Origin of the sequence: Flammeovirga aprica JL-4 (genome assembly GCF_012844305.1) — a bacterium.
Lineage (GTDB): Bacteria > Bacteroidota > Bacteroidia > Cytophagales > Flammeovirgaceae > Flammeovirga > Flammeovirga aprica.
Map to the genome: position 1 here is coordinate 1 of NZ_JABANE010000014.1, position 57,671 is coordinate 57,671.

The window sequence follows — 57,671 nt, forward strand, 5'->3', positions numbered from 1 at the left end:
ATTCATCAAATGTTTTTCGTAGATTTGCTACTGAGTTAAGGCTCATGAAAAGTTGTTTGTTTTATTTTGTAGGAAATTTAAAATAACAACTTTTCTTCCTTTTTAGAAAGTTATCCAATTATCATCGGGTAGAGTATTTTATACCTTTCTTGAAATAAAAAACTATAAGGCATTTCAAAAGAAAGCACTGTATTTTCATAAGAATATGCTAAAGGAAGTGTATTTCCCCAATCTGACCCTTCTTTATCGAACTTGGTTACTACCGAAAGTCCTTTAATTTCTGTTATTTCATAGCTCATCTCTTCAAGATTGGCATGAATATGAAAAAGGGAGTGATCACCTTCTACTTCCAATGCAATAGAAGTACCTCCTACAGATAATTGATTTTCTGCTGACTTGCCAACTTGTCCTCCTTCCATAGTTTCAAAGGAAATCTCTCCGCTTTGAGTGGCATAAAGAATAGTTTCAAAGTTTGAGTTGTCAGCTGCAATAAGTTTCACTTTTTCTAAACCACTAGGCAAGGCTGAACCTTTTATATAAAGTGACGAAGTCGAGATTTGTCCATATGATACACCGAAAGTACTGAGTATGACACAAGACAGAATAAATAATAGTCTAAGTTTAGTGTTCATCTTTAAGTTTAAAAATAAATTGAAAAAAGCTTTAAGTACACAAATATTATTGTTTGTTTTCTTATAGAAATACAAATTACATTAACCAAAATGGTATAAACAAAATTAAAGTATGCTATTTATTTTTTTATCATTCATTTCCTGTAAAACTGACGCTTTGTCAGTAAATCTGACATTTCTAATTGAATATTCACATTGGCACACTTCATGCAAAAAGGGCAATGAAGATTATTTTTTCTTCTATACTTTTTTGAAAAACAAAAATTACAAAAACAGATAAATAAAAATGTCACAAGTAAACATTAAACCCCTAGCAGATAGAGTTTTAATTGAGCCTGCAGCTGCAGAAACTCAAACAGCATCAGGTCTTTTTATTCCTGATAACGCTAAAGAAAAGCCTCAAAGAGGTACTGTTGTAGCGGTTGGTAATGGTACTAAAGATGAGCCTTTAACTGTAAAAGTTGGTGACACTGTCATTTATGGTAAGTACTCTGGAACTGAATTAAACGTAGACGGAAGTGATTATTTAATCATGCGTGAGGCTGATATCTTAGCGATCGTTTAATTGAATTTATTTAGTGGAGGAAGATCCACAATTATTAAAACAAAATTTCAACAGAGAGACTAATAGGTTTCTCTAATAAAAATATAAAAAATCATGGCGAAAAATCTTCATTTTGATACAGAAGCAATCGAAGGATTAAAGAAAGGTGTTGACGCATTAGCGAACGCTGTTAAAGTTACTTTAGGACCAAAAGGACGTAACGTAATTTTAGAAAAATCATTTGGATCACCACACGTAACTAAAGATGGTGTTTCAGTTGCTAAAGAAATCGAATTAGCGGAGCCAATCGAAAATATGGGTGCTCAATTAGTGAAAGAAGTAGCTTCTAAAACTGCTGATGAAGCAGGTGACGGTACTACTACTGCTACTGTATTGACACAAGCAATCTTCACTACAGGTATCAAAAACGTTGTAGCTGGAGCGAACCCAATGGACTTGAAACGTGGTATCGACAAGGCTGTTAAAGCAATTGTTGGTGAATTGAAAAATGTTTCTAAGACTGTTGAAACAAACAAAGAAGTGGAGCAAGTAGCAACTATCTCTGCGAACAACGATGCTGAAATCGGTCAAATGATCGCTGAAGCAATGGAAAAAGTGGGTAAAGATGGTGTGATCACTGTTGAAGAAGCAAAAGGTACTGAAACTGAAGTAAAAACAGTGGAAGGTATGCAATTCGACCGCGGTTACTTATCTCCTTACTTTGTGACGAACACAGAGAAAATGGAAGCGGATATGGAAACTCCATTCATCTTAATCTACGACAAGAAGGTTTCTACAATGAAAGAATTACTTCCTGTTTTAGAAGCTGTTGCTCAAACTGGTAAGCCATTAGTAATCATCGCTGAAGATGTTGATTCTGAAGCTTTAGCTACATTGGTAGTAAACAAAATCCGTGGTGCATTAAAAGTTGCTGCTGTTAAAGCTCCAGGTTTTGGTGACCGTCGTAAAGCAATGTTACAAGACATCGCTATCTTAACTGGTGGTACTGTAATCTCTGACGAGACTGGTATGAAACTAGAAGATGCGACTATCGATATGCTAGGTACTGCTGAAAAAGTGATCATCGACAAAGACAATACAGTTGTTGTTAATGGTGCTGGCACTGCAGATGCTGTTGCTGCTCGTGTTGCTGAAATCCGTGTTCAAATCGAAAACACTACTTCAGACTACGACAAAGAGAAATTACAAGAGCGTTTAGCGAAGTTAGCTGGCGGTGTTGCAATTATCTACATTGGTGCGGCGACTGAAACTGAAATGAAAGAGAAGAAAGACCGTGTTGATGATGCTTTAGCAGCTACTCGTGCAGCAGTTGAAGAAGGTATCGTTGTTGGTGGTGGTACCGCTTTATTGCGTGCTGCGTCTACTCTTGACGCTGTAGAAACTGCTCACCCTGATGAAGCTATCGGTGTTCAAATCATCAAAACTGCAATCCAAGCTCCTTTGAGAACGATCTTGGGTAACGCTGGTTTAGAAGCTTCAGTAATCGTAAACAAAATCTTAGAAGGGGAAGGTAACTTCGGTTTCAACGCTCGTTCTGAAGAGTACCAAGACTTAGTTGAGGCTGGTGTAATCGACCCAACTAAAGTAACTCGTTTAGCGTTAGAGCACGCTGCTTCAGTTGCTTCTTTATTATTAACTACTGAATGTGTAGTTTCTAATGAGAAGGAAGAAGGTGGTGCTGCCGCTCCTGCTATGCCTCCAATGGGTGGTGGTATGCCAGGTATGATGTAAGAATTCATCAAGTAGTTATAAATAGTAATCTGAATAGAAACAGACAACTTATAATAAACTAATTCTGTCAGATTGCTCCAATCAAAAAGAGTTTGCTTAATTTATTTTAGGCAAACTCTTTTTTTTATTTATGTTCTGATAATATTCGAACCAGACAATGAATTTTTGCATCAATATTTTCTAAGTTTTTTTTCACTACCTTCAAAAGTGTTTCCTTTTCATTCGTTGGAACATTTACAGTATCAAATAATTCTAGTACGCCTAACGAAGTGGTCAAATCACCTCTTAACTTATGAGATATATAATCCAAGGCTTTTGATAAAACTAAATTCTCTTCTTCAACTTTCATCAAGTATTGAAAAATATCTTTTTGGTCAGTATACAGAGCAACAACTAAATCATTATTAATTTTCTGTACTCTATTTGTTCTATACAATGATTTGAATTCATTGACTACATATTCTTTATTTGGAAAGATCTCTGTTTTTCCAGTCTGATAAACTTTCTCTAATATTTCAACCAATCCAAATTCAAAAATATTTGGAAAAACGTCCTGTAGTTTTCGGCCAATTACAACTTCATCATTATCAAGCCCGTCAATTTTCCTTCCCCAAGGATTATAATACACGAACTCAAAATTATCCCTGCTTAAACGTTTGTATACGGCAACTCCAAACTTACAAGTCTCGTAGTTTTTTATCAAGTCAATTTTCATAGTATAGTCAATATGTCACTTTAGGGTGTTTTAGTCTTATTGAAGAAGAATTCAAGTAGTAATTAAAAATTAGTTTTGCAGTTGTTTATTGATCAGAAGTAATAATTGTTTTAATCAATTTCAAAAATATAAGTAACTAATTAAAAGCAATTTAATCTTATTTTTTAATTATATAAATATTTAGTATAATATTTACACAATTCACATAAACAACAATAACATATTGTCATTTAATCTAAAACCAAGTAAGTACAAAGACAAATGAAGAAGAATATTTTTTATCATGCTTTTCATTCTTGCCTTTTACTCAATACTTGGAGCGGTTTGATTATATAATGATACTAAAGTGTGAAAATACAGCCAATTTTTACTATGCTTCATTTTGGCATTTTAAAGTTGGTTAAGGGTAAGGGCAACTCATGATTAAATATCAAAAAAAAAAGAGTTTGCTTAATTAATTTTAGGCAAACTCTTTTTTTATGTTTTATTTCAGTATTGGTCAAACATCAGTTTTTAGCAGAAACACCTGTTGAAAGTAATCTTACCAGACGGTGAATTTTAGTATCAATTTTTTCTAAGTTCTCTTTTACAACTTTCAGCAACGTATATTTTTCTTCTTGAGATACATCTACAGTCTCAAACAGTTCAAAAACACCCAAGGAAGTTGATAAATCACCTCTCAGGTTGTGTGATGTATAATCCAAAGCTCTTGATAAAACTTCATTCTCATTTTCAATTTTATTGATATAAGAAAAAAGCTTAGACTCATCAGAATAAATGGAGACAATCAAACCACAGGATAGTTTTTGTACCCTATTTGTTCTGTACAATGTAGTCATACTATCTACTACATAACCTTTAATAGGTAATTCTGCAGCATTTCCTGTAGCATATACATTCTCAAAGACCTCTATTAATCCAAACTCAAATACATTGGGGAAGATATCGTGTACTTTTTTGCCTACAATTTCAATTCCTTCCACTCCATCCATCTTCATTCCTGATGGGTTATAATACACAAATTCATAATTATTTTTACTCAAACGCCTATAAACTGCTACTCCGAGTTTACAGTTTTCATAAAAATTCAGTAGCTCTTCATTCATATTTTGGGTTTATTATTCACTTTTTAAGGGTTAAGAACAAACTAAAAATAACACTAATCAACAGAATATGAAAGCGTTATAAGTTAATATAAGATGAAATCTACATCAAAATAGTACAATATGGTATTCTAACGGAATCTTATAGGAATAAATCACTAGCAATTTGATCGGCAAATAATTTCCCTGATTCTGACAAAATCAGTTTATTTCCCTTCCAAACTAACCATCCCGATTGATTCATTTTTTCTAATTCTAGTTCTTTCTCCTTCTTAAGGTCAAACTGATATATGTTCTTTAAATGCATTATATCACACCCCCAACTCGTACGTAAGGTAGTAAGAAGATATTCATTTATTCCGTCTTCTCTTGTCAAATGCTCTACTTCACAATCTAATTTTTGGTGTTCCAATATTGATTTATAGTATTTTGGGTTGTTTGAAACATTATATTGTCTGAGTTTTTTACCATCAAATGAATGTGCTCCTGGCCCAATACCTAAATAAGGTTTTCCCTGCCAATACGAACTATTGTGTTTTGAATAATAACCTTCTTTGGCAAAGTTTGAAATCTCATATTGCTCATAGCCTTTCTCTTTTAAAGTCTGAACTAGATATTCAAATTGTTCAGCAGCAAACTCATCTTCAGCAGGTTTGAATTTCCCCGTTTTTGCCCAATTCCCTAAAGCTGTTTTTTGCTCCACCGTCAAACAATAAGAAGAGATATGAGGAACGTTCAATTCTAAGGCTGTGGAAAGATCGTTTTCCCAAATGGAATGATCAGGAGCTGGAATACCATAAATCAGGTCAATGGTAAGATTAGAGAAACCGGCATCTTGAGCAAGTTTTACACATTCTTTACTTTCCTGTGCATTATGTGCTCTGTTCATGAGTCTTAAATGAGGTTCATGAAAAGACTGCAGCCCTATACTTAATCTATTCACTCCTAACAAAGAGAGTTCTTTTAATTTTGAAGCTGTTAAATCATCCGGGTTCGCTTCTAAAGTCAATTCTAAATCAGCGGCATCAACTTGAAAGTTTTTATGAATACCATCCAATAATTTTTCAAGTTCATGAGTAGACAATATAGATGGAGTTCCTCCTCCGAAATAAATTGTTTTAATTTTTTCAGAAAAAAAATCTTTTTGCATTTCAATTTCCTTCAACATCGACTCAATCACCAAGTCTTTGGTTTTCAACGATGTGCTGAAGTGAAAATCACAATAATGACATGCTTGTTTGCAAAAAGGAATATGTAGATAAATACCGCTCACTGATTTTTTTTAAAATTATTTGAACTTTTTTTGTCTATGATGCATCTTTGGTTGTCTATATATAAGAATACAGAAATTATGTAAAGAAATTATATATACACACTCTATTCATTTGACGATAATATTGTTTAGAAACACCTTTTGTTAAAGGTGTTTCTTTTTTTATGCCTTCGCCTCTCCTTCTGTCAGCATCCCCCTAGTGATACAAACTTGAGAAAGAATATATGCCACCATAATATAAGTTTCAGGAATGTGATAGGATTGAAAGTTTTTAAACCCAATCATCATATCAGAGCAAATGAATAATAAGCCACCAATACAGGTAAGTACTCCCCAGATATTTTTGATTCTGAACATTCTTATCACTGTAAAAGAAAACATTATTGAAATAACAATACTGTAAAGCATAACAGGTACTGCCATCACCTTATCATTACCTCCTATTTTATGTCCTAAAAACGCACCAACGGCAATTAAGGGTAAAGTCACAATAAATATCCACTTGTAATCCCCTTTAACGCTTGAAAAGAAAAGTGCAATGCTATAAAGAATATGACAGATTAAAAAACTTACTAAAGCTAACACCATAATCTCCATATCAACACTAAACATCATATATAGATCTCCTAGCCAAGCGAAGAAAAAACCAATCATCATACTTTTATAAATGATGGAGTTTTCTGATTTCTCTTGCCAAGATGTTGAAAAATAAATGGCAATAAATGGGACAATAAATGGCTTTGTGTAGGTGATGAGGAATTCATTCTCAATATGATTCCCAAATAAATTGAGAAGTGAGATACTTATAAATATTAACCAAAATACGTTTTTCTGTGATCGGTTTAATGGTTCCTTTACTGCTTTTGATGATTCTGACATTCTTTCTTTATATTTCTACTTTTAAGTAGTACTTACTGTTTCAATCTAAAATAAAAAGACTTTGTATATTATCGTAATTAACAATATACAAAGTCATATTTAATGTATAATAATTCAGCAATGTTTATTCCCAAGGCTTCTTATTAGCTTCTTCGTCACTCATTGACTCTACTTTATCTCCATTTGAAAGTGTCTCTGAAACCACTCTGAAAGGTCCTTTTACCACTACATCACCGTCAAAAATACCATCCACAATTTCAATGTTCTCAAAATCACTCACTCCTGTTTTCACAATTCTTGCTTCCACTTTTTGAGATTCTTTATTGTAAACAAAAATTACTTCTTCTAACTCATTATCTTTTGCATTAGAAGAAATTTTCACCTCGTTCTCGTTGCCTTCATCATCTTCGTTCTCCTCCTCGTTTTTCTTCAGTTCAAATCTCTTTCTTGTCGTCACTGAAGTTAAAGGAACAATCCAAATATCGTTTTTCGTCTGAGTAATGACATCTACACTTGCAGTCATACCGGGTCTGAAAGGAGATTCAGAACCTTTATTCTCTGCTAATAAGTTAGTGTAAGAAGACGGTAAAATTCTGATCTTCACCTCAAATTCTGTCACTACATCTGTACTAGTCGTTTCATTGGCAGAATTAGCGATAGCTGTTACTACACCTTTGAATTTAAGATCTCTGTAAGAATAAGCATCTACATCAATAATTGCTGTATCACCTACATGAATACGGATAATATCGTTTTCGTTGACATCTACCCTCGTCTCCATTTCTGCTAGGTTTGCAATTCTCATCAGTTCTGTTGCTGACATCTGACGGGCACCCACTACCATTTCTCCTTTTTCCACTGACAACTTAGAAACCACACCAGACATTGGAGCAAAAATCTTTGTCAGCATTAAACTTTCCTTTGCATCATCAACTTGAGCAACAGCACTTTTAACAGTATATTCTGAAGCTCTAACACTTTCTTTTGCCGCTTTTAGGTTGGCTTGTGCAATTTCAAATTCAGCTTTACTATTTTCATAATCCTGATCAGAAATCACTTTATCTTTCCAGAGATTCTCATTTCTTTTAAAAGTAAGTTCTGCTTGACGTAATCTGGCTTCATTCTGTGCTTCATCTGCTCTTGATCTTGCCAATTGTGCTTTTTGAGCATTTAAAGAGGCTCTTGCCTGATCTAAAGCCGACTGAAAGTTGTCAGGTCTAATTTGTGCCAATAATTGTTTAGTGTTAACAGAATCACCTTCTTTGACATAAAGTTCTCTGATTTCACCCGAAACTTCAGAAGAAAGGTTCACTTCATTAATAGGCTGTACTCTACCTGATGCAGAAACCTTCTCTGTGATAGTTCCTTTTGTAGCTACTGCAAATTCTACTTTGGTAACTACTTCCTTATTTTTATTGTAAAAATATCCTGCAACTGCTAAAGCAATAACTACTATTCCGAGGCCAATATAAATTTTAAGTTTCGATTGTTTGCGTTTCTTTTTCTTAGCCATAGTGCTCTAAAAATTTTCGACAGATTGTGTTTAATTTCGATCAATTTGAATTAAAAAAGTAAATTAATAGAATACTTTTAAAAGTACCACGTTATACTAATATAACTTTATTATTATGTCTATTTATCATAGTTTATTCGACTTGATGCTTGGAAAGTGGATGCTTTTTCACAATAAAAATTATCCTTCCGGCAAAATTTTAAAAATCACGACTGCTTGGATTGACTACTTAAACACCTATCAGTTGTCAATTACTATTCAACAAACGGAACAAGAATCTACATTAGTTCGAATCCCTCTTGAATATGACTCTGAGGACTACTACATCAAACTTTTAAGAGGAAGCCTTGGTGTTTTGTTTGATTCGAAAGAAGAACTTGATGAGGAATTAGTTTCTCAGCATTAAAAAAAATGAGAAGCTTTACGTGAAAGCTTCTCATTTTTTTATTAGAATCTATGTTCTGTCAAACTATTTTCTTATTACTTTTTTCACCACTCTGCCTTTTGAAGTCGAAATATCAACATAATAGATACCTCCTGACAAACGTGATAAATCTAATGTCAATTCGTAATTAGAAACTTTTTCCTGGCCAGATTTAACAACTCTACCTGTGTTGTCTCTCAGCTGATAAGTTACATTTCCAACTAGACTTTCTCCAAATACCTTAATCAATGATGATGTAGGGTTAGGATAAGCCAGCACTGCTTTAGAAATTTCGTTATCTACAATTGAGGTTACATTATCAATAGAATATGTTAAATCATTGATATTTGCTCTGATTGTAAATTTACCTGTTCCTTCCACTGGAATATCATTACCAGGGCCAGATGTAGGTTGCAGTTCGTTTTTCGCCTTGTATCCCCATTCTCCTTTATTCCATTCTCTTTCGGCAATAAATTTGAACGCTTGTCCTTCTGTAAGCTGAACACCTTCTAAGACATATCCACCTTCACCATCAGGTTGCATCTCAAGTGCATTTGATGGATTCCAGTCCACATCTAGCACATCACCTACGATATATAATTTCTTGTTGTTCTCTTCAAAATCAAGAAAAACAGGACCTTCAGATACGTCTGAATTGGCATCATCAAATTTCAACGACAGCTCAAGAGGTTTTGCTTCAGCTCCTAATTCTAAGAATTCTCTTGGAACAAAAGATGCTACATACTTATCGCCTTCTTTTGTCATTGTCATTGACTTTTCATTGGTAATATTTCCAGATCCATGCTGATCTAAAACTACACCTGCAGTCATTGAAATTGTAGTTCCAAATTCTTTATCACTTAAAGCAGGATTGAAATAAACTTTGATTTCCTGGTCTTCTGTAAAACCGTATGGTGTTACTTCAACCATTGGCATGTAACCTGTCACCAAACCTTCTGCAGGGTATTCTACTTGTTTATTTACTAAAATGATGAATTCTGAAGCATTTAAATTGACTGTTCCACTACCTGTATAAGTTTTGCCATTTTCAAAGTAGCTATACCAAGTATCACCATCAGCACTAAAGTCATATGTATGCTCTTCTAATGGTTTCAAACCAAAGTTACCAATCATTCTAACTTTAATATCTGTACCATTTAAAGAGATTGTTTTCACTTCATCTGCAAGATTGAATGTATAATCATCGTTGTCCAACGCACTCAAACCTTGCTCTGCTCTTAATTTCAATAAAGCGGCATAAGTATCATACAACTGCTGGCGGATCGCATCATTTTGCGTATCAAATTCAGAAATTAATGGCTTTCTAGAAGTTCTGTGATCTCCACTTACTTCTCCTTGATATTCTTTTTGGTTGATGGATACATTGTACCCCACTTCTCCAAACTGCCAGATCAATTTCGGTCCTGGTACCATAAAGAAGAAAGCTGAAGCTAGTTTTTCTCTGTCAATACCGTTCTGAAGCACTTTTAAATCATATGCTTGAGACTTTGTACCATAATTTTCAGAATCATAAATAATTCGCTCTTCATCATGAGATTCCATGTAAGACATCAAACCGTGAATTGGCATACCTCTATCTTTTGGCGACTGCCCTTTTAGGTCTTTGTTTGTTCCTTTTACAACATCTCTGAAATCATGACTCATATTACCCCATAATGAGATACCAGCATTTGCCAATTCTACTTCCTCATCATTATCTGATAGATGTTCGAAAATCACATATGCATTTGATTTTCTTGCATGGATTTCATCTTTCATTCTTGTTAGAATTTTCACACGAGCAGGATCATGCTTACTTCCCCAGAAATCATCCTCACCTTTAATATCATTACTGAAACCTTTAGTAAAGTCAAATCTGAAACCATCTACATGATAGTATTTCATCCAGTGTGCGTTCACACTATCAACTAATGCTTGAGTAAATTCACTTTCATGGTCAAAATCAGCACCCCACTGTAAACCTTCATTTTCGAAGTTAGATTTCTCATTAAACCATGGGTTCTCCTTTATAGGGTCAGCATATTCACCATCCTTATTGTACATTCTAACCATTGGCGATGAATGGAAGGAGTGGTTTAATACCAAGTCAATCACTACTGCGATACCTTTTCCGTGAGCCTTGTCGATGAACTCCATCAACTTTTCTTTTGGTCCGTAATATTTATCCGGAGCAAAATAGAAGTTAGGGTTGTAACCCCATGAATCGTTACCTTCAAACTCATTGACAGGCATTAAATGGATTGTATTAGCACCCAAATCTTTGATGTAATCCAATTTCCCCATTGCTTCTTCATATGTATCTGTTGCCACAAAATCTCTCACGTGCAACTCATATACTACAGCTTCAGCCAAAGGAACGGGTGTAAAACCATTATTTTGCCATTCATATGTTGGTTGATTGATCTGTAAAACAGAAGCTCTTTTATCTGTTTTTCCTTCAGGATAAGCAATAAGATTAGGATATCTTGTATGTCCTTGGTTGATGTACTTATCATCAGGATCTGAAACCTTTTCTGTGTAAGGGTCAGCAATTTTCAATACACCATCAATCAAGTATTGATAGATATATTCTGTATCAGCGTCTAATCCTGTAAAAGTATACCACCAATAGTTAACACCATCAACTTCATCTAATTTCATTGGGTAAGCAGAGAGGTCACTCCAATCGTTAAAGCTACCAATTACATTGACAAACTTCTTCTTGGCAATTGGATCCTGTAATACCACTGTTACTTCAGTACCGTTATAGTTTGGTCCTAATAAAGTAGCGTATTCAGGTCGTTTTGCTTTCTCAACCGTTTTACCAACAACGTAATTTAATGTTTTAGTATCTGTAAGTCCATCAGCAGCAGCCGATACTTCAATTTTTAAGTCACCTGCATCTACACTCTCAATTGAATAAGTAATGCTTGTACCTTCTTTTGTAGCAACCTGAGTGTCATTCACTTTTATCGTTAACTGAGAAGATGAAGGAGATGAAGCTTCAATATCTATTTTATCACCTTCAACGAATAGATCCGATGCTAGTGGTTTTATCACATTAATAGAAACAGACAAAGGTTCAATAGGAATCGATAAATCATCTGTTTTGCCGCCACCATCTTTTGTCTTCACTAGACCTCCCACTGCTTTGATTGCAGTTGGATTGTCTGCCGCACCTAATATTTCAGCAAGATTGTTATATGTATTCTCTCCAGAAGTTACAGGAAAAGTAAATGAGAATACATTATCCGATTCTTTTTTCAGTTTAGCAGCATCAGATGAAGCGCCCCAATCACCATTAGTTGCAAAATCTCCAACTCCTGAACTCCATGCCCATAAATATAATTCATCATTACCAGCAACAGGTGTTCCTGATACATCTATCGTAATGACAACATTGCTTGTTAGAACATTAATTTTTTCAGGTGCAGTAGTAACTTGTGCATTCGCCCAAATAGGAAGCACCAAAAGCACATAGACCAGCCAGACAGCTTTTTGTAAAAGTCCTCTCATAATGTAGTTTAAAAAGATTTCATTTTCATATTCAATGATAAAGGTATGAATATCACTAAATTATTTCAAGTTTACAAACATTTGATTTTGTGTTATTTACACACAAACGGTAGCGCAATCGGTTGAGATTTATATTAATTTATGTTCTCTGAGTAAAATTTGATTTATAAAGTGTTAATACAATAAATAGGCAACAATTATAATTTTCATTCTGAATTTTTCACATAAAAAATGAACGCTTCACAAAGACGTAAAGCGTTCATTTTATTTTCAATTCAATAGAACATTAGTTCTAAAAATTTCCGTTATCTAATTTACAATCGGTGTCCTTGAATGAGTACCACTATTGTTTCCTCTATTGAAGGTACACGTCACAGTATAATTACCGGCTGTACCAATCTGAATAGAAGTTTGGTTTCCACCTCCTTCTAAGACATCATCAGAGTCCGCTGATTTACCCATTTGATAATCCCATGAGTCATTAGCTCTGAACTTGTACTCTCCCTCAGCTAAGTAACCTGTGAAAGTCCAAGTACCTGCATTTGTATCATAAACCATATCTGTATCAGGATCCCATCCGTTTGGAGTGGCATTACCAATGATACCCCAATAATCATCATCAGGAAGGGTCATTTTGGTCAGAGTATGTGTTTTGCTTGCAGCATTTATGGTAATCTCATACCAACCGTCTGAGGCAACAGCAATGTTGGCACTTGGGAAGTTATTTGACCAATCATAATTCTCTCTGAACTTAATTTCTCCTGCAACAAGTTTAAGTTGAATGGTATAATCATCACCCGATACATTTTTCATGATGGCATCTTGGATAACATCCCATGTTCCTGTTACGGCAGAACCTACCACACCCCAAACTTTGAATGGAGTAACAGATACAGTCACCTCATCTGAAGCTCCAGTATCACCATCACCGTATACGGCAACGACTTTTAGATTAACATCTCCCGCAGATCCAGGTGTTCCGCTTGCTCCTAATGCTCCTCTATTTAAATCCACAGTTTTTAGTGTAGCAGTTAGAACATCTCCTCCTACCTGCATTAATACATTATCTCCAATTTGAACACGGTAGTTGATCGGTGTTTCCTTTCCTCTTACTGAAGCCGTCCAAGTCACCTCAGTAGCAGGTGCATAGAAATTAGCTTCACTTAGAGCAAATGATGATCCTGCTGTTGGTGAAGTGACTTCAGGAAGAGTAATTGGTTCTTTACCTAAAATTGAATAAACTGGCTCAGCAGGGTTGATCAACGTCATGATCATTTTTGCTGTTCCTTCACCTTTCATACCTGTTGTACCGTTCAATACTAGCAAGTTACCTTCTCCAGCACCGAATGAGTGGTTGTCACTTCCTTTAAAGAAATACTCTTTACTTGCTTCCAATGTTACAGAAGCTTCCCAACGTACTTTTGAGGCTACATACCCCATTGTTGCTACTTCAGTACCTTCTTTGTCAACAACCATCCAATTCATTTTCTCAAGTGTGTACTTAAGTCCTGAAGTAGACATTGATACATAGTAGTCACCTGCATCTGGAACAGGAATATTTCCTGCATTTGGATCAATATCCAGATCACCAGAAAGTTGGTCAGCAGCTGATGATTTGAAACCATAGTTTGTACCACTCCATGCAGGACCAGTAGCAAATTTGAAATTCTGATTCAGGTTAAGATAACCAATAAAAGTACTAGCATTATTTGTTGGGTCAACCTCCACAACTACTGTCTTACCATTATCAGGGTCCCAACCTTGATGATCACCAGGTACGCCCAATTTTTTATCCGTAATAACAGGCTGATAATAAGGTGTAGCTTTAAACTTTATTTTATCAGATGTAGTCGAATAAGCCTGATTGTCAGGATCAGCTTCTGACATCGTTGCTAAAATCCAAGTCTCTACCTCATGCTCTACTTCAGGTGCAAGACCTAAAGCAGCCATTGCTCCATTCAGCTCTTCTACCTTTGGAGAGGCTGTTGTATCACTTTTTGTGATCGTAGCAATTGTTTGAACACCATCCGCATTGACCGCTTTTACCTGAATAGCGTACTTTCTTTCTGTGTTAAGATTAAAACTAGCAGAAGACCATACATAAGTGGCAAAAGTTGTAGCAGCACTATCTTCTACTAATAAGTATTGTGCACCTTCAACAGGCCCTGATGTTATGACAGGGGGTGTAAAATTTGATGAATCACCCAAAACCGGTTCTCTTAGATTTTTACATGAAAATGCAAAGAGTACCAATAATAAGTATATATGTATCTTTTTCATTTTTTATCAATTTGATTTATTAGTAACCAGGGTTTTGAGTTAAGGTTGGATTGGCACCTATCTCATTTTGAGGGATCGGGAATAAATTCTTGTAAGATTCCACTGCAGCACCTGTTTCACTGTTACCCTTGTAAGGCCAAACGTACTCACTTGAAGTTAAAACACCATATCGAATTAAATCTGTTCTTCTATGGCACTCCCAGTATAACTCTCTAGCTCTTTCATCTAAAAGATCAGCAACTGACCATGTATCAGAAATATCACCTTGGTTTGCACGCGTTCTGATTTGATTGAGGTAAGTAGTAGCTGTAGCTCTATCGCCAGTACCTCCTCTTGCAACTGCTTCAGCATACATCAGCATTGCATCAGACAATCTGAATAAAGGAAAGTCAATATCTGGATGAGACTTATTTTTTCCTATTGTATTACTCTGATCAAGGTTCTTATATTTCACTACACCTACACCACTTTTGAAATCATAGATATCATCGTTGGTAGGACGCATCAATTCTCTATTGAACATTGCTCTAGTATCAGTACCTTCTGCGAACTTAGCCACAAATTCTTCTGTAGATCTGTGTCCACCCCAAGCATTTGATGTACCATAGTTATCTTCCAAACCACTCCAGTCTGTCCATAATGAAGCTGAAAGTACAAATGTCATTGCACCAAAAGATTGTGTTCTTGCACCATCACAAGGCACTGTAAAAATAAGTTCAGGGCTTAAGTGATTATCTGCTCTGAAGTTATTAGCATAATCAGAATTCAATGTATAACCTCCATTATCAATCACTAATTTTGCATAACGTGCCGCTTCAGTATAATCTGCTGCTACTCCTGAAGGGTATCTTGCAGGAATAGTAGAATTACCATCGTAATCAAACGTATAAACATTCTTATTCAAGAATAATTTTGAAAGTAGCATATATGCAGCATACTTACCTGCTCTTCCATAAGGAGCACTGTCCACAAGCTTCTCATCGCCAGAACCATCCGTAATCTCTGTTAACTCATCAACCACGTATTGGAAAATTTCTGCTTTCTTTTTCTGCTGTGGGTTAAAACTACCTACAGGATCAGCCTCTGTTACGAAAGGAACATTACCGAATAAATCAATTGCATACCAGTAGTACAAAGCTCTCAAAAATCTCGCTTCTGCTCTAAAGCCTTTGATTGTATTGATAAATGCTTGGTCTGTAACACCTCTTGCTGCCAACTTATCATCTGTTGATTCTCTGATAAATTCATTAGCATAAGAAACACCAATAAAAATTCTACTGTACAGTGCTGTTACATAACCATTTGAAGCAGCATAGCTCAATGTTGTATATCCAAATGAAAGGTCAAATTCGTTTTGCCAGCAGTTGTTCGCTTCATCTGTTGGATATTCCATTGCATAAAACAAACCTCTTAAAAACTGACCGTGACCTTCGTCAATACCATTTATATCACCATCACCTGATGGACCTTTCTGACCAGACAAAGATAAGTTACCGTATACTTTTGATAATACTTTAAGGTAATTCTCCTGGTTTTTGTAAACGTTATCACTGACTTCTACCCTTGGGTCGATCGGTGATGTATCAAGGTCATTTACACAGCCTGTCATTGAAAATGATGCTACTGCAACTGCCCCTAGAATAAATTTATTATATATCTTTTTAAAATTCATGATGCTCTGATTTTCTAGAATCCTAAATTAACTCCTAATAAGAATGTTGTTGGACGAGGATAAACATTGTTGTCAATACCTCCGTCAACTTCTGGATCTAAACCTTTGTAATTTGTGAATACTGCAAGATTGTTCACAGTAGTATAAACTCTCAAGTTGATTGCTCCTTGTGCCACTTCTTTGAAGTTGTAACCTAACATTAAGTTGTCCAATCTTAAGAATGTAGCGTTTTGAACATAGTAGTTAGAGTACTTTTGAAGTGTTGTACCTGTTACGAATCCAGTTTCTAGTGCATCTCTTGTTACGTTGTTCCAAGTACCGTTTTGGTTGACTCTATCCAAAACACCATTCACTGAATTTACGTTGTTATAGACGTAGTTATTAAATCTAACACGGCCATTCAAACTAAAGTCCCATTGTTTCCAAGCTAAGTTAGTATTGAAGCCCATGAATACATCTGCTGCTGGATCTTGGAATCTGTAACGGTCACCTTCTGTGATTTGTCCGTCACCGTTTCTATCCACAAATACACCTTCAATCGGCTTACCGCTATTATCATAAACTTGCTCCAATACAAAGAAAGAATTAGAAGGGTAGCCTACACTGTGTACTTGGATATTCAAACCAGTACCACCTGCAATACCTCCTGTGTAAACACCGTCATAACTAGGATCGTCAGACGCTTGAAGTTTTGTAATCTTGTTTTGGTTGTAAGTTAAGTTGAAACCTACATTCCAGTTCAATTTTGAATTGTTGATTACTTTCGCATTGAAGTTGAATTCAAAACCTCTGTTTTCTAAGTTACCGATATTCGCTAATACTTGGTTGTTCAAGTTAGAACCTGCAGGAACCGGTGTCACGTTCAATAGATCGCTTGTATATCTGATATAACCATCTAAACTACCAGTAAAACGGTCATCTAGGAAACCGAAGTCAATACCTGCATTGTAAGTAGCAGTGGTCTCCCACTTGATATTGGCATCATAACCGTTTGGTCTGTAAGTCTGAGAGTAAATTGGTGATCCATCAGGATTTGTTCCCACTTGCACATCAGCAGTTGTTGTACTCTGCGTATAAAGTGGCAAATAAGGATAATCACCTTGGTTGATATTCTGCTGACCTGTAAGACCATAGCCCAGTCTAAGTTTTAAAGTACTTACTTTATCCGAAGTATCTAAGAAACTTTCTTTCTTGATGTTCCAAGCTAAAGCAAATGCTGGGAAAAGACCCCATCTTGTGTCAGGAGAGAATCTAGAAGTACCATCATTACGTACAGTCACTGTCAATAAATATCTATCCTTGAAAGTATAATTTAAACGACCAAAGAATGACACTAGATAACTTTCTGTACTGTAAGGTGTAAATGGCGTTTTCTCAATAGTTCCATCACCATTGGTTGCAAAATCACTTCCTTTACGGTAGAAGTGCTGCCAAGAATAACCTAACATCACATCCACTTTTGACTCAATTGAAGCAATGTCTTTTACGTATTGTAATGTGAAGTCTAATAACTCCGTTCTCTTTTCTTGATCAAATGTTGATCTGAAACCTTTATCTGGGAATGTAGCTTTTAAGCTATCTTGCTGAATGTTACTACCATCCGACCAAGAATAGTCATAACCTACATTTAAATTTGCTTTTAAATCTGGGAAGAAATGCAATTTATAATCCAATTGCATATTACCAATTGATCTTCTTACATCTGAAGTGTTATTGGTGTACTCCAATCTTGCCACAGGGTTTTGAGTTGCCAAAACAATAGGATTTCCTGATGCATCAAGCCATGTAAAATGTCCGTAATCCCATGGAGAACCATCTTTTACAGGTCTTGTAGGATCAAAACTTACTGCTTCACCGATAGCACCATTGTCAGCGAATCTATTTTTCACTAACATACCTTTCAAGTTCAAGTTCACTGATAAGTGATCATCAAAGAACTTTGGTGTTAATGAAATATTACCTGTAAATCTTTCAAGGTTTGAAGTTTCAAGAATACCATTCTGATTCGTATAACCAACTGAAACTCTGTAAGGCAATTTATCAGCAGCAGTACCTGCTACACTGACATTGTGGTCAGTTGAAACTGCACCTTTGATTACCTCTCTTTGCCAGTCAGTACTAGCTGTACCTACCTGATCTGAAATATTAGGATAAAGCTGTTTTGCTAAAGCTGAATACTCTGATCCACCAAGCACATCAATTTTACCGTTTGGAACAGCATAAGAAACGTTACCTGTGTAATCTATTTTAATTTTACCCTTAGAACCTTTTTTCGTGGTGATGATAATTACACCATTCGATGCTCTTGAACCATAAATAGCTGTTGCTGATGCATCTTTTAGGACTGTAAATGTTTCAATATCGTTCGGGTTAACGGAGTTCAATGGGTTTTGCATACCTGCAACACCTTCACTGTCAATTGGCACACCATCAATTACAATCAATGGATCATTAGATGCAGAAAGAGAAGAACCACCACGGATACGGATTGTAGAGCCTGCACCCGGAGCACCACCTGTAGTAGTGATGTTTACACCGGCTACTTTACCATTCAATAGATCCTGAGGAGAAGTGATAGCACCTTGGTTAAAATCATTTGCATTTACAGTTTCAATGGATCCGGTAGCATCTTCCTTTTTCACACTACCATAACCAATTACAACTACCTCATCAAGCTGTTCTGCATCCACTTCCATCTGAAAATCAATAATTGATTGATTACCTACCACAATGTCTTGCGTTTTGTATCCAATGTAGCTTACTGATAATGTTGTTTCTCCTTCAGAAAGAGTGATTTTATATTCACCATCAAAGTTAGTAGTTCCACCTTTTGTAGTACCTTTTACTAATACAGCTACTCCCGGTAGTGGGTCACCATTTTCATCTACTACTTTACCACTCACGGATCTCTCTTGGGCAAAAGTCACTAGAGAGAACATAACAAGCAGCATTACTGTAGCATAACGCCATGTAGAATTAATGCTCATTTTCATACTTATACAGTTAGACAAATAGACAAGTACTTTCCTACTCTATAATTCTTCCTGATGCAATGAAAAATAAGGGCTTGTTCCATTTAACACTCTTATTGAAAAATAGGCTTCAGAACAATTACATATTAGAAAAGTACAATTCAGCAAATCCATTTAAAATTTCATTGCTTACGCAAAATAGCTACTTAATTATTTAAGACAAAATGATATTTTTTTAGTTTTATTAAATTTTATTCAAATATATACATGCAAATAACACCTTACATAGTAAAGAGCACAACTTTAACAACAGCATATTTTATATTTAAAAGTCGATTAATCAGCATTATATTTTATTAATAAATGTTTTTACAACATTTAAATACTTTTTAACACTATGTTAATGTTTAACAAATTCCTTTGTTTTTGTTGAAAATAGACAGAAATATTACATTGCACACAACACAAAAAATAAAAATCATTTTTAGCGAAAAAACACAAATTTAGAATCATTTGCATTTTTCAATCGGTTGCGCCGATTAAACCTTTTTTTACGATTAGAATAGGTCGTTTCATAGTTATTCTATATCTTTTCAAAAAACAGTACAATTTTGAACGAAATCAACGATAAAATTTAAGTATGAGAAAAGGGCAATACACGATGCAAGACATCGCCAATGAACTTGGTATTTCCAAATCTACTGTTTCGAGAGCTCTAAAAAACCACCCAGATATCAGTCAAGATACAAAAGATGCTGTACACAAACTTGCAAAGGAAAAAGATTATCAACCTAACTCCTTAGCATTGAGCTTAAGGCATAACAAATCTTTTGTACTGGGTATCATTGTTCCTGAAATAGTCCATGACTTTTTTGCTAACGTAATTTCCGGGGTTCAGAAAGTAGCTTATAATGAAGGGTACAATGTTATGATCTGTATTTCTAATGAATCAACAGAACAGGAAATTGTAGATACAAAAGCTATGTTCTCTAGCAGAGTAGATGGATTACTTATCTCAAGAACCAAAGAGTCTAACGATTTATCTCATTTAAAAAGCATTGTCAACAAAGGAGTACCTTTGGTTATGTTTGACCGAGTATCAGAAGAACTTGATGTAAGCAAAGTAATCACTGACGATTTCCAAGGGGCTTATATGGCCACAGAACACCTTATTAAACAAGGATGTAAAAACATTATTCACTTAAGCGGTCCTGATAACCTTGCTATTGGTAAAAATAGAAAAAATGGATACCTGGCAGCATTGAAGGATTACGAAATTGAAGTGGATGAAAATTTAATCATTTCTTGTCCAAAAGGAGACCTTGAGGAAGGCAAGTCAACCATGTTTGACATCATTGAGAAGAAAATAGAATTTGACGCAGTATTTGCAAATAATGATGTAACGGCTATCGGGGCCATGAATGCCGCCAAAGAAAAAGGGCTTTCGGTTCCACAAGATGTTTCAGTGATCGGTTTTGGAGACTGGCGCTTATCACAATTATTAGATCCACCATTATCTTCTATCGAACAATCAGGGATAGATATCGGTATTACTGCCGCGAATCTATTGCTTGAACAAATTCGAGCTGAGGAAAAAGATGAAGAATTCAAACCAAGAACTGAGGTTGTAGAAAGTCATCTTATTAAAAGAGGGTCAAGTATTCACGTTTAAGAATCTTATCAGAAACAAGAAGGAGTAATTGAAAGTTCTTCACGATTTTTAATTCTTTTTCATTGTTATGGTACTTATAAATAAGAGAGATTTATCTTTTCAAAAAACGAGTTGTCAAAAAACAGCTCGTTTTTTGCTTATTGGGGGTTAGAATTTATATTTTTATGATCATAATACTGTTGTAAAAAAAAGCAGTCAGTTGAGGTTATCATATCAACCATCACTTTCTACTTTTTAAGAGCATATTTGGAATATATATTTTACAAGAAAAATTCTCCATTTTAAGTTGTGATTAAATTAATCAACTCACGTTCTAAAAGGGCGAATTTTACTAAAAGAGATGTTTCAATCATGTTCTAAGTACAAAGTCAAAAATAAATTATAGTTAACTCTAATTTATTTTTTGTGAGTACAACGCTAAAAAAACGTATTAATAGTGGTTCTATTGAAAGTTTTTTGAAGGAAGTAATCGCAAAATAATAAGTAGAATTAATATTAGATAATTTTGAATTTGTACTTAAATAAAACATTTTACTCTTTTATCACTGCACTCTAATGACAAAAGCACTTCTATATATAGCTGTCTTATTCATAGTTTTTCAAGCGAATGCCCAACAATATAATATTACTAAGTTCACGATTAATAATGGACTGGTTCAAAACAATTGTGTTGCATTACAGCCAGGAAAATATGGAAGTATTATTATCGGTACAATTGAAGGAGGTATAAATATCAACAACAGTCAATCATTCTACACGATTGATTCTAAGAAAGGCCTTTCCAATAATTTCATTTTTGATTTTGCCAATGATGAAAATAAAAATGTGTGGGTGGCTACTGCCAATGGTGTGAATTTGCTATCAGATCGTAAAGTCAGTAATTTTCTCATTAATGACAGCATTCCTTTTGGCGTAAGAAACATTGATTATAATATTAAAAACAAAGAAGTATGGGGAATCACCACTTCTTTTGACTTATTTCTGCTAAATCCAAAATTCAATAAAAAAACATTTCATTACCCTTTACGAAAAAACACTAAGTATTCATGCATATCCACAGACACATTGGGCAATATGTGGATCGGCACTATAAAAGAAGGAGTTTTGATTGTGAAGGATGAAAAGGTAAAACGACATATCCGACTACCGGGCAATATTAAAACGATTCAACACCTTAAAAATGACAAGGTAGCTATTGGTACAGATAATGGTGTATGGATTCTGCATAATGATCAGAATAAACCACCCGTTCGAATTTTAAATAGAAAAAAAATTCTTTCTTTATTCGAAAGTAAAGACGGAATGTTATGGGTAGGCACAAGAAATAATGGTGCTTATGTTTTTCAAGATGAAAAAGAAATTCGTCACCTGAACTATAAAAACGGGCTTGACAGACATATCAACAGTATTTGTGAAGATGAGGAACACGGTATATGGTTTGCAACTCCAAACGGACTCTTCCGATTGAATAACGATATTTATACTTTCTTTGGAAAAGGTGTAAAAATCAACGGAAAAGTGCTTGATACTTACCAATGGAAAAACAACACATTATTTGTAGGCACTGAAAATGAGATCATTCTATTAAAAGATGAAAAATTCAGTAAGAAAATCGAACTGCCTGTTTCAGTTAGGTATTTGAATATGATTGAGAACTTTGAAGATCACCTTATTATTGGTACTGACAAAGGTGTTTTTCGATATTCAAATAATCAATGGGTAAAACTTACTGATCCCTCACACGAAGAATTTTTAAATAGTCCCACCTCCTTTTTCAAAAAAAATGGAAAGCTCTATGCTGTTTTAATCAATCATATTTTTGAAGTAACAGATTCTTCACTGGAATATGTAAAAGATTACTCCAAAGATTTAAGAAGTTCGAGAGTCTCAAAAATTGTAATTTCACCTAAGGACTCTACTTTATGGCTAGGTACTAGAGGAAGAGGTTTGATTCATATTAATAATGATTTTGAAATCATCAACACCTTCCAACCCAACAATAAATCACTGCCCTCCAATTATGTGAACGATCTGGTTTTTGACCAACTTAACAACCTATGGATTGGCACTACTGGCAGTGGGCTCTGCAAACTTCATGAAGGGGCTGATATGGCCATTTCATTTCAAGATGAAAAACTATCCTCTACTAATATTTACTCCGTTGAGGTAGATAAAAAAGGAAATATATGGGCCGGAAGTAATAATGGCATCAATCATTTGGTGGGCTTGAATAATGATATTGTAAAGGTAGAAAAATATGGCACTGCAGAAGGTTTTAATTCATTGTCTTATACTAAAAGCAGTGCTTCAAAAGATAAAAATGGCAATTTGTGGTTTGGTACTGACAACGGCGTCGTGAAAATCAACCCGATTAAAAGTGTGTACAGTATGGTGCCTCCGGTAATTGTTTTTGAGGAACTGCAAATGTTTTCTGAGTATTTCCCTTGGGAAGATTACAGTGATGGTCTTGACAAGGAAACTCAACTTCCCATAAACCTTCAATTACCGAGTAATTACAATCACATTACCATCAATTTTGTAGGTATTTCTATGAATGTACCTTCAAAAATCCGCTACAAATGGAAACTGATTGGTTATGAGGAATATTACCATCCTCTTACAGAAAATAGTCAAGCTATCTATTCCAATCTTCCCCCGGGTGATTATATTTTCAGCCTTCAAGCTGTAAATGCCAGAGGAATTGCCTCCCCTATCAATGAGCAATTCCAGTTTACTATCGAAAAGAAGTTCTTCCAGAAAAGAAGTGTAAGAGCCATTATCACAATACTTATTATTGTCTTTATCTTCTATCTTTTCTACTCTTCTTTAAGGAAAGAAAGAATTAAGAAGGAAACGCTTCAACAAAAGGTGGATGAAAGAACACAGGAATTCAGAAACGAAAGAGAGAAAGTTGAAAAGGCGAAAAATGAAATTGAAAAGAAGAGTAATCAATTAAGGGAAATCAATGACAGAATGCAAGGCAGTATTAAATATGCTGCCAATATCCAAGATGCGATTATCAGTTGTGACGGTACATTCCCTAAACTTTTCCCGAAATCATTCAACCTAAGTATCACCAAAAGTGAAGTAACAGGAGACTTTATATGGATCAGAGAAAATTCAAAATACATTTTTCTTCTATTGATTGACTGTACCAATCATGGTGTGCCTGCCGCTTTTATTTCTATTGTAGGAAATCAGCTACTGGACGAACTGGTAAGGGACAATCCAAATATCAGAAGTGCAGATTTATTGACCAAATTGGACCAAAACCTTAAAATCGCTTTAAAAATTCATGAAAATAATGAAATCAGTGATGGTATGGACGTTGCGGTTTGTAGATTTGAAAAAGGAACAAGAAACTTGAATTTTGCTGGCGCTAGAAGACCCCTTATCATTATTGAAAATGGAGAACTGAAAACCATCAAAAGCAACTTCTGCAGTATCGGTATTATTTTTAACGATGTAAAACCTGAATTTGACAACTTTGACTTTGAATTGAGTGAAGATGCCATCCTTTATTTATTTTCTGATGGTTTTTCTAGTCAATTTAATGCCAAGGGTGAAAAATTTAAAAAGGTACAGTTTAAAAATTTACTTTTTGAGTTATCTTCGCTTCCGTTTACAGAACAATGTAACACACTTTATTCAACCTTCCATAAGTGGAAAGAAGGTATTGAACAAGGGGATGATATGATGGTAGTTGGATTCAAATATGAAACAAATTATGCTGAAAGCAAAAGGGATCACAAAATCATACGGGAAACTGAACGTATTGAAGGAGATTGACCTAGAGATAAAACAAAATGAAATAGTATCCATTATGGGTGCTTCGGGTGCTGGAAAAAGTACTTTATTACAAATATTGGGTACATTGGATTTTCCAAACACGGGCAAAGTGTGGATCAATAATACTGAAGTTACTTCTTTGTATGGTGATGACTTGGCCAAATTCAGAAATAATAAGATAGGATTTGTATTTCAATTCCATAACTTGTTGCCTGAATTTACGGCACTTGAAAATGTATGCATGCCTGCTCTTATTGCTGGTAAAACAATGGATGAAGTGGAAGGCAAGGCCAAGGAACTTATGAAAAAGCTTAACATTGGCAATAGATACAATCACAAACCCACTGAAATGTCAGGTGGTGAGCAACAAAGATGTGCCATAGCTAGAGCATTGATCAACGACCCTCTGATTATTTTTGCAGATGAACCAAGTGGTAATCTTGATTCAAACAATGCCGAAGAACTTCATAAATTATTTATTGACTTAAGAGACACAATGAACCAAACTTTTGTGATTGTGACTCATAATCATCAATTGGCAAAAATGGCCGACAGACAGTTATGGATCAGTGATGGCACAATGAACTTAGATGAATCTACACTATAAAGCTGTAAATGAGCACTGATGACAATGCAAATAATAAAACTGAGGACCAAGAGGAAGTAAAAAAGAAAGTCCGCAAGAAAAGAAGTCTAGCAAGGCGGCTGACCAATCTTTTTATAGCGTTTCTGATCACTTTTGTAACGTTGTTTCTCAGTCTCATTGTCAGTATACATATCATATTACAGTATTATCCAGATGAATTTGTCGGGGTAGCCATCAAAGAGAGTGTTTCAAGGGGTACAAAACAGAAATATGCTCTAGATTATGATAAAATTAATGTAAAGCTTATTTCTGGATGGTCGATTCATGATTTTCTTTCCAGTGGTTCTATTACGCTGATCAACCCAAGTTTCCTGCCCGACAGTTCTTTCGTGGCATATAATGACAGTATTCCTTTTGGTGAAAAAAAGAACCTTGTCAAGATCAATCTTAGAAAATTTGAATTACAAAATTTTTCTATATTAAGAGCTGTTTTTCAAAAGGAAATTTACATTGGCAATATCCTCTTAGATTCGGCAGATATTGAAATTCATAAACATAAAATTGTCGGTCAAAGCAAAAAGGAGTCTTTTGGAAACAGAACGCTGACAGAAACGCTCAACAGTTTATTTTACCAGAATAAAGAACATCTCAGAAGATATAGAGTAGGCAACATAAAAACTGTCAACTCTTCTTTGAATCTTTTTGATCATACACAAAAGATCAAACAGCAAGTCACACTGAATGAGATATCAACCACCCTGAAAGATATTTACCTCGATTCACTCACCTTAGAACAGAAAATTTTACCTGTTCATATTGGTGACCTGGAATGTAATACCCGAAATATAAAATTAGAACTTAAGAACTCTCCTTTTGGTATCAGTTTAGGTAAGTTGGATTTCTCCTCCGTTGATAGTTCCCTGCTGATTTTCAACACATCGATATATAGAATTAATGAAGGTGTTGGAGAAAAAATCCCTATCAACAATGCTACAATCCCACTGCTATCTCTTGAAGGTATAGATATTGACCGCTTCCTTTTTGACAGCAGTATTTACATCAATAAGTTCTCTATTGTAAAACCTCAGGTTGAGCTGAAATTTCATGCAGATGCTCGAAAAAAGAAAAAAATCACACCTAAAAAGCCTCAACTTCCAAAATTCTTAAGAGATATTTTCATCAAAGAGTTTCATCTTGAAAGTGCTAAGATACCTTTTGAGACCAATAAATTAGGCAAAAGACAAATCAATGACATCTCTATTAACCTTGATGATATTGTTATTAATAATAAAATATTAAAGCAGAAAATTCCTGTTGATTACAATTTCTTTGATATAAAGCTTAAATACCAGAGATGGAATTTCAACAATAAACATTACGCCAAAGTTGGAGGACTTTATTATCATTCAAAATGGCAAAAGCTTTACTTGTATTCTCCTGCTTACAAGCCTATCAAAAGTGTTCCTGACTCCACTTCTCAGACTTACATTAGTGCTCAAGCGAAGAGAATCACATTAAATAGAGTGGATTATAATTTCTTTCTTCAAAACCCGCTGGACTCCCTTTTTGCTTACAACCACCTACTCATCGATGATTTAAAGTCTGAAATATGGCTCCCTACACATCCTGTTGAAAAGGTGAAGAAAGAAAAAAAGAAGCAGAAAAATATAACTGTGGCACTCAACTCTATGCTTCTTAAAAATGGGAGTGTAAAAGTAAATATCCCTAAGGAAAACGAATATCAGGAGCAACTTACTATTCAAGACATAGAATTGGATATCGATACCTTAAAACTCCCTCTTCAAAATCCTAAATACTTTGATCTTTATAAAGCCAATGTGGACTTCAAGGATATTGATTTGCCACAAATCAGTAATTATGATTTCCTGATAGAAGAAATGGCTTTTACCACTAATGACAGTGCTCTTGCCATCGCAGGCTTAAATATATCTACTGTTGACTCTACTCAAGCGCCACTGAATATAGAAAGCTACATTCAAGGAATACACTTCAGTGAGGTTTCATGGCGTAAGTATTTGTTTTCTGATTCACTTATTATCGATAATATCTTCATAGATATCCCAAGTTCTGACATTGAAATACCACTTAAAGAAGCTATTTCCTCTGCTCACTCGATTACGAAAGATAGTATCAATAAAGCATCACCTAAAAAAGGAGTTCCATTTAAATACCTTTTAGTCCATGATTTTCACCTGAGAAAAGGACCACTTTCTGTCACTAAAGAAAACTTGGGTCTTTTAGGAAGAAGTGAAAGCATGGGTGTAGATATTGTAGATTTTTCATTGGAAGAGAAAAAAATTGACTGGGAGGATATTTATTTTGTAGTGGAAGACATTTACGCCCCTATCCGATCTATCAATCACAAGTCTTCTATTGATAAAATTAGTCTTAATGTAGAGAAACAATCACTGAAGATTCAAGGTGTTTCCCTCGCCCCTACTGAACAAAACAACAATATGTTTATCAAAACTTTGACAGGTATAAACAACGTTGACATTGAAGGGCTTGACCTGAGGATGCTGAAAGACATCCAACAATTAAACGCTGACAACATCAACCTTAATGGCGTTAGAGGTGTGTTTGCCGTTGATGAAAGATTCAAACCTGAAGGAGATACTACTTCTACTAAAGAAAAAATACAAAAAGAGTTTTTGAAGTATCTAGGCATCGAAAACATAAAACTAGAGCTTGATGACTTTGCGATGCTGCACACTGATAATAAAGGACAGGAAAGTTATCTCACATTTTTTGGTGGAGAATTGAATGTCAACCAATTAAGATCTCAGACATCTTCTACTAAATATATTGGGAAAATCAGACCAAATCATATCTACATGAAAATGAAGGGACTACAATTTGAAAGAGATGCATCCCCCTATGTCGTTTCTTCCAGCGAACTTGTAGTTGATTCTGGAGGTGACTCTATTATGATTTCAGAAGCTAATATTCTCCCTAAAATGGGTTCAAAGTCTGTTGGGATTATAGATTCTCTCTTTTTGCTTCAAGTAGAAGAACTTAAAATAAAAGGAGCGGGTTTAAAGTCTTTTGCTTACAATAAAAAAATCGATATTGACACCATTTATACTAATAATATAAGCTACCTGAATCCTGCCAAATCAAAGAAAGTAAAGAAGACAGGCACTTTTGCAGAGAAAAATTTCCCTAAGGAAAAAGTGATCGCTCTTTTGGATGAATTTGAAAGTATTTCTGTTGATTATATTCAAGTAGACAGCAGTTCTGTTTCCTTCAGAAGTTTGTCAAAAAATAATAACAGAAAGAATATTTCGCGTTTGATGAGAAGAAAAAGGACGGAAACTCCATTAAACAATACTGAGTTAAGTCCTAAGGAATTAAATAAATACAGTAAAAAAACGAATAGAATCAGCAATAGCAAACGCTTATCTAGGGAGAGGAAAGAAATGCTGATCAATGAAATTCTTGCAGAAACAAAAGGAAACCCAATCGATGTTTACACCCTTTCTCCTACTGAGGATTCTTTAGAACGCCTTGAACATCAGAAATCTTTCCAGAGTGTATATAATGAAAACAGCATAAAGGATATCAACCTCAAAATTGATGGTATTTATATTAACCAAGAAACTGTACAATCCGAAAGAGATTATGTGGAATTAGGTCAGATCGATCTAAACCTTGGTAAAAACATTTTCAATTTGAATAATGGTATGTACGCCATTGGTTTTGATTCCTTGAATTTCAATTCTCATTTCGAAGACATTTACCTTAAAAACTTTGCTTTAATACCGCGCTATTCTAAAAAACTGTTTGGTATTGTCAATGAATATCAAACCGATAGAATAGAAATCAGTATCAACGATCTCCTTTTTAGAGGCTTCCACTTCAAAAATTATTTCTTCACGGATGACATTCATTTGAATGGTGTGGAAATAGACCGTTTAAACCTTTCGGCTTACCGAGATAAAACGGTGCCTGTCGATCCTTATAAAAAGAATCCTAAAATGATTCACACCATCTTTGAAGAGACACCTTTAACGTTCAAACTTGACACTATCACAATCACAGATAGTCATATTAATTATGAAGAATATAAGGGTAATATCAGAGCAAGATCGGAGGATCAGGAACTAGAAGGGAAATCTGGTCAATTCCAATTGAATGATTTTACGGGACAAATTTTCAACATCACCAATGATACAGCAAAACTATCTACTGACCCTTACATGGAAATGTATGTGAAAGGAATTTTGATGGAAGAAGGCGGTCAATTGAAGATGTATTTCAGAATTCCTCCTTTAGACAGTTTGGGAACCTATTATTACGAAGGTGAGGTTGGGCAAATGGACTTGATCAAGCTGAATCCGTTGGTAGAAAGGCTTGAATTAGTAAAAATAAAAGATGGCAATCTCAAACGAATGTATTTCAAAGTGTTAGCAGACGACAGTGTTGCTATGGGAAATATGCAATTCAGGTATAAAAACCTGGAAGTGGATGTATTGAAAGACAAGGCAAAGAAAACTGGGGAATTAAAAAGAAGAGCATTTTTGAGTTCGGTTGCCAACTTATTGATCAGAGAAGAAAACCCTCGTTTTCCATCCATGAAACAGGGGCATATTTATTATGAAAGAGACACAACAAAGTTTATCTTTAACTTTTGGGTGAAATCAGTGCTAACGGGGGTGGCAAGTACACTTTCACCGCTAATGGAACCAGAAATACCTAAGAAAGATAAAGCAACAAAAATGGAAATTAGGTATATTGAGAAAAATACTAAACGAAAAAATAGATTAAACGGTCCTTTAAAAAAGGTCTACTAGATTGTACTAAAATGAAAAAATATCTTTACATCGGCATAGGCGTTATTGCATTTATTTTCTTCTGCTGGCTTTTCCCTAAAGTCAATAGAAGAACAATCACTGCCACAGTAAACAAAACAGAGAGAATAAGAGGTTCTGTTCAAAATGGTAAGCAAAAACTGGATAAATACCTTATCTACACTCTTGATAAAAACGACAGACCTCATACTTTTGAAAATACCGACACATGGATTTGGTTTAAATTCAACTCTTCTGATGTTTATGCTAAAATTCAAGACGGAGAAACTTACGATTTCAGTATTGTAGGATTTAGAATACCAATTCTCTCCATGTATCCAAACATAATTAAAGTTGAAAAAGTAAATCAATAATTAAACTCAAATTTTTTAATCATGAAATTTCCAATCATCAATTCATTAATCACTATCTTCTTGATCGCAGGATTCTATTCTTGTGGCACATCATCTGAAAAGAAAGACGATCACTCTCATCATCAACAAGAAGAAAGTGCTTCACACAGTCATGATCATGGACATAGTCACAAAGCTGAAACAATGACACTTAGTGACGGTAGTTATAAAGTTGACACTGAGAAAAGCTTTATCAAATGGACTGGTAAAAAAATTACAGGGAGCTCACATTTCGGAAAACTGAAACTTGCCTCTGGTACTGTTGCTGTAAGTGGATCTCAAATCGGCACAGACAGTGAATTTTCTGTGGATATGACAACAATTACGGTTGAAGATATTCCTGCAGACGATGCTAAAAATGGCAAATTAAAAGGTCACTTAGAAAACGATGACTTTTTCAGCACAACTAAGTTCCCAACAACCACTTTTAAGGTGACTCAGATTGCTAAAGGTGAAAAAGAAGGAATGATCAATGTAACAGGAGATCTTACCATTAAAGGAATTACAAAAAGCATCTCATTCCCTGCACACATCATGAATCATGACGGCACTTTGCATGCTATGGCTGATATTGTTTTCAACAGAGCTGAATTTGATATTAAATATAAATCTAGCTCGTTCTTCAGCGATTTAGGAGACAAAGCTATCAATGATGATATAGAATTGGAATTGCATTTATATGCTCAAAAATAAAATTATTTACCCTTAAATTTTTCCTTAAGTCACATGTACTAAATGGAAATCAAGAGGATTTAGGTCTCAAAATTGGACTTTAAGTGTAAAAATTCCACTAAATTACAATTTTTACATTTTTTCTTGGTTTGTTAATATTTTTTTTGTTATTTAGTACATGAAAACAGCAATAAGAAATAGTTTTTGGGTTATTAAAGGAATTAAAAAGGTCTTCACTTTGTGAAGGCCTTTTTTTAGTTAACAATTCCGATTTTTAAAATGTATGACTGTACTATTTTCAGAAAATAATGTCTAAATGAATAGAATAACATTCTTAATTATTACTTTGCTTAGTATTCGTAGTTGTTTTCACTATGTTTATAGCATAATTAGTAATAAGTAGCTGATCACAATTAAATATAGTTTATAAATGTAGAATGAATTGAACTCAGGTAAGGCAAAATTTTTCGTCCTAGCCATAGCTAAGACGAAAAATTTTAACGAAACCTGAGTTTAATTCAAATGCATTTAAGCTATAGATAATTTTGAACAGGTACTTAAATAGGAATAACCAAATTCTTATTTTCAGCAATTGCATTTATAGCATATCCATTAAGTGCAGTTCAATTTTTACATTACACCATTGATCTAATGAAATCCAATTTCATAAAAGTACTTATTACTTTATCAATAACCCTTTGTTTTCAACTTGAAGCAACGGCACAAAATTTATTACAAACTGACAGTACTTTACATCCTACAGACACCTCTGAAGTAAAAACAAAGAAACAGTTACGGAAAGAGGCAAAGGAAAAGAAGAATTTAAGGTTTAGTATTTTAGGCGGACCTGGATACACTCCTGATTATGGCTTTCTTATTGGGATGAGTATGCTGTTTACATTTAAAACAGACACTACCGAACCAGACTTAAAAAGATCCGTGGTTCCTATTGCAGGGGCATGGTTAAGTTCAGGTGGTTTTAACCTCATTGCTAAACCGCAATTGTTTTTCAACAATGACAGATTAAGGTATTTTGGTCAGGTGCAGTATAGAAATAATTATGACAACTATTATGGCGTTGGCTTCAGTACTAATGAAGCTACACCAAGAAGTGATTCAACAACTCAATTTTTCCAGAACTCAATTTCTGTAAATGGCTCTTTTCTTTTCAGATATAAAGAATCAGATTTCTTTATCGGGCCATCTTTTGACGTGACCTACAGAGATCTTTCTGAAATTGCCGCAGGTATGGCCACAGACCCTACTTATATTGCTCAAGGAGGAAAAGATGATGGTATGTCAATTTGGAATGTAGGTATTGGATTTGAAATTTCTTATGATACAAGGGATATACCTGCAAACGCTTGGGAAGGTATCTATTTTGACCTTACTACAAGGTATTATGACACATGGTTAGGCAGTGACACAAGGTGGGGTTTTGTATCTGCGGAATACAGACAGTATAAATTGTTGCCGTTTTTAGGTGAGCGAAAAGTATTGGCATGGACAGCAAAAATAAGGTCTTCATATGGTGATGTTCCTTTTACAGATATGTCGTTAATTGGTTCTCCCTTTGACCTAAGAGGATATTATTTAGGGCAATACAGAGATAAAACATCTGCTTTTGCAATGGCTGAATATAGAAATATGTTTAACTCTAAATCAAAACTGGTTTCTAAACTTGGATTTGCCGTTTGGGGAGGTGTAGGTATGGTAGGGCCTGACCTGATCACTCCAGGTGGTGTGCTTCCTAACTTTGGTGCAGGTTTAAGGGTAGAAGTTCAACCGCGTATGAATTTCAGAATTGATTTAGGTAGAGATCCTCTTGCGAATCAAAACCTAGTTTACTTTAATATGACTGAAGCTTTCTAATGAAAAAAGTAGTTTCTTAAAACAAGAAAAGGTAAGAGGATGAATTAAAAACACCTCTTACCTTTTTTATTTATAGCCTTTCAATAATCATGGCTGAGGCTCCTCCTCCTCCATTACATATTGCAGCAAGCCCTTTCGTTCCTTTCTGCTGTTGAAGCACTCCATTAAGCGTTACAACAATTCTGGTACCTGATGCGCCCAAAGGATGCCCCATAGAAACTGCTCCTCCATGTACATTCACCTTATCCAATGGAATTCCTAATTCCTTTGCAAAAGCTAGCGTCACAACTGAGAAGGCTTCATTCACTTCAAAGAAATCAATTTCATCCTTCGTTAAACCGGCCTTCTTCAATGCCTTTTCCGCTGCAACAGGTGGTGCTATAGTAAACCACTCTGGCTCCATCGATGCATCCGCAAAAGATACAATCTTTGCCACCGGTTTCAATCCCAATCTATCTACTGCACTTTTACTTGCAAGAATAACCGCTGCAGCCCCATCATTGATTGTAGAAGCATTTGCTGCAGTAACAGTCCCATCTTTTGTAAATACAGCTCTTAGTGAAGGTATTTTCTCAAATTTCACTTTTTTAAATTCTTCATCCTCCATCACTACCAAAGGATCTCCCTTTCTTTGTGGCACGCTTACAGGAACAATCTCATTTTTGAAAAGCTGATCACTCGTGGCCATTGCTGTTCTTTTATAAGAATTGATAGCAAACTCATCCTGTTCCTCTCTGCTTATTTCACAACGTACTGCAGTTGCATCGGCACAGACGCCCATAGGCTGATTATTATAAGCATCAGCAAGACCATCTCTCACAAGACCATCTAAAAGCTGTCCATGACCATAACCGTGACCATAACGCCCTTTAGGAACATAATAAGGGATATTGGACATTGACTCCATGCCTCCTGCTACTACAATTTGATTATCACCCAACATAATGGATTGAGCACCTAGCATGATTGTTTTCATCCCTGAAGAACATACTTTATTGATAGTAGTACAAGGAATATCATTACCAATACCTGCTCCTAATGCAGTTTGCTTAGCAGGTGCTTGCCCCAAATTGGAAGCGATAACATTGCCCATATACACCTCATTGACTTCCGAGGGATCAACATCCGCTTTCTCCAATGCTCCTTTTATAGCAAATGATCCTAGTTCTGTAGCTGAAAAAGAGGATAATGTACCTCCAAAACTCCCTATTGGAGTTCTTACCGCCGAAACGATATATACTTCTTCCATAGTGTTTAAATAATGTGTTGTTTAATTTATTGGCTGTTTGGTTGTAATTGATGTAAGCTGACTTGGCAACCTACAGAAATACAAAATGTGATTTTTTATAATGTCAAATCAACACTTGATGTATTCCAGATCTAATTTAGAGCTATTTTCTTGAATCAGCTATTTTTTGGGCAAAAAAAAACTGTTACATAATCGAGTTATGTAACAGTTTTGTTGGAATAGGGATATCAATTATCTAGACGCGAAATTGATGTTGAAGATTGCTCTGATTTCGAAGTTCGAAGGAGCAAATTTAAGTTCACTTTCTCCCTCACCATATTTAACAGCTGGGATGATATGATAAACAGCAGCTAATTGGAAGAAACCTAAGTTCATACCAACTTCTGGAGCTAAACCAAATGTAGATTTTGTATCAAAAGCACTAACAGGAATAACGTTGTACATACCAAGACCTAAACCAACGTGAGGTCTAACTTTATTCTCACCGAAGTGATACTTACCTTTTAAAGAGTAGTTTCCGATACCTGTAGCTTCAGTATTATCTGAATCTCCATCAGACTTTAAAATTGCTGCAGCTGATGCAAATTCAACACCTACTGAAATTTTAGGATTGATATTGTAATAGAAGTTTCCTAAGAAGTTAAAACCAGTACCATTTGATTTAGTCTCTTGACCAAGGAAAGTTGTTTTAGCACTCATAAATGAAGCACCAGCTCCAATACCGATAGTGAATTTTTTATCTTGTGCGTTTGCTGATACAATAGACGCTAGAGCTAAAAGTAAAACTAAGATTGATTTTTTCATTTTAAAAATTAAATTTGTTGCTTTTAGTTATAAAACAATAGTTTAAAAAAATTTGTTAATTCCAACACTGCAAAATTTCAGATTGTTCACAATTAAAGCAAATGATTAATCTTTTTTTTCATCAACTTATTCTTTTTGTCCTATTTTATCTTTTTTTTTGAATAAAATTCTAATGTATTTTGCGTAATTTATTCGAATTGACAAATATTTAAAGACGCAAAAGCATAAAAATTAAACACTGAAATCTAATAGAAAAATAGGTATCATTCCGGAATTCTTGAATTTATTATATTTTCTAAAATGTCATACTAATTGAGAAAAATAGTATTATCAATAGAATATTGGATTAGAGCTAACCCGTTTGAATTTCTAAAAGTGAAAATAAAAGACATAAAAAAAAGCCGACAACATTGCTGTTATCGGCTTATCGAATCACAAGTGATCCGACCAGGACTCGAACCTGGAACCTACTGCTTAGAAGGCAGTTGCTCTATCCAGTTGAGCTATCGGACCATCCTTAAAAGTTCTTCTAGTCGGGATGGCAGGATTCGAACCTGCGACCCCCTGGTCCCAAACCAGGTACACTAACCGGACTGTGCTACATCCCGAAGAATTCCTAAGAAGGAATGGTATTTCAATTGTGATCCGACCAGGACTCGAACCTGGAACCTACTGCTTAGAAGGCAGTTGCTCTATCCAGTTGAGCTATCGGACCATCCTTAAAAGTTCTTCTAGTCGGGATGGCAGGATTCGAACCTGCGACCCCCTGGTCCCAAACCAGGTACACTAACCGGACTGTGCTACATCCCGATAAGTTTCTTTAAAAGAAACATTAAACAAAAACAGTGATCCGACCAGGACTCGAACCTGGAACCTACTGCTTAGAAGGCAGTTGCTCTATCCAGTTGAGCTATCGGACCATCCTTAAAAGTTCTTCTAGTCGGGATGGCAGGATTCGAACCTGCGACCCCCTGGTCCCAAACCAGGTACACTAACCGGACTGTGCTACATCCCGAATGTGTCTCTCAAAAGGACTGTTTTTGTTTAACGCGGTGCAAAGGTGTAGGTATTTTTCTAACTGTGCAAGTATCTTTAAAACTTTTTTCTGTCAACCAATGTAAACGTATTATTTCTCAAGGAATTAAATGTTAAAATAAAATGAATAAATTATTTATTTGCCTTTAAAAGACGGTATCCAACCACTCTATCGGCCCTATCACCCGGTCCTCGGTAGTAGACTAAAATCTCATATTCATTCTTTGTAAGGTTAAAACTTCCCTCAATTTCTACATCATCACGTGTCATATTAGAAGTATTAACTACTGTATACATATAATCATACCTTCCTTGTTTCACAATTGCTGACCCAACATAAGCTTTTTGTCTTGCATCATACACTAATTTATTTTCTTCACTTAACTGCCATTGTGAAAAAGCTCCATAAGCATAAACATCCCCGACATATTGTGTTTCCGATTTTAAAGTAAAAAACACTTCCATGTAATCTGACTCTAGCCAATAGTCCCTTTTTCCAAAAGCACCGATCACATAGCCCCCATTATAATCATTCTGCTGTTGGTTGAATGCCTTACGGTTTCTAACCAAATCCGTTCTCAGTCTCACTTTCCTAAAGTTTTTCATAATATCAGTAGAGGATACGGCTGCACCACTCGTATTTACACTGCTTGTTTCAAACACTCTAAACTCATTGCCTCCCATAAATGCGTTCTCCCCATCATAATAACTGTAGTCCAATACATTTTCATGCCCTCTCACAAAACGAGGTTGCATATTTACAATGGGGTTATCCCACCTCCCATTTTGAAGGATTGTTACAGAAAAATCTTTTTTGGGGTTTACAACAGTCAACCCTCCATAATTCACCGTAAAATCGATCTGCTGCATCAATCGACGGTCACTTCCTCTCATGTCCACCATTTTAGAGGCAATGCTTGCGGTCTTTTCATACACCACAAATCGTTTTGTGACAATTATGTCCTCTTTATCTCCTTCATGATATACCTTCAATAAATAATTTCCTGAAATATTAACTTTAGGCAATTCAAAAATAAAGTGCACGTAAGGCACACTAGTATTCATCGAAAAATCAAACTCATTCAATTTAAATGAGTTGAACCCTGACATATATTCAATGGGCAGAAGCTCCGATTGGGTCCAGTCTTTATTACAATGTATTATTTCTGCTTCATAATAATCTGCATCATCTCCAAAGAGATCAAACTCCAAAACTAATGGAAACTGTCGTGCTAAACTTACTACTGGAGCATTTAGCTGAGGAATACTTTTACTTCCACCTTTAGAGTACAGCTGTACAGTTCTTACATTAGGATCGTATACAAAATCAGAATATTTAATTTCTTTATTACTATAATTTTCTGATGTAACAATCTCCCATTTCGCAGGTTGTGCTTTTACTATAGTACCAACAAGTGAAATGAAAATAAAAAGGGGAAGTAACTTAAGCATGTTGTTTGATTTAGATTTTATAAACTACGTTTAGCAATTTAAGATAAAATTGAATCAGATTTTGGACAAAACTGTAAAATATTAATAGTAGAATGCACATCAGCCTCTAACACCATATAAAATTCTTCATTTAATTCAATTCATAGTCGAAAAATACAATAAGTGAATAATTATTCATATTTAGAATCATTCTCAATAAGTGTTTTTATTACGTTATTTCACACGAAATCAAAGTAGTTGTGCTTTAGGTAATTATATTTAATCAACTATTTACATTTAAATATTTGTAAATACGCATTGAAAGTACTTTATTAGCAATAAATACTCTGCTTGCATAACATTTTTACATAGTAAGTAGTTAGGTATATACAATAAACACACATAACTTTTTAAGCATTATGATTCAGATTGTGCAACAGCTCGCTTTTGTAGCCGCAATCGGTTTTACAGGATATTTGGTAACCAAGAGAGCTACATTTATTTATAAAAATATTTTCCTTGGAAAGGATGTAGAAATAAAAGGAGATCCACAAAAAAGGCTCGGCAATATGTTTCGTCTTGCCTTTGGTCAACAGAAAATGTTTGACAGACCGCTGGTAGGTTTGATGCACTTTGCCGTTTACGCCGGGTTCCTTTTGATTAATATTGAGGTGCTTGAAATAGTGCTGGATGGCCTTACTGGGCAACATCGTATTTTTGCCAACGTTATTCCTAGTTCTATTTACCATTTCATTGTAAGTTTCTTCGAAATAATGGCATTGGCTGTTACAGTTTCTTGCTTTATTTTTCTTATTCGAAGAAATGCGTTGAAAATCCCTCGTTTCCATATGGCGGAAATGAAAGGATGGCCTTATAGAGATGCAAACATCATTTTGTATGCTGAAATCATATTAATGACAATGCTGTTCTCTATGAATGCATCTGATGCTGTACTTCAACAAATGGGCAATGACCACTACCCTGTTGTGGGAACTTTTGTAATCAGTCAATTCCTTGTCCCTCTTTTCTCTGGCCTTTCTGAAACTGCTTTGGTGGGAATTGAAAGAACAGCATGGTGGGTACATATATTAGGTATCTTTGCTTTTTCAGTTTACATCACCTACTCGAAACACCTTCATATTTTCTTAGCTTTCCCAAATACTTATTTCGCCAAGATGGAACCAAAAGGTAAAATGGAGAATATGGATTCTGTTACCAATGAGGTGAAAATCATGTTGGGGATGCCTGTTGATAATGCAGATCAAGGTGATTCTGATGAGATGCCTACTTTTGGAGCTAAAGACGTTCAGGATCTTACTTGGAGAAATGTGATGAATGCTTACTCTTGTACAGAGTGTGGACGTTGTACTTCTCAATGTCCTGCCAATATTACGGGTAAAAAACTTTCTCCTAGAAAAGTGATGATGGATGTAAGAGATAGAGCGGAAGAAATTGGCAAAAACAGAGATGCAAATGGCGGTACATTCCAAGATGATGGTAAAATGTTGTACGGCGATTATATTTCGAAAGAAGAATTGATGGCGTGTACTTCTTGTAATGCTTGTACGGAGGCCTGTCCTATCAATATTGACCCTCTGGGTATTATTTTAGAAATGAGAAGATATGTTGCCATGGAAGAATCAGGTACACCTCAAGAGTGGAATATGGTTTTCCAAAACATTGAAAATAATCAAGCACCATGGGCTTTTGCTGCTAGCGATCGTTTCAAATGGGGTGAAGAGCTAAGAACGCAAGAGGTGAAGAAGAAAGAATCGACTGACATCAAAGCCTAATCAATCTATTTACATTACAAAAAGACACACATAAATATGACAGATACAAATTTCTTAAAAGTACCGACCATGGCTGAAATGGTGGAGCAAGGAAATCACCCTGAAGTATTATTCTGGGTAGGTTGTGCCGGTTCTTATGATGATAGATATAAAAGAGTAATTACAGCTTTTGTAAAAATACTCAATGAAGTTAATGTAAATTTTGCGGTTTTAGGACCAGAAGAAAGCTGTACAGGAGACCCTGCAAGAAGAGCTGGAAATGAGTTTCTTTTTCAAATGCAGGCCATGCAGAATATTGAAGTGCTGAATGCTTATGAAATCAAGAAAATTGTCACTGCTTGCCCTCACTGTTTTAATACCATCAAGAATGAATATCCTGCTTTAGGTGGTAATTATGATGTTGTGCATCACTCTGAATTTCTTCAAGGATTAATCAATGAAGGCAGATTAACAGTAGATGGCGGTGAAGCTTTCAAAGGAAAGAAAATCACATTTCATGATTCTTGTTATTTAGGCAGAGCCAATGACATCTACCAAGCACCAAGAACTGTTATTGAAGCTTTGGATGCTGATTTGGTAGAAATGAAACGCTGTAAAAAGAACGGCTTGTGCTGCGGTGCAGGAGGTGCTCAGATGTTTAAAGAACCTGAGCAGGGTAATAAAGATATTAATATAGAACGCACTGAAGAAGCACTAGCAACTGGTGCTGAGGTAGTAGCGGCTGGCTGTCCATTCTGTATGACCATGATGAATGACGGCATTAAAAATAAAGAGAAAGAAAAAGAGGTGAAAGTGATGGATTTAGCAGAGCTTGTCGCCGAATCAAAAGGATTATAACCGTTACCAATTCAATTCATTTCATTGTTAAGGAGTCTGAGAAGGCTCCTTTTTTAATTTCATGTAAAACACTTATGCATCAAATCTGTTCAAAACATTGAAAAACTAAGTGTATATTGCATAAAAAAAGAGTTATCAAATGAAAAGTTTAAATCAGTTACCGGATTCTTCCCGTATTTGGATTTACCAATCAAATAGAGCCTTCACCACTGAAGAGCAAGAAAATATCTCATCACTACTTACACAGTTTATTTCCACTTGGAATGCACACGGGAGTGATTTGGATGCAGGTTTCAGTATTGAAAAAGGGCAGTTTATCATTATTTCAGTAGATGAGAAAGTTCACGCAGCTTCAGGTTGTTCTATCGACAAATCTGTTGGAGTGATCCGTTCCATTGAGTCATCATTAAATGTTTCTTTATTTGAAAGAACAACTGTAGCTTACCTTAATACAGATGAGGAAGTTGCCACTTTCAAAATGAATGAAGCGAAAGGAATGGTAACAGACGGCTTGCTTACACCTTCTACTTTTATTTTTGATAACACAATCCAAACGTTGGGAGATTTCCGTTCAAGATGGATTGTGGAAGCTGGCAACTCCTGGCTGAAAAGATATTTTAAAATAACGGTTTAAGAAACCAATAAGTGACTATTACTATAAGTAGTCACTTTTTTTATAAAACCATATATTTATACGTTACATAAGTACAAATTCAAAATTATCTTATACTAATTCTATTTATTATTTTGCGATTACTTCCTTTTAAAAAACTTTCAATAGAACCACTATTAATACGTTTTTTAGCGTTGTACTCACAAAAAATAAATTAGAACTAACTATAACTTATTTTTGACTTTGTACATAATAGCTTAAACCTAGTGTTATGAATGAAAGAAACTTATTAATCGTCAGTACATCCACTGTACACGGAAAACCTTATCTATCGTATTGTGAAGAAACAATAAAATCTTTCTTTGAAGGAGCTAAAGAGGTAATTTTTATACCTTATGCTCGACCTGGAGGAATTTCTCATGATGAATATACTGCTATTGCCGCTAAGAAATTCAATGAATTGGGTTTCAAAATGAGAGGCTTGCATGAGTTTGAAGATCCTAAATCTGCTTTGGCGGTTGCCTCTGGAGTTTTCACAGGTGGTGGCAATACATTTGTTTTATTAGATCAATTACAAAAACTTGGATTGATTGAAACCATCAAAACGAGAGTGAGCGAAGGCATGAAATACATGGGTACAAGTGCAGGTTCTAATATCACAGGACTTACTATCAACACCACCAATGACATGCCTATTGCACACCCTGAAACTTTGGACGCTTTAGCATTAGTTCCATTCAATTTAAACCCTCATTATCTTGATCCAGATCCTACTTCAAAACATATGGGAGAAACAAGGGAAACCAGAATCAAGGAATTCCACACTTACAATAACCAAATTGTAGTGGGACTTCGTGAAGGCTCTTGGCTAAGAGTGGAAGGTGAATACATCCGTTTAGAGGGACCTCTTTCAGCTAGGATCTTTGAGCAAGGCAAAGCACCTTATGAATTAACACCTGAGGATGATTTCAACTTCCTTTTAAAATAAATACAAGTATTAGGATCATTAAAACAATTCATGCTCTGAGGTTTAAGAAACTCAAAGCAATGTTATAATGATCCTAATTTTTTTTAATAGATCTCTCTATTAATAATAAAAACCCTATTTTCGCTTTCAACATATATAATTATCACTTATAATTTTCATTGTAACTACTCTATGTGTTTACACATAGTATTCTATAAACTGCTTTATGGACAATTATTACGACATATTAGGGATCGATAAAAGTGCGGATAAGAAAGAGATCAAGAAGGCGTATCTAACATTAGCCAAGAAATATCATCCTGACGTCAATCAAAGCGATGAAACTTTAGAGGAAAAATTCAAGCTTATCAATGAAGCTTATGATACCCTTTATGATGACACTAAAAAGTTTCAATATGACAATGGTTTAAATTATTTCTCATTCCATAATTCTACAACTGCTGAAACTTCTTCGACTACTAGAACTTACACAAGAGAAGAAAATCAGAGAAGAGAAGAATATAAAGCTCATGTTGCAGAGGAAACCAAAAAAGAAAAAAGACAATTTAAGAAATACGTTCCTTTTATGGTGGGCGGTTATGTTGTGGCTATGATTGGTTTCATCTCTTTTTTCGTACATCGCCAGAGTAAACTGGCGGACGAGGCCTATCATTCTGCCTTAACAAATCTGAAAGAGAATAGAACAAGACAAGCACAGCAAGATGCCAAACAGCTGTTTGAATACGAAGATTACCAAAGAGCTGAGCTAATTCAAGGATGTATAGAGGTAATATTGAAAAAACCATCTTCTGCATTGTTCCATCTACAGAAAGTGGAAAGTGAAATGGATGAAGAAACGGCTTTTGCTGGTGATTTGTATTATTATAAAGGCAGAGCTTTATATCTAGACGGAGACGGTGTAGGTGCTGTAGAAGCTTTCGAAAAAGCATACAAGTATAATAATGGAGATGATGCAGTTGATTTTTGGCTGGGCAAGACCTACAATGACTTACTTTTAGAATACGGTAAAGCTTCAAAAGCATTTCAGAAAGTAACCAAAGAAAGTAAGTTTTACGAAGAAAGTATATTAATGACAGGTGTTGCATTGCAAAACGACCGTCAGTTCAGCCTTTCTCAACAATATTTGCTTGAAGCATTAAATTTCAAGAAACACAAAGCACTCGCCAACTATTATCTAGGATGGCATTATAAGTTGGGGGTCAAGAATGCAGGCAAGGCTTGTATTTATTGGGAAACTTCTGCAAAGCAAGGATATGCAGAAGCCCTTTATCAATTCAGAAGGCATTGTCAATAATCCATGACAATGCCTTCTCCATTTAAAACAGACTGTTGATTATCTACTTTCAAGAATATCGTAAGATAATTGTGTTCCAACTTTAGTCAGTGTAGCAAAAGTTCCTCTAGGACTAATTTCTACCCCTTCTACTAAGCCTTCTTTTTCAAACTTAGAAATAATGGTGTTTAACTCATAGGTTGAAAAAGGAATTCCAAGGATTCTTGACAGATTTTGCAAAGACATTGCTTTGTAAGTGTTCATCGCTACTATAAGCTTTTTTGATCTTCTAGAAGTTGGCATGTGATGAAAGTTAAGTTGATGATTTAAGATAAATTCTAATAATGGGTAAGGCCATTTATTTAATGTCCCAAAACTCCAAATATATATTCTAAATAACTCTGACTCAAATCACTAATTAACATTTATATAAAATCATTAAATACTTTCTTGTAAAATTCTGCTTTGGTTCTATAATTGAGTGCTTAACAATAACATAACACCAATGAAACTACCCTTTTCTAGTTTCATTTTACATTCAAATTTCTCATGAACTCACTCAACAATTTAATAAAAAAAGAGCCTGACGAAACGCTCCAACCTTTGGTGACTCTGATTAAAGCAATAGCCCAAAGGAACAAACTCGGTTTTACTTTTGACCTTTCTACAAAGGAAATCTTCAAAAAAGAAAAAGGTTATATTATAGCTTACCAAGCCACTCAAAATAAATTTGATGATGAGGGAATAAAATTCTGTATAAAACATGCTCAAAAACATCAAAACCTAATCGGCGGATGGCATGACCCTAAGACCTTTCTGTACTATTTCGACTCCGTGATGTACGTGGAAGATAAGGAGGAGGCCATCAGATTAGGACGTGAAAACAAGCAAATCTCCATATTTGATTTTGAGACTTATGATGATATATTCTTATAAGAACTATTCCTTGAAAAATTTATTCCCTTTCCAAAAATTTGAAACATGAAAAATATAAAATCATTAAATATATCAGACGAAGCTAAAGACAGCATTCAACATCACGCAGTACATCTTAGAAGGCTAACGAATACACATGTCGACCTTAAAGAAGTCAATGAAAACAACCTTAAAATTTTGATTGACATTTCTGAATCCAGTTTACCAGAGGAAGAAGCAATTGAAAGAGGTGAAAATGTTTTCAAGTACCACTTAACTGAGGACTACAACATCCAGTCAGAAATCAAAAAGTTCAAAGCGGAAAAAGAAAGTACAGCTGTTATCCCTCATCATTTTGGCATTACACCTTCAAAAAATATTTCTGGAACTACGATTTCCAGTACGGAACCGCCTTTTTACACTTGTGAGGTAACTTCAGAAAAAAGCGAGAATGTAGAAGCTGTTCTCATATTAGGTCAGCAGTACTTTATCAAATGCACTGATTACGACACCCAAATGACTTCAGATGATTTAAAAATCAACCTAAAAAATGTAGCGTCCTTTTGTTCAAATTGGTTTGATGAATTTGGGTATATGCTTGAGTTAAAATAACTATTCGGTAATTTCTGTTCTTGATGATAGTATTTAAATATCGCTTAAATACTTCTTTCACAAAGTTTACAAGATTGTGATTTTCGTTTCTACATTAATTTTGTAATTTTGTCATGACAAATAGTCATATTCTATGGAAAACAGAGAATTATTATCTATAAAACAACGATTCGGAATTATTGGCAATGCCAGTAGTCTGAACCATGCTATACAAGTCGCTGCACAAGTGGCGTCTACTGATTTAACTGTGATGATTACAGGTGAAAGTGGTTCTGGTAAGGAATCTTTCTCAAAAATCATTCATCAGTTAAGTGCTCGAAAACACGGTAAATTTATTGCAATCAACTGCGGGGCAATTCCTGAAGGAACTATTGACTCGGAGCTTTTCGGTCATGAAAAAGGATCTTTTACCGGTGCTAACGAATCTAGAAAAGGTTATTTTGAAGTGACAGACGGAGGAACAATCTTTTTGGATGAAATCGGTGAAATGCCTGTTGAGACGCAAGCTCGTTTACTAAGAGTTTTAGAAAATAAAGAATTTATCAGAGTAGGTTCTTCTAAAGTTTTAAAAACAGATGTTAGAGTAGTTGCCGCTACCAATGTAAATCTTTTGAAGAATGTCCAGAAAGGAAAATTCCGTGAGGATTTATATTATCGTCTGAATACGGTGCCTATTGCTGTACCTCCTTTGAGAGAGAGAGGTACTGATATCGAATTATTATTCAGGAAATTTGCTACTGACTTCGCAGAACAGTACCATGTACAACCGCTTTCACTTACTGCAGAGGCGAAGAGAATACTGCTAGGTTTTTCTTTCCCAGGAAATATCCGTCAGCTGAAAAACCTTGCTGAGCAGATGTCTGCTTTGGAGCTTGAAAGAGTAGTTTCTGGCGAGACAATGCAACGCTACCTTCCTAATGCGAACAATCAATTAAGAGTGCTTGAAAATGAGGATCAATCTTTAAATGAGAGAGACTTATTGTACAAAGTGTTGTTTGATATGCGTCAAGATATGAACGACCTTAAAAAGATTGTAATTCAATTGGCACAAGGAAAAACAAATGCAAGTACTGTATTGGCTGAAAACCCCAAACTTTTCAGTAATGTAATGGATGAGGGCAATGCTCCTGCTAACCAAAATAGAGAAACAGGACTTACTGTTCGTCCTTCTACAACTCCAGCAACCTATAATTACAGCACTCCTACTCCACCTCCTCCAGAAAATAATGATCCTTTGATTATTACTTCTGATGATGACAACTATGAAAGTAATACTTACGATTTGGATAAAGTTGTAGAAGTAAAAGCAGAAGAAGAATCACTTTCTATTGAGAAGAAGGAAAAAGAGCTGATTATTAAAGCATTACAAAAAAACAATAATAAAAGAAAGTATGCCGCACAGGATTTGGGAATTTCTGAGCGAACTTTATACAGAAAGATAAAACAATACGAATTAGATGAATAAAACATTCAAATTCTCAAGGATACTTATCCTTCTACCCCTATTCGCACTTTCAGCCTGTACGGGCGTGCGTTTTACTTTTTCGGGGGTGAATATTGATCCAGCTATCAAAACCTTTTCGGTAGAACAATATACCAATGAAGCCTCTGATGGACCTCCAACAATGGCCTTTACATTTACAGATGATCTTACACAATATATTCTTCGTAACACGAGTTTAACAATGGCTCCACAAGGTCTTAAAGGTGATCTGGAATTTAGCGGTGCAATCACTGGATATAGAGTAACACCTGTATCTCCAGGTGGTGGCGAACAGCAAATAACGGAACAGCAACGTCTGACAATCACTGTAAAAACCAATTTTATCAATAATTTCGATGATGAAAAAAGTTTTGAGCAAGGGTTCTCCTTTTTCTATGATTTCCCTGGTTCTCAAAATGTACAAGAGGTTGAAAGTGAAGCTGTAGAGGTCATTTTTGAACAAATTGTATACGATACCTTCCAAAAAGCACTAGCAGATTGGTAAAAAAGTGTATATTTGGATATAAAGTATAAGTTATTGCTTTATATCCAATTATATTTTTATCCCCCACTTCGAGCTTACTCTTAAAACGTGAATCATATATTAATAAAAAATTGGTTACAAAATCCTTCTGCCATTACAAGTGACGATGCGGAAGAAATCAAAAAAGCTATTGCTGCTTATCCTTATTTTGCAGCTTTGAGAGTTTTGTTGGCTAAAGCCGAAAAAGGTAACGATAAAGTGGTAAAAAGTGCGGCTGCTTATGTATCACACAGGCCTTCATTACAAGCCTTTTTAGATACTGATTTTGATAATAACATCAATTTACCTAATACAAGTGGAATTGAATTTGAGAGAGATGAGACGGAATTATTAGATACGTTATCATCAGAACAGGTAATAAGTACTCCTTCTGAAATAGAAACGGAAGAAGAAACAGTTCTTGCTGAGCAAACCACAGAAGAAACTACAATTGAAACACCGGAGATAGAAGAAGCTGATAACGAACCTGATCTAACTCCTATTGAAAAAGAAATACAGTCACTCAACACTTCACACGAAGACAATTTAGAAGAACAAATACTGAGTGATTTAGCAGCAAGTGAAGAAATAGATACTCCTTCAGATCCTACTGAAACTACAGTTTCAACATCAATTGCAGATGAAGTATTAGCTGAGCTTTCAAGAATGAATACTCCTGATACAACAGATGATACTAATGATGCTGACGACATAAACAATGCAGTAAATGTAGTAGAGGAAGAAGAAGAAAGTGCTCCTCAAGAAATTATCATTGAAGATATTGAAGAAGATAGTACTCTCGGTATTACCTCAGATGAGATGATGGATCGCTTTCAGGGCTTTTTAGATACCAAAAAGAAAAAAGAGTCTGAAATCATTGATGAACTGTCACAAGACGGTGAAGTGGATGCTGATCTTTTAGATTTCAGTAAAAATGCTTCAAAGTATTCAGTAGAAGACGTAGAAGCTGATTTATCATTTAATGGCACTTCAATTCCTGTTTACGATATCAGCTTACCGGATGATGTAACGGAAGAAAACAGTTACGAGGAAAGTGTAAAAGAAATGGACGATTCTAATGTGATTGATCACACTCAGTTTAATCCTGAGTCAACCATGTCTTCACAGCAAAAAATCATCAATGACTTTATCAAAGAGCACCCTGTAATTCCTCCAGTCACTCAAAAAGAAGAGGATTCAGAAGATGTTGTAGACCTCTCAGAAGTGAACCAAAATGGCGACTTTGCTCCCAAAACGGAGAGTTTTGCTAAAATGTTGGAGAAACAAGGAAAAAAAGAGGAAGCAATATCAATTTATCAACATCTAATCTTGAAAAATCCAAATAAAGCTACTTTATTTGCAGAACGAATTGAATTCTTACAAAAGAATTAGAGTTATATAAAGTTATAAACATTATAATACAATGATGTACTTTTTCATAATCTTGATCTTAGTAATTGCTGTACTTCTTGTATTGGTAGTTTTAGCTCAGGATTCTAAAGGTGGAGGACTTACTGGTGACATGGGCGCTGCAAGTAGCTCTATGATGGGTGCAAGAAGAGCTTCTTCTTGGATTGAAAACGCAACTTGGATTTTAGCTGTATCTTTGTTTGTATTATCTATCGGTGTGAACGTTTTCATTCCTAAAGATAACACAGCAAATACACCGACTTCATCAAGTATCGAAAACGCAGAAGAGGTATTGCCACCGGCACCAACTACTCTTCCAGCTGAAGAAGGTACTCCTGCTGAAGCTCCTAGTGAAGCAGCTCCTGCTGAGTAACACACATAATCAATATAGATTAATAAAAAAACCACTTGATTCAACGAGTGGTTTTTTTATTGCCTAATTTTAGAAAGGCCACCCTCCTATTATGGCTCCTTGCACGGTTAAAAATGTGATTTGATAACCACAATCAATCAACCATAATTTGATAGACCTTCTTTGGTACAGATAATTAATCCCCATGGAACAACCCACAAACATTACACCTATAATAAAACCATGCATTGCCCCATTATGAAGTCCAAAATCCTGATTACCGTGAGCCATTAACATTGCTTGCCCAAATGACATCACTAACATTAAAATAAAACTTGTCCCAAAAATCTTAGGCATACTCCCCTCTTGCAAGTATTCATCTGTAAACCCTAATTCTTTTTGCCAAGTCTTCCCAAAAACAGAGGGATTATACCATATTGCTCCAAAAACAAACGAGACCAACGCAGCAACTAATACTGCTAAAAAATTAATTGAAGAAAAATCCATAGTAAAAGTTTAATAAACAGTGAGTGGTTATTCTAAGTACAAAATCAAAATAATAAATAGAATTAACTATGATTTATTTTTGACTTAGTACTTAAATTATCAATTCAATAGAATAATAAATTATCACTTACCTTATTAAATATCAACGAATTACTAAATAAACTTTCAAGAGAATAAAATTATTTTTCAAATACAATAGGGTTTTCCCTCCTACTTTCCCCTTCCATAAGTAGATAATAAACTCTAGAAAAATGAAAAAATTAATACAATTCTTCGCAATTATTGGACTTCTTCCATTCGCTTTATTCACCTCATGTGAAAAAATAGAAAAAGCAGATAAAGTGTTTCTTCATGGTAAAATCTATACCGTTAATGAGCAACAGAAATGGGCTGAAGCAGTAGCTATAAAAGACAATAAGATTGTTTTTGTTGGTAATGATAAGGAAATAGAAAATTATATTAATTCAGCTACTGAGGTCGTAGATCTTGGAGGCAAAATGATGCTTCCAGGCTTTGTAAGTGGTCATGATCATCTTATTTCTTCCAATTGGATGAAAGCAGGCGTTGAGCTTTTTGATGCAAAATCAAAAGAGGATTACCTTCAAATGATCAAAGAATATGCAGATAGTCATCCGGAAGAGCCAATTGTTTTTGGCTATGGATGGAATAAAGATACTTATGGTGGATGGCCAACAGCAAAAGAACTAGATAAAGCTGTCCCAGATCGTCCTGCAATGATATTTGACTTCACTATCCATGATATGTGGTTCAATACAAAAGGATTGGAAGCAGGTGGTGTTACTAAGGATTCTCCTGATACCGTTCCGGGGATGTCGTATTGGAGAAGAAATCCTGATGGTTCTCCTCAAGGTGTAGGTGTTGAAATCATTTGGTTGGAGGCTTACATTAAAGCTGGAGCATGGAACCCTGCCAAAATGATGAAAGAAAGTCAAGAAGTGCTTTATAACAAATCAGCTTCAACTGGTATGACGACTGTAATCAACCAAGGTCTAATCACTCCTAACTTGATGAACTTTGAGCGTTACAAAAAGGATATGGTTTATTCTTTCGAAATGTTGGATTCATTAGATAAAATCGGTGAGTTGAAAATCAGAACTTTCCAGAATTATGTCTATAAAAATTCTGATTTCGATGTGGACGAGTTCGTTGCCGATGCTCTTAAATTAAAAGAGAAATATAATTCAGATCGCCTTAGACTACATGGTATTAAAATTCACCCTGAAGGAAACTGGAATAGCAACACTTCATTGATGCTTGAAAATTTCAGCAATATTGATTCTAAGGGAGTATCAGGTGTTGGTCAAGATAAGCTGATGGAAATTCACTTAAAATCCAACAGAAATGGATTGGATGTGCACACTCACGTAGATGGAACAGCAACAACAAGATATACTATTGATGCTATTGAAGCTTCAATAAAAGAAGGAAATACTGCTGCTAGAAATGTATTACAACATTATTTCTGGACACACCCTGACGATCATCAAAGAGTTTTGGACATGAAGATTCCAGTGAATACTACTCCATTATTTGGTTCAGACTGGCAGGGCCAAGCTACAGATGCTTATAAATTTATGGGTAAGCACAGAACAGAAAATTACTATATGAGATATACGGAATTACCTGTTCATGAAGGACACAATTTAAGTATTAGTGCTGATGTTCCTAGTTCACCTGTAAACCTTGTAGATCCCCTATTCAGCGTTGAAGGAGCGGTCACTTTACAAGATCCTCAAAACGAAAATTCAAAACCTTTCCCAACAACAAAAACGCCAATGCAAGTAGAACAGGCAATCAAAGCGGTAACCATCTACCCTGCGTGGCAAGCAAGAATGGAAGATAAAATCGGTTCAATTGAAGTAGGAAAATATGCAGATTTTGTGATTCTAGAAGAAAATGTTTTTGAAGCTGGCTTAAGAGACATTGCGGACATTAAAGTACATGCCACAATCATGGATGGTAAGTATACTTATCAAAAAGAAAATGATGGCAACCTAACAAATACAGGTTCAAAGCATAAAGTATTCTTACCAAAAGAATTAGGATGTTGTGAGCATGGTCATCCAGAACATCTTCATAATCATTAAGCCATAAAAACAAGAAGCTATTTCACATCACGCGAAATAGCTTCTCTTTATTTAAGTACCAGGACAAATGATATTTTTTTCAATCCTAATACTTATGTAGTCCCTGTACACTGTCCACCGTACACAATGTACGGTGTATAGTGTACAATCAGTACGGTGAATAGCGTACAGTCTGTACGGTGGGTAGTGTACTAAACCTTCACTTTCTTCTACCCTATTAATTAGATTGAGATATGATTTATTTCTTTAAAATTCTCTTCACAATCTGCTGCTCCCCTACTTGAACTTTTACTAAGTAAATGCCAGAAGTAAGTGAGGCTCCGTCCAAATCAATCACTGTCTGTCCTACCTGAACATCCTTAATGATTGTATTCAACACTTTACCTTGCAAACTGATCAATTGAAGATTCATTTTACCAGACTCATGTACATTCAACTGAATGCTTGCTGTTGTGTTGAAAGGGTTTGGATAAGTAGTCATTTCCAATAATTCACCTTCCAATGGATTATTTACAGCAATTTGTCTTGTACTACTTGATGCTGCATTATTCATTGCATTCAACAAACTGATTGAAGGATCGTCTACATCAAAAGTCAATTCCCAGATGATTGTACCTTGCAAACCATTATTTCTTGCATAATTCACTTTTGCAGCTGCTCCTTTTGGTGTTTCAAAATAAATATCTCTTCCATCAAGACCCACATAACCGTTTAACTGATTGGCGTCATTTGGATCATAAGAAGTAGGGGCATCTGGATATAAACTTACAATTTCATCATAACCGATAAAATAGAATCCATTAGCTCCCTGCCCTGCCTCAGCTTTTGTCAGTGATAGGTCATAACCGTAGAAAGGCACACCAATTGTCAGCTTACTCTTATTCACACCATGACCAGATCCTTGCCATGTAGACCAGTTACCACTCCAGTATTCTAATGAAGTTTCTACAGAGTAAATAGGGTTATCAGCACTTGCCTTAGCGTATTTACTATTGTCTACATCATACAATGATGAGTGAGGACCAATTGGTGAATCACTCCATGAACCTGTGAAGTCATAGGTCATCAAGCCTAACCAATCAAGGTATTCTACAAAATCAGCATCATAGTTATTACCATACCAAGGCGTAGCGAAAACAGCTGATGATAAAAGCATTGATGGACGCTTCGCTCTTAATTTCTTCGCTAATAAAGTCAATCCATAAGCGGCAGGGTGAGCTCCTTGCTCTACTTCTCCACCCCATTTATCTGTACCTCTTGTTCTACCACCTTGCTCTGAAGTACCCGGAATTGCAGGATCTTGCCAGAAACATTCCATATCCAAGTCAATTCCATCTAAGTTATACTTATCTACAAAAGCTAATAATTTGTCAGCTGCAGCATCAATTGAAGCTGGATTACTTCTATAGCCTTCCATCACTTTAAGGAAACCATAATCTTCAGCACCACCTAAGGCAATTGAAACTGTAGCTCCTGCACTATGTGCTTTTGGAACAATGATCGGCAATAATGAATCTAATACATGAAGCGATTCAGCTGTATACTCACCATTTGCGAAATCTGCATCTGTATAAGCACCGCCTACTTTTGTATCATAAACAAGGAACGATACATTAACGTGAGTAACTTTCGTATAATCCAAATCTCCAGGGCTCCCTTTCCAAGTTGGAACATAACCAATGATACGTTGTTGTCCTGTTGGAGCTGGCGCAAATGGGCCTGTCAGATTAATACTACCGTCTGCATTGATATCATTAACCGCTGAAGTTGTGAATTGAACCGCTTTTGTAGCTGTTGTCACATTACCTTGATCATCAGTTGCAGTTGCTGTGATTTCATAAGTACCGAAAGCTGTTGGAGTGAATGTCGTTGAAGAAGCATTGACTGTCATTCCATCCACAGTTAATACAACGTTAGAAACCGTTCCATTTTCATCAGTCGCTTCAACTGCTATATCAATTGTTGTCAACGAAGTGTAAGTATCTCCTGATGGATGAATAAATGTTACCGTTGGTACTACATCACCAATACCGCCATTTCCACAAACTTCACCAGTATCTGACCAAGGATCACCACCGTCAGGAGCATTACCTTGTGTCCACCATTTTGCACTGTAAATTACACCATTGTAAACTACTTTGTCTCCACCTGTGTAAACCTCTGTCGATGACCATTCAGGATAAGGACATTCTACTACATCTGGCTTTTCTGAAACCGTGATTACTTTACTATCCGAAGCTGTTAAACCATCATTGTCAGTTACAGTTACTGTTACAGTGTATGTACCAAAAATGGTAACACTATAATCACCTTCTGCTACTAAGTCGCCATTGACAGTGTACTCTGTTGACGTAATAGTACCGTCTTGATCTGAAGAAGTAGATGAAATAGTAAATGTGTATGGAAGCGTTTCTACTTCAACAGTTCCAGAAGCTGATAAAGCTAATGTCACTTCAGGAGCTAATGGCTGAGGTTCTGTTACAGTTACTACCGCTTGAATCGTTGCTGTCAAACCATCACTATCTGTAGCGGTTGCCACGACAGTATACTCTCCATAAGCATTGATGTCAAAAGTTGCACCTGTTACTACTTCACCATTAACCGTTACTTCAGTCGAAACTACTGTTCCATCTTCATCAGTGCTAGTCGTTGACAAATCTATTGTATGAGGGAAGCTTTCTACCATTACAGTTTCAGAAGCAAGTGCATTAAAAGAAACTGATGGTGCTACTGGACCTACTTCACATGGACCTAATTCTTTCCACCAATGTTCTGCTGAACCTGGAGTCACATTGTATAAATTATTTACAGCCGCTTCATAGAGAATTCCATTATAGCTTACTACATCACCTGAGTTGTAGATTGTAGGATAAACTTGATATTCTGGAGCATCACATCCTATTGTACCTGTAGTTTCTTCTTCAATTGTAATAGAAACAGAAGCAGTAGCAGTTGCGCCTTCATTATCCGTCACAGTAACTGCAATAGTATAAGTTCCAAAAGCTGATGGCATCCAAGAAGCTGGCGAAGCTGTGAATTCTTGACCATCTACTGCGATAAGCGTTGATGCAATTGTTCCGTCTTCATCTTGTGCATCCAATACGATTTCGATCGCATCTAATGTTTTTGAAGTAATTTTTGTACCATCTAATGGTGATGTAATTGAAACTGTTGGATCTATATTCGGTACTGTAGGATCAGTAATCGTAATAGTACCCGTTTTGATTGTCGATTTACCTTGATCATCTGTTACCGTCACTTCTACAGATTGTTCACCATACACTGAAGGCAAGAAAGAAACTGTATTTGTATTTCCAGAAGTGGTATAAGCTGCATTATTTCCATTGACTAAAACTGCAATTGAAGCAATTCCTGTATCATCAGATGCTGTAAAAGTGAAAGACACTTCAGCTAATTCAGTTTGCTCGATGGCTTCTGAAGGTAAAGTCAATGCCACTACCGGAGCTGGATTAACAGGGCCTGCATTTTCTGCAAAAACCTTATTGACAACATGTACTAACTCTGGCTTCGTATCAGGACATAACGGATAAGTCCCAACCTTTCCAGTTTCTGCACCTACATTCCAATCTGTAAATACAGTCCAGATAATCACACCTCCAATATTGTTGTCTGTGATATATTTTGACTTCAGACCAATAGACTCCTCATCATCATAACTTGTGAAATAGCTTACACCATTTGCCTCTTTCGTCATATAAGGAACCTGAGCTTGACTATCCCAGTGTCTTGTCCAGCCACCAGACGCCAAAGCTTCTTTTACTTGGAAATAGTATGGAGAACCTTCTGTAGCACCCCAGTTATTTAAATCTGCCGCTGATGAAACTGGTCCATCTACAGAGAAAGTAACATCTTTTTTTATGGTCGGCACATTCACGCCAGGAGTACCTTCCACAACGACACCTCTACCATAAAAGGCCATTCCCATGTTGATCTTTTCAGTATCAACACCTAGTTCATCACGCATATAAGAGAATGTAGTATGCCATGAGAAATCTCCCCACTCTTCTCCATCATAAGGATATAATGGTGAATTGTGACCTGAAATACCTGACCATCCACCATGAAAATCATAAGACATCATGTTGTAGTAGTCCATTACTTTGTTTAATTCAGTCCACTCCAAATTTTGCAATTTTGCAGGAGCTGCACTAAACGCCGCTGTCAGTAAACGATCTGGCCCGATCACATCTCTGATGTCTTGCATCAAAAGGGTAAAATTGTGGTAATCTGCTTCAGAACCTGTGAAATTCATACCGGCAAATGGCCCTGGGTATTCCCAGTCGATATCAATTCCATCAAAACCGTAATCTTCTACCAATGTTCTACAGTCTTCTAAGAATCTTGCCTTTTTAACAGGATCCGCTGCCATTTCTGGAAAGTGCTTACACATTGACCAGCCACCAATAGAGGCCATTACTTTCACACCATACTCATGTGCAATACCAATCATACCTGGCGTAGGATATTCTGTCAATGGCCAACCGCCTGTTTCACCAGTAGCAGTTCTAGTCCATCCTTTCCAACCTCCATCAGGGTGAGGCTCATAACCTAATTCAGAAAGCACTTCATCCCAGCCCCAGAATTCTTGAGGAAAACCAAGTACCATTGCCTGATCATGAGACGAATACTTATCCGGATGTAGTAAATCGGCAGGGCTTTGAATCGCACTTTCTTGGTAAATCTGCTTGTTTCTCAAATCACCACTGTGCATAGATCCATCTACAGCCACTCCAAAGAAAGAGAAATTAAGAATGGTATACTGTGAGTAATCAATGTTGTAGTGGTTAAGCGCTCCTTTCGGAATGTTGAAGTCTGCACCTTTCCATGCATCCCAGTTGGGTACATATCCGATGACTTGTTTTTGGTGATCGCTTGTAGCATAAGGGCTTCCGCTGTCAATTTGAGCGTAAGCGCTTGCAAAAGAGAGCATACCAATAAGGCATGCATAAAGTCCAAGCCTGAACTTTCTAGTTAAGCTTTGCATTACTTAATAGTTGATAGTTAAAAATAATTTAATGTAGTAGCATTGAAGCGGAATATTACTGAAGGATAATTATTCCTACTCGCTGGTTACATTCCAAAACTATTTCATTAACAACCATTTACGCAAATTTAAAGACAAACAACTCCGGGTACTAAGTGTTCATTAGACACTTTTGTGATGGGTACAATTAAAATTTTCCTGAGGGTACAAATTCTCCAAAATATTAGGTTTTTGAGCACAAAATGAGGGTACAGCTTTATTTTTAGCAACAACAAAAGGTATTCATTCCTATAGCAAAAAATTATTGAAGAATATAAGCTACAATTTCCTCTACAGTCCTTCTTGCTGTCTTTCCAACTCCATAAATTGTAGCAGAAGCATAGCCAGTCCAGTTGCCTAAGCCTACCAGCCATAAACCATTTTGATTGACAACACTTGTATTTTTTGTTTTTACTTTTCCGTTTTCAACAATATTCAATGAGGATAAATAATCCAGCCGCGCCTTGAAACCCGTACACCATAACACGGCATCAAATTTCTCAACTGTTCCATCTTCCCAAATTACTCCATCTTCCGTAAAAGTAAAGGTACTTGGCCTATGATCTAAAACTCCTCTTTGTTTAGCATCTCTCACCGAATCTAACATGACAATATCACTAATTGAATAAGATTCTTCTGAAATTTCGCCTTTTAAGTACTCTCTGTATTTTTTATTCGCTTGCTCAAAAAGATGCCTTCCATCCACATCTTCGGGTAAAAAATTAGGGGGAGACAATGTGGCCCACTGTACTTTTTTATGTAAGGTTAGTTCTGATACTAATTGCGCTCCGCTATTACCACCGCCTACAATCAGAATTTTATCACCATGAATATCAGAAGGTTTTTGATACTGGGAAGAATGCAATTGTTGTCCTTTGAAGGAATCTACTCCTTCGTAGTAAGGAATTTTGGGGCCGGATGCTGTTCCTGTAGCTCCAACTACAGTTTTTGTAAGAAACTTTCCTTTATTGGTTTTTATCCTGTAAAGTCCATCTTCAAAAAAAGTATCTTCCACTTTCACTGGTCGCTGAACAGGAAAATCATATCTTTTCTCGTATTTCTCAAGATAGCTGATAAACTCTTTTTTGGTGGGATATTCTTTTTCCGGAGGTGGCAACATCCATCCTGAGAGAGAAGAGAAAACACCTGGAGAAAATAATTGAAGAGAATCCCAAGCTTTATTCCATGCTCCTCCTGCTTTTTGGTTATCATCTAAAATTAAAAACTTCAAACCATGCCTATTTAAAAAATAAGCCACTGACAATCCTGCTTGTCCTCCTCCAATAATAATTACATCAAATATCTCCATTCCCTATCGTGTGCATTACCAATCACATTGTTATAAACACAAAATAAACACATTTATAACATGTTACACCCATTCATTTTAATAACAATTTTAAATTAAGTGATAATCATCACTTTTTTCTTATATCTTCATTCGCCTTGATCAAACTATAAACAAAAGAGATACCTTGTAAAATCAACAAAAATATAAATGGAATTGCTCCTGCTATTGCTACTACTTTATTCAGGTCTACATTGTTTTCATAAATCAAAGCTAACGTGATGCCCACCATAACCAAACTCCATATCATCTTATT

40 protein-coding genes and 6 tRNA genes (1 of these 46 running past the window's edge) are annotated in these 57,671 nt (G+C 35.6%); 22 read left to right on the forward strand and 24 right to left on the reverse strand.

The window, feature by feature from the left end:
* Positions 1–110: 110 nt before the first annotated feature.
* Entirely contained in the window at positions 111–632 is a 522-nt protein-coding gene (locus HHU12_RS07020; protein WP_169656046.1) for a hypothetical protein, read from the reverse strand.
* Between the two features lie 286 nt (positions 633–918).
* Here HHU12_RS07020 and HHU12_RS07025 point away from each other — a divergent pair, with 286 nt between their 5' ends.
* On the forward strand, positions 919–1,197 hold the full coding sequence (locus HHU12_RS07025) for a co-chaperone GroES (RefSeq protein WP_044210941.1): 279 nt from the start codon (positions 919–921) through the stop codon (positions 1,195–1,197).
* A 93-nt stretch (positions 1,198–1,290) separates the two neighbouring features.
* Entirely contained in the window at positions 1,291–2,928 is a 1,638-nt protein-coding gene (gene groL, locus HHU12_RS07030; RefSeq protein ID WP_169656047.1) for a chaperonin GroEL, read from the forward strand.
* A gap of 124 nt (positions 2,929–3,052) precedes the next feature.
* On the opposite strand, the gene HHU12_RS07035 is transcribed toward groL, so the two are convergent.
* From HHU12_RS07035 to HHU12_RS07055, 5 genes are all read right to left on the reverse strand, one after another.
* Complete coding sequence (locus HHU12_RS07035) at positions 3,053–3,643, reverse strand: hypothetical protein (protein ID WP_169656048.1); 591 nt, start codon at positions 3,641–3,643, stop codon at positions 3,053–3,055.
* Positions 3,644–4,149: 506 nt separating this feature from the next.
* Positions 4,150–4,749, reverse strand: a complete 600-nt coding sequence (locus HHU12_RS07040; RefSeq protein WP_169656049.1) for a transcriptional regulator — start codon at positions 4,747–4,749, stop codon at positions 4,150–4,152.
* Positions 4,750–4,888: 139 nt separating this feature from the next.
* Positions 4,889–6,019 carry a radical SAM family heme chaperone HemW gene (hemW, locus tag HHU12_RS07045; protein WP_169656050.1) on the reverse strand — a complete coding sequence of 377 codons (1,131 nt, stop codon included), beginning with the start codon at positions 6,017–6,019 and terminating at the stop codon, positions 4,889–4,891.
* Positions 6,020–6,181: 162 nt separating this feature from the next.
* Complete coding sequence (locus tag HHU12_RS07050; protein ID WP_169656051.1) at positions 6,182–6,898, reverse strand: lysoplasmalogenase; 717 nt, start codon at positions 6,896–6,898, stop codon at positions 6,182–6,184.
* 124 nt (positions 6,899–7,022) lie between these two features.
* The gene (locus HHU12_RS07055) at positions 7,023–8,411 is read right to left on the reverse strand and encodes an efflux RND transporter periplasmic adaptor subunit (RefSeq protein ID WP_169656052.1); all 1,389 of its coding nucleotides are present in this window, start codon (positions 8,409–8,411) and stop codon (positions 7,023–7,025) included.
* A gap of 115 nt (positions 8,412–8,526) precedes the next feature.
* On the opposite strand from HHU12_RS07055, the gene HHU12_RS07060 reads away from it, so the two are divergent.
* The gene (locus tag HHU12_RS07060) at positions 8,527–8,817 is read left to right on the forward strand and encodes a hypothetical protein (RefSeq protein WP_169656053.1); all 291 of its coding nucleotides are present in this window, start codon (positions 8,527–8,529) and stop codon (positions 8,815–8,817) included.
* Between the two features lie 63 nt (positions 8,818–8,880).
* Here HHU12_RS07060 and HHU12_RS07065 read toward each other — a convergent pair whose 3' ends face one another.
* The 4 genes from HHU12_RS07065 to HHU12_RS07080 form a co-directional block, all read right to left on the reverse strand.
* Positions 8,881–12,351 (reverse strand): alpha-amylase family glycosyl hydrolase, encoded by a 3,471-nt coding sequence (locus tag HHU12_RS07065; RefSeq protein WP_169656054.1) that lies wholly within the window; start codon positions 12,349–12,351, stop codon positions 8,881–8,883.
* A 309-nt stretch (positions 12,352–12,660) separates the two neighbouring features.
* Positions 12,661–14,631 (reverse strand): SusF/SusE family outer membrane protein, encoded by a 1,971-nt coding sequence (locus HHU12_RS07070; protein ID WP_169656055.1) that lies wholly within the window; start codon positions 14,629–14,631, stop codon positions 12,661–12,663.
* A 19-nt stretch (positions 14,632–14,650) separates the two neighbouring features.
* The gene (locus tag HHU12_RS07075) at positions 14,651–16,303 is read right to left on the reverse strand and encodes a RagB/SusD family nutrient uptake outer membrane protein (protein ID WP_169656056.1); all 1,653 of its coding nucleotides are present in this window, start codon (positions 16,301–16,303) and stop codon (positions 14,651–14,653) included.
* A 14-nt stretch (positions 16,304–16,317) separates the two neighbouring features.
* On the reverse strand, positions 16,318–19,290 hold the full coding sequence (locus HHU12_RS07080; RefSeq protein WP_205959807.1) for a SusC/RagA family TonB-linked outer membrane protein: 2,973 nt from the start codon (positions 19,288–19,290) through the stop codon (positions 16,318–16,320).
* Between the two features lie 625 nt (positions 19,291–19,915).
* Between HHU12_RS07080 and HHU12_RS07085 the strand changes: the two genes are divergently transcribed.
* From HHU12_RS07085 to HHU12_RS07115, 7 genes are all read left to right on the forward strand, one after another.
* The gene (locus tag HHU12_RS07085) at positions 19,916–20,947 is read left to right on the forward strand and encodes a LacI family DNA-binding transcriptional regulator (protein ID WP_169656058.1); all 1,032 of its coding nucleotides are present in this window, start codon (positions 19,916–19,918) and stop codon (positions 20,945–20,947) included.
* A 555-nt stretch (positions 20,948–21,502) separates the two neighbouring features.
* The gene (locus HHU12_RS07090; protein ID WP_169656059.1) at positions 21,503–24,736 is read left to right on the forward strand and encodes a two-component regulator propeller domain-containing protein; all 3,234 of its coding nucleotides are present in this window, start codon (positions 21,503–21,505) and stop codon (positions 24,734–24,736) included.
* Positions 24,675–25,343, forward strand: a complete 669-nt coding sequence (locus tag HHU12_RS07095; protein ID WP_169656111.1) for an ABC transporter ATP-binding protein — start codon at positions 24,675–24,677, stop codon at positions 25,341–25,343. The genes HHU12_RS07090 and HHU12_RS07095 overlap by 62 nt, the downstream gene beginning before the upstream one ends.
* 8 nt (positions 25,344–25,351) lie before the next feature.
* Positions 25,352–30,136 (forward strand): hypothetical protein, encoded by a 4,785-nt coding sequence (locus HHU12_RS07100; RefSeq protein ID WP_169656060.1) that lies wholly within the window; start codon positions 25,352–25,354, stop codon positions 30,134–30,136.
* Between the two features lie 11 nt (positions 30,137–30,147).
* A complete protein-coding gene (locus tag HHU12_RS07105; protein WP_169656061.1) occupies positions 30,148–30,507 on the forward strand; it encodes a DUF1523 family protein in 360 nt (119 codons plus the stop codon).
* A 21-nt stretch (positions 30,508–30,528) separates the two neighbouring features.
* A complete protein-coding gene (locus HHU12_RS07110) occupies positions 30,529–31,239 on the forward strand; it encodes a YceI family protein (RefSeq protein ID WP_169656062.1) in 711 nt (236 codons plus the stop codon).
* 630 nt (positions 31,240–31,869) lie between these two features.
* Positions 31,870–33,090 (forward strand): BamA/TamA family outer membrane protein, encoded by a 1,221-nt coding sequence (locus HHU12_RS07115; protein WP_169656063.1) that lies wholly within the window; start codon positions 31,870–31,872, stop codon positions 33,088–33,090.
* 70 nt (positions 33,091–33,160) lie between these two features.
* On the opposite strand, the gene HHU12_RS07120 is transcribed toward HHU12_RS07115, so the two are convergent.
* The 9 genes from HHU12_RS07120 to HHU12_RS07160 form a co-directional block, all read right to left on the reverse strand.
* The gene (locus tag HHU12_RS07120; protein ID WP_169656064.1) at positions 33,161–34,339 is read right to left on the reverse strand and encodes an acetyl-CoA C-acyltransferase; all 1,179 of its coding nucleotides are present in this window, start codon (positions 34,337–34,339) and stop codon (positions 33,161–33,163) included.
* A gap of 231 nt (positions 34,340–34,570) precedes the next feature.
* On the reverse strand, positions 34,571–35,143 hold the full coding sequence (locus HHU12_RS07125) for an outer membrane beta-barrel protein (RefSeq protein WP_169656065.1): 573 nt from the start codon (positions 35,141–35,143) through the stop codon (positions 34,571–34,573).
* Between the two features lie 439 nt (positions 35,144–35,582).
* A tRNA-Arg gene (locus HHU12_RS07130) sits at positions 35,583–35,656 on the reverse strand.
* A 20-nt stretch (positions 35,657–35,676) separates the two neighbouring features.
* Positions 35,677–35,751, reverse strand: a tRNA-Pro gene (locus HHU12_RS07135).
* 33 nt (positions 35,752–35,784) lie between these two features.
* A tRNA-Arg gene (locus HHU12_RS07140) sits at positions 35,785–35,858 on the reverse strand.
* 20 nt (positions 35,859–35,878) lie between these two features.
* Positions 35,879–35,953: transfer RNA gene (locus HHU12_RS07145), tRNA-Pro, on the reverse strand.
* A 36-nt stretch (positions 35,954–35,989) separates the two neighbouring features.
* Positions 35,990–36,063, reverse strand: a tRNA-Arg gene (locus HHU12_RS07150).
* A 20-nt stretch (positions 36,064–36,083) separates the two neighbouring features.
* Positions 36,084–36,158 (reverse strand) — tRNA-Pro (locus HHU12_RS07155).
* 152 nt (positions 36,159–36,310) lie between these two features.
* Positions 36,311–37,630 carry a type IX secretion system plug protein gene (locus tag HHU12_RS07160; RefSeq protein WP_169656066.1) on the reverse strand — a complete coding sequence of 440 codons (1,320 nt, stop codon included), beginning with the start codon at positions 37,628–37,630 and terminating at the stop codon, positions 36,311–36,313.
* 398 nt (positions 37,631–38,028) lie between these two features.
* Between HHU12_RS07160 and HHU12_RS07165 the strand changes: the two genes are divergently transcribed.
* The 5 genes from HHU12_RS07165 to HHU12_RS35600 all read left to right on the forward strand — a co-directional run bounded on the left by HHU12_RS07165 (position 38,029) and on the right by HHU12_RS35600 (position 43,134).
* Positions 38,029–39,402: a 4Fe-4S dicluster domain-containing protein gene (locus HHU12_RS07165; RefSeq protein WP_205959808.1), complete on the forward strand. Its 1,374-nt coding sequence runs from the start codon at positions 38,029–38,031 to the stop codon at positions 39,400–39,402.
* Between the two features lie 36 nt (positions 39,403–39,438).
* Positions 39,439–40,239, forward strand: a complete 801-nt coding sequence (locus HHU12_RS07170; RefSeq protein WP_169656067.1) for a (Fe-S)-binding protein — start codon at positions 39,439–39,441, stop codon at positions 40,237–40,239.
* 139 nt (positions 40,240–40,378) lie between these two features.
* Positions 40,379–40,873, forward strand: a complete 495-nt coding sequence (locus tag HHU12_RS07175; protein ID WP_169656068.1) for a hypothetical protein — start codon at positions 40,379–40,381, stop codon at positions 40,871–40,873.
* A gap of 250 nt (positions 40,874–41,123) precedes the next feature.
* Positions 41,124–41,840: a dipeptidase PepE gene (pepE, locus tag HHU12_RS07180; protein WP_169656069.1), complete on the forward strand. Its 717-nt coding sequence runs from the start codon at positions 41,124–41,126 to the stop codon at positions 41,838–41,840.
* A gap of 205 nt (positions 41,841–42,045) precedes the next feature.
* Positions 42,046–43,134: a J domain-containing protein gene (locus HHU12_RS35600; protein WP_169656070.1), complete on the forward strand. Its 1,089-nt coding sequence runs from the start codon at positions 42,046–42,048 to the stop codon at positions 43,132–43,134.
* Positions 43,135–43,173: 39 nt separating this feature from the next.
* On the opposite strand, the gene HHU12_RS07190 is transcribed toward HHU12_RS35600, so the two are convergent.
* Complete coding sequence (locus tag HHU12_RS07190; protein WP_205959809.1) at positions 43,174–43,416, reverse strand: hypothetical protein; 243 nt, start codon at positions 43,414–43,416, stop codon at positions 43,174–43,176.
* Between the two features lie 246 nt (positions 43,417–43,662).
* Here HHU12_RS07190 and HHU12_RS07195 point away from each other — a divergent pair, with 246 nt between their 5' ends.
* The 6 genes from HHU12_RS07195 to secG all read left to right on the forward strand — a co-directional run bounded on the left by HHU12_RS07195 (position 43,663) and on the right by secG (position 48,429).
* The gene (locus HHU12_RS07195; RefSeq protein WP_169656072.1) at positions 43,663–44,049 is read left to right on the forward strand and encodes a hypothetical protein; all 387 of its coding nucleotides are present in this window, start codon (positions 43,663–43,665) and stop codon (positions 44,047–44,049) included.
* Positions 44,050–44,094: 45 nt separating this feature from the next.
* A complete protein-coding gene (locus HHU12_RS07200; RefSeq protein ID WP_169656073.1) occupies positions 44,095–44,640 on the forward strand; it encodes a hypothetical protein in 546 nt (181 codons plus the stop codon).
* A 133-nt stretch (positions 44,641–44,773) separates the two neighbouring features.
* Positions 44,774–46,105, forward strand: coding sequence for a sigma-54 interaction domain-containing protein (locus HHU12_RS07205; RefSeq protein ID WP_169656074.1), 1,332 nt, complete (start codon positions 44,774–44,776; stop codon positions 46,103–46,105).
* Positions 46,098–46,628, forward strand: a complete 531-nt coding sequence (gene lptE, locus HHU12_RS07210) for an LPS assembly lipoprotein LptE (protein WP_169656075.1) — start codon at positions 46,098–46,100, stop codon at positions 46,626–46,628. The genes HHU12_RS07205 and lptE overlap by 8 nt, the downstream gene beginning before the upstream one ends.
* 87 nt (positions 46,629–46,715) lie before the next feature.
* The gene (locus HHU12_RS07215; protein ID WP_169656076.1) at positions 46,716–48,038 is read left to right on the forward strand and encodes a hypothetical protein; all 1,323 of its coding nucleotides are present in this window, start codon (positions 46,716–46,718) and stop codon (positions 48,036–48,038) included.
* A gap of 31 nt (positions 48,039–48,069) precedes the next feature.
* Complete coding sequence (secG, locus tag HHU12_RS07220; protein ID WP_169656077.1) at positions 48,070–48,429, forward strand: preprotein translocase subunit SecG; 360 nt, start codon at positions 48,070–48,072, stop codon at positions 48,427–48,429.
* A gap of 69 nt (positions 48,430–48,498) precedes the next feature.
* Here the strand turns inward: secG and HHU12_RS07225 are convergent, their stop codons facing one another.
* Positions 48,499–48,915, reverse strand: coding sequence for a DUF1761 domain-containing protein (locus HHU12_RS07225; protein ID WP_169656078.1), 417 nt, complete (start codon positions 48,913–48,915; stop codon positions 48,499–48,501).
* A 251-nt stretch (positions 48,916–49,166) separates the two neighbouring features.
* Here HHU12_RS07225 and HHU12_RS07230 point away from each other — a divergent pair, with 251 nt between their 5' ends.
* Complete coding sequence (locus HHU12_RS07230; RefSeq protein ID WP_169656079.1) at positions 49,167–51,023, forward strand: amidohydrolase; 1,857 nt, start codon at positions 49,167–49,169, stop codon at positions 51,021–51,023.
* 238 nt (positions 51,024–51,261) lie between these two features.
* On the opposite strand, the gene HHU12_RS07235 is transcribed toward HHU12_RS07230, so the two are convergent.
* The 3 genes from HHU12_RS07235 to HHU12_RS07245 form a co-directional block, all read right to left on the reverse strand.
* Positions 51,262–56,028: a glycosyl hydrolase family 18 protein gene (locus HHU12_RS07235; RefSeq protein WP_169656080.1), complete on the reverse strand. Its 4,767-nt coding sequence runs from the start codon at positions 56,026–56,028 to the stop codon at positions 51,262–51,264.
* A 301-nt stretch (positions 56,029–56,329) separates the two neighbouring features.
* Entirely contained in the window at positions 56,330–57,376 is a 1,047-nt protein-coding gene (locus tag HHU12_RS07240; RefSeq protein ID WP_169656081.1) for an ArsO family NAD(P)H-dependent flavin-containing monooxygenase, read from the reverse strand.
* A gap of 109 nt (positions 57,377–57,485) precedes the next feature.
* A protein-coding gene (locus tag HHU12_RS07245) for a BCCT family transporter (protein ID WP_169656082.1) crosses the window boundary here: on the reverse strand, positions 57,486–57,671 show its 3' end. 1,248 nt of this gene lie beyond the right edge of the window; 186 of the gene's 1,434 nt are visible here — the last part of the coding sequence; its start codon lies off the right edge, out of view; its stop codon occupies positions 57,486–57,488.

Bases quoted from the DNA above. Each gene is read 5' to 3' on its own strand.
- groL (WP_169656047.1), top strand. From the start codon at position 1,291: ATGGCGAAAAATCTTCATTTTGATACAGAAGCAATCGAAGGATTAAAG.
- HHU12_RS07020 (WP_169656046.1), bottom strand. From the start codon at position 632: ATGAACACTAAACTTAGACTATTATTTATTCTGTCTTGTGTCATACTC.
- HHU12_RS07170 (WP_169656067.1), top strand. From the start codon at position 39,439: ATGACAGATACAAATTTCTTAAAAGTACCGACCATGGCTGAAATGGTG.
- HHU12_RS07235 (WP_169656080.1), bottom strand. From the start codon at position 56,028: ATGCAAAGCTTAACTAGAAAGTTCAGGCTTGGACTTTATGCATGCCTT.
- HHU12_RS07105 (WP_169656061.1), top strand. From the start codon at position 30,148: ATGAAAAAATATCTTTACATCGGCATAGGCGTTATTGCATTTATTTTC.
- HHU12_RS07125 (WP_169656065.1), bottom strand. From the start codon at position 35,143: ATGAAAAAATCAATCTTAGTTTTACTTTTAGCTCTAGCGTCTATTGTA.
- HHU12_RS07120 (WP_169656064.1), bottom strand. From the start codon at position 34,339: ATGGAAGAAGTATATATCGTTTCGGCGGTAAGAACTCCAATAGGGAGT.
- HHU12_RS07055 (WP_169656052.1), bottom strand. From the start codon at position 8,411: ATGGCTAAGAAAAAGAAACGCAAACAATCGAAACTTAAAATTTATATT.
- HHU12_RS07075 (WP_169656056.1), bottom strand. From the start codon at position 16,303: ATGAATTTTAAAAAGATATATAATAAATTTATTCTAGGGGCAGTTGCA.
- HHU12_RS07240 (WP_169656081.1), bottom strand. From the start codon at position 57,376: ATGGAGATATTTGATGTAATTATTATTGGAGGAGGACAAGCAGGATTG.
- HHU12_RS07040 (WP_169656049.1), bottom strand. From the start codon at position 4,749: ATGAATGAAGAGCTACTGAATTTTTATGAAAACTGTAAACTCGGAGTA.
- HHU12_RS07165 (WP_205959808.1), top strand. From the start codon at position 38,029: ATGATTCAGATTGTGCAACAGCTCGCTTTTGTAGCCGCAATCGGTTTT.
- HHU12_RS07035 (WP_169656048.1), bottom strand. From the start codon at position 3,643: ATGAAAATTGACTTGATAAAAAACTACGAGACTTGTAAGTTTGGAGTT.
- HHU12_RS07060 (WP_169656053.1), top strand. From the start codon at position 8,527: ATGTCTATTTATCATAGTTTATTCGACTTGATGCTTGGAAAGTGGATG.
- HHU12_RS07230 (WP_169656079.1), top strand. From the start codon at position 49,167: ATGAAAAAATTAATACAATTCTTCGCAATTATTGGACTTCTTCCATTC.
- HHU12_RS07100 (WP_169656060.1), top strand. From the start codon at position 25,352: ATGAGCACTGATGACAATGCAAATAATAAAACTGAGGACCAAGAGGAA.
- lptE (WP_169656075.1), top strand. From the start codon at position 46,098: ATGAATAAAACATTCAAATTCTCAAGGATACTTATCCTTCTACCCCTA.
- HHU12_RS07070 (WP_169656055.1), bottom strand. From the start codon at position 14,631: ATGAAAAAGATACATATATACTTATTATTGGTACTCTTTGCATTTTCA.
- HHU12_RS07050 (WP_169656051.1), bottom strand. From the start codon at position 6,898: ATGTCAGAATCATCAAAAGCAGTAAAGGAACCATTAAACCGATCACAG.
- HHU12_RS07205 (WP_169656074.1), top strand. From the start codon at position 44,774: ATGGAAAACAGAGAATTATTATCTATAAAACAACGATTCGGAATTATT.
- HHU12_RS07195 (WP_169656072.1), top strand. From the start codon at position 43,663: ATGAACTCACTCAACAATTTAATAAAAAAAGAGCCTGACGAAACGCTC.
- HHU12_RS07095 (WP_169656111.1), top strand. From the start codon at position 24,675: ATGCTGAAAGCAAAAGGGATCACAAAATCATACGGGAAACTGAACGTA.
- HHU12_RS07090 (WP_169656059.1), top strand. From the start codon at position 21,503: ATGACAAAAGCACTTCTATATATAGCTGTCTTATTCATAGTTTTTCAA.
- HHU12_RS07115 (WP_169656063.1), top strand. From the start codon at position 31,870: ATGAAATCCAATTTCATAAAAGTACTTATTACTTTATCAATAACCCTT.
- HHU12_RS07025 (WP_044210941.1), top strand. From the start codon at position 919: ATGTCACAAGTAAACATTAAACCCCTAGCAGATAGAGTTTTAATTGAG.
- HHU12_RS07065 (WP_169656054.1), bottom strand. From the start codon at position 12,351: ATGAGAGGACTTTTACAAAAAGCTGTCTGGCTGGTCTATGTGCTTTTG.
- pepE (WP_169656069.1), top strand. From the start codon at position 41,124: ATGAATGAAAGAAACTTATTAATCGTCAGTACATCCACTGTACACGGA.
- HHU12_RS07110 (WP_169656062.1), top strand. From the start codon at position 30,529: ATGAAATTTCCAATCATCAATTCATTAATCACTATCTTCTTGATCGCA.
- HHU12_RS35600 (WP_169656070.1), top strand. From the start codon at position 42,046: ATGGACAATTATTACGACATATTAGGGATCGATAAAAGTGCGGATAAG.
- HHU12_RS07190 (WP_205959809.1), bottom strand. From the start codon at position 43,416: ATGCCAACTTCTAGAAGATCAAAAAAGCTTATAGTAGCGATGAACACT.
- HHU12_RS07200 (WP_169656073.1), top strand. From the start codon at position 44,095: ATGAAAAATATAAAATCATTAAATATATCAGACGAAGCTAAAGACAGC.
- HHU12_RS07175 (WP_169656068.1), top strand. From the start codon at position 40,379: ATGAAAAGTTTAAATCAGTTACCGGATTCTTCCCGTATTTGGATTTAC.
- HHU12_RS07160 (WP_169656066.1), bottom strand. From the start codon at position 37,630: ATGCTTAAGTTACTTCCCCTTTTTATTTTCATTTCACTTGTTGGTACT.
- HHU12_RS07080 (WP_205959807.1), bottom strand. From the start codon at position 19,290: ATGAGCATTAATTCTACATGGCGTTATGCTACAGTAATGCTGCTTGTT.
- HHU12_RS07085 (WP_169656058.1), top strand. From the start codon at position 19,916: ATGAGAAAAGGGCAATACACGATGCAAGACATCGCCAATGAACTTGGT.
- HHU12_RS07225 (WP_169656078.1), bottom strand. From the start codon at position 48,915: ATGGATTTTTCTTCAATTAATTTTTTAGCAGTATTAGTTGCTGCGTTG.
- secG (WP_169656077.1), top strand. From the start codon at position 48,070: ATGATGTACTTTTTCATAATCTTGATCTTAGTAATTGCTGTACTTCTT.